Here is a 56,943-nt window from a genome sequence, read left to right as displayed (position 1 = left end):
GCACCGGTGCGCGGTTGAGAACGTCCTTGGCGAGCTTGGCTTTCGCGCCAGAGGCTGCGTGCGGCACCGCGGCGGGCGGGCCGGCGACCACATCGGGGGCGTCGAGATCATCCTCGCCGGTAATCCCGACCAGCGCGAACAGGGCATAGCGCCTTGCGTAGGTCAGCGCCGCGCCCATGCGGTGCGGCGCCTCGACGTCCTTGAGTGCGCAGACCGGCCAGTCCGAGGAGATCCACTCGCCGGAGGCATGGGCGAGCAGGGTGGTGAGGTGAATGGTGGCGGTGGCCGTCTCGACCCGGGTGGTCTGGATGGTGGCGATCTCCTGCTGGCTTAAGGTCTTGCGCACGATATCGAGGCCGGACGCCAGAGAGGCGTAGCGAAACGTCCGATCGTCATCGCGCAGAAATGGCGAGCGGATCTGAGCCGTCAGGGTCTTCTCCGGGTTGGTCAGTTCCGCCTGCGCGCGGGCAAGCGCGGCGGCGATCGTTCCGATTTGCTCACTGGCCTGGTGCATGGATGCCCCCCATCTCCACCGGATCAAAGCTGATCGCGCCGGCTTTGGAGCGTTTGGCACGAAGGCCGTGGCCAAACGCTTCCTTGGCGTCCTCGGGCAGCAGCTTCTTCAGCTCGGCCTTGGCCAGTTCGTGCTCGCCATGGGCGGCGCGGGTGCGCAGATAGGTCGCCGCGCACTCCGCCCATAGATTGGACGCGGTCATGTCGACGACCTTGACGGCGGCTAATCGCGGCCGCGGCGGCTCGATCCCGAACAGGAGCGGCGGCTCGCCGGACTGCACGCAGCGCCAGAACTTCTTTTCTGCCGTAAGCAGCAGGTGCTGGTAGAGCGGGTCGGCATGCAGAGTGAGCTCGACCCATTTGCCGCCGCCGGTGATTATCGACAGCACCGCGGAACGGGCGGCGACCACCCACATGTTGTGCTGCAGTTGCGCCATGTGCTTGTCGGCCGCGGCGTCCTCGGTGAAGGCCCAGGGCAGCATGAACTTGGCCTCGAACACCGCGCCAGTTTCTAGGACGATGCCATCGAGCGTCGCCGCCATCCAGCGGTGGACGGGATGTCGGATCCGCTTCTGAATGTCGGTGACGGTCTGACCCGACGCGCGCTGATACCAGGTCCGGTTGAGGTCTTCGGTGACGGTGCCGAGCTGCACGATCAGGTTGTGCGCAAGATCTTGCGGCGCGATCTCGCCGCGCTTTTCGCGCCACAGACGCGTAAGATCCTCCTGATCATTGCCCATGATGATGCGGGCATCCGAGCCGCCGATGAAGGCCCGCCGGTCAATGGGGTCGAACTTGATGACATGATGTGGCGCCTCGGCGCCATTGGCTGAGATCGTGGCCACCCGGTATCTCCTTAGGTCTGACGCGGCTTGGCGCCGCACCGCCTAAAGCCCCGCCATTGCGAGGTGAGATTCCGGGGCTGGTGTGCCCGGTCCGACTCAGTAACGCTCCGTTTGCACGGGAATGCCAGTGCTTTCTGCAGCAAGATTCTTGCTCTTTTTAGGCCCAAATCCTTGATGGTTCGGCGCTTTGGAGCGACGTTTTAACGGACCGAAAGCGCGGGTCCTGGAGATGGCGTCAAACCAACAAATCGAAGCCAATCGCACCAATGCCAAGCGCAGCACGGGGCCGAAAACGGTGCCCGGAAAAGCAAAGTCCAGCGGCAACGCTTTGCGCCATGGACTCGCCAGGGGTTGCAAACGGGATAACCCGGAGTTCGCGAGGCTGATGGTCGCCATTCGCTCGGGCCTGGCATGTGAGATTGGATTGGAAACCGCAGCCGCCGTTGCGCACGCCAAGTGCGACCTATGGCGCGTGCGACTGGTCCGCCAGGCGATGTTGGCTGATCTATGGGATTGCCCGGTCGTAGACATCGCGCGGCGCCTAAACAAGCTTGAGCGCTACGAGCGCAGCGCACTGGCCGCACAGAAGCGCGCGCTTCGATCGCTCAGATAGAGCGAGCTAAGGTTGCCAAAAATGATTGGCTTCGTTCTGGAGAAAATTTCGACTTTCCACCTGACGGGGATGGGTTATGGGAAGTTATAATCATACCCCTCTCGGCCGACCGAAATGATGTCAAGTTCGATGTCATCGAACATTGCGTGGTTGCCCGCCCATTTCAAAAATTGCGAGGTGCTGTCGACCTGGTCGTCGTGCTTGCCGTATGGAAATGCCAGCAGTTCCAGCAAATAGTCGTCGAGCCAGGGGGCATCTGCGGGCAGATGCACTTGTCCGGCCTCGATCCGGAAGGATTGTGCCGCCATGCGATCCGCCTTGCTGCCTTCGGGCTTGATGCCAATCGGGCGCGGCATGCCGTTCGGCGTATCGCGTTGCAGGTCCTGCAACATCGCTGTACCGGGACCGGCGTCCTCGATCAAAACCGCGTCCGCTTTATGTGTTGTCGCCAGCGCGGCCAGGGCGCGCCGCAGGTCGGGATATTGGTGTCGGCCGCGGTAGAGATCCACGAGGTAATAGTCATTCTTGATCACGCGCCAGGTGGTGCAGACCGAGTAATCGTTGGCCTTTCCGGTCATCATGGCGGTGTCCCAGCTCTGCACGACATAATCAGATGCGCCAGCCGCCGGCAGCTGATCGTACCAGCGAAACCAGTCGCGCTTGATCAGATTGCCTTCGAGCGGCACCGGCCGCTGCTGGTATTGCGCCGAGAATTGCAGGCTGCCGATTTCAGCCTTGATCCGCTCCAGCACCAGCTTACCTTCGCGCCGCGGATGCAAAAGGTCGCCGGTGCGGCGGCGAAACACCCGATTTTTGCCGACAGCGATGATGCTATCTTCGACGGCGATGGCCGGCAGATCCAGATGATGCCAACCGCCCGCCTGCAACAGATGACCTGCGAGATCGTCTTGATGCAGGCGCTGCATCACCACGGTGATGCGGCCGGTTGCCTTGTCGTTCAACCGCGACACCAGCGTGCCGCCAAACCACTCGGTGACGCGGTTGCGCCCGGGCTCCGACATCGCGTCCTCCGCCTTGAGCGGATCATCGATGATGATGAGGTCCGCTCCCCGACCTGTCAGCGTGCCCCCGACCGTGGTCGCGTATCGGCTGCCCCCTGCCGTGGTCACGAGTTCGGTGCCGGTATCCTTGGCTGGACGCATGGCCGGAAACAGCTCTTGATACCAACCCGACTCGATCACCATTCTGAATTGGCGGTGCAGCTCGGCGGAAAGTTCGCTGGCGTAGCTGACCACGATGATGCGGCGGCTCGGGTCGTGACCCAGCAGCCAGGCCACGAAAGCGACCGAGACCGAGAGCGATTTGAGCGAACGCGGTGGCTGGTTGATGAGAAGCCGCCGGCATTCGCCATCGTGGAGGCGCATGAGCTGGTAGACGATAGCGTCGATATGCCAGTTCGATAGATACTCGCTGCCGGGGAAGACGGTCGAGAACACCCTTTGGATGAAATAACGCAAGTCGGTTCGGAGCAGCGCCGCCACTATTGGCATCATGTGCCGTCCTCCCCATCGCGCTGGGTCGGAGCCGCAGCGGTCGCATCGGCCAAGATCTGCTGCCGGAATGCATCCAGAATGGCCTGATCGTCGACAGATGGGGTTTTCGCGGCGTCCGGCGCGGTGTTGTCGCTCATGGCCATCGCGAGGGAGAGGAATTTATCCAGCGCCCTGACGTCGCCTTTCAGGGCTTTTTCCCGGAGGCGAAGCAATGCCGCTTTCTGCGTGGTGACGCGCCGTGGCTTGCCGCCGTCATTTAAAGCGACTGGGGCCAGCAGGGTGTTTTTCAGGTCGGTGGTAAAATTCAAGCTGCCCTTCGGGCGCCCGCGCGGATTACCGGATTGACCCGGTTTGAAACGGCTGTGACGCGGGGGTCTGGCGTAGCCAACGCCCTGATCGGATTTTTTAGCCACGGGCGCGCTCCAGGCTCGCGGTGCTTCGTTGGCCGAACGGCTCGCCCGTCTCGGCGTGCACCGCCGTTTTGCCGGTTAGATGCTGTCAGCGCTGGATCGTGACATCGACGTAGGCGGGGTCGATTTCGATCAGCCGGGCCCGGCGGCGGGTCCGCTCCGCGGCTATCAAGGTGGTTCCGGCGCCGCCGAACGGGTCGAGCACGATGTCGTGCTCGTTGGTGCAATCTCGGATCGCGTCGGCGACCAGCGCGACCGGCTTGACCGTAGGGTGAAGAGAGAGCTTTGACTTTGACGAATTTGTCCGGGTATTTTGGCTGGGATAGTCCCACACGTTTGAACGGTTGCGACCATGCCGGCCGAGGTGAACGTTGTTAACGTGGGGTGCGCGGCCCTTTTTGAAGACGAAGACGAGCTCATGTTTGGAGCGGTACAGCGATCCCATCCCCCCGTTCGACTTATTCCAGATACAGAGGTTCTTCAGCTCGCTGTAAAGGGGACGCGTGGCATTGAGGAGCGCCTGCATCGCCCGCCAATCCGAGCAAATATAGTGAATTGAACCGTCGCTGGCGTGCTGGGAGACATGCGCAAACACCTCGGTCAGCAACGCCTCGAATTCTGCAGCGGATAATTCTCCCGAACCCATGACAAAGTCAGGGTGCTTAATCCTGCCCAAGCCCGAGGCATGGCCATCGATCGGCACGTTGTAGGGTGGATCGGCGAAAATCATGCGCGCCTGCGCGTGTTCCAGGAGCCGACCATAGCTCTCTGCCTGCCGCGCATCACCGCAGCGGAGATAATGCTCACCCAAGATCCAGAGGTCCCCAGGCTGGGTGATCGCGGGGCCAGATTCCGGTGGCGGCAAGTCGTCTTCCAAATCGTCTGGATCCGAAACGGCAACATCGAGTTCTCCGGTCGAAAAGCCCGTCAATTGCAGGTCGATTTGAGGGTCGAGGGTCAGAAGCTCGGTTAATTCGAGGCGCAAGGCCTGGACATCCCAGCTGGCGTCCTCGACCAGTCGGTTGAGCGTAAGCTTCAGCACACGCAGCTGCGCCTCGCCGAGATCGACAATGGTCACGGCGGGCACGACGTCCAGACCGAGGAGCTTGGCCGCGAGGACCATTGCCCAGCCCGCTACCACCCGGCGCGTGGCGTCGACGATGATCGGCAGAACGAACCCGAACTCGCGCAAGCTCGCCGCCAGCTTCTCGATTTGGGATTGGGGATGGCGGCGGGTTTGATGGCCAAGCGGCCTGAGCTCGCCGATCGGAACGAGAACGGGATTCAAGTTGTGGCGGAGTGCGGCGCCATTGGTCAGTTGTTTCTTCAAGAGGGCCTCCGTGTTCGATATGCCTATCGGCATATTGGCGGAAGGCCCGCGGGATGCACTTAGAAGGACCTCTCCCTGATTTCCGAGTTGGGAGCGCGGGCGCGATTTCGCCATTTGATGGCCGCGGCCATCCAGTTGCTGACGGTTTGCGGGCTGGCGGACAGCGGCGGCTTGCATGTCCACATGAAGTTCAGCACGAACAGACCGGCTGGGGTCTGAGGGGAGCCGTCATACGCCGTTCCCACGTAGGGGTTGTGGGTGAATGTTCCGCCGTAGCGCTCGACCAGTTCGGCGAGCCAAATCACGACCTGCACCATCGTCGGCTGCGGAAGCGGGCCGCCCCGTTTCTTGCTCGTTTCGAGCGCGGTCCGGGTGGCGTGTTCGAGCCGCTGCGCGATACGGACGGCATCGACCAGATGACGCACCTCATAGTCGTACGCCTCAGGCAATTCCCGAGAAATCTTGTCCGATGACGCCCAATCTAACAGCATCAGGACGTCCGCGAGGCGATCGGCGGCGTTCGCCAAAACCACGAGCTCAGCGATGTCAGCGTGCCGAGCCTTCTTCTTGGCATAGTCGGCAAGCGTTCTTAGCCGTCGAGGAAACAACCAAAAGACGGTGAGGGGGCCCGGGGCCAAGATCGGCGACTCCTGGACGATCCAGTCGGCGTGACGTTGCTCCGAGGCGTCGACGAAATGGCGAAGGAGCTGGCCGGTCTGGTCCAGCGCTTCGTGAATCTCAGCCCGTGTTGGTTGCTGTGATCGCCGAAGACACTCTCTGAGAGCGTCCTCGCGAATCCAATTCAGCCAATCATGGCACTCGGTCCGGTGGCCGTCGAGCAACGGCAGATCGAGATCTTTGATGAGGTCGTCACATTGGGCGCCGGCCAGTGGACGATGCAGAGCCTGGCGCTGATCTCCGGCAGGTTCGGAGTGGCTATCGAGCTCGCCGAGCGCGTCATCGGGGCTGGCGTAACCCTCCAGTCGGACCATTCCGGTCCAGCCCCATTTCGGGTTGACGCGCTTAGGCATCGGCTCCGCCCCGCATCCCAGGTGAAGTTCTTAGATTCGCAGCAGACAAATTCGTCACGAAATGTCGTTCACGCAAGACCGGGCGAGCACGGGCCACCGCGGCGCAGCCGGCTGCATCGGCATCGGGCGCCAGGCGCCCGTAGATTTCCGGATGCCGAAGAGGTCAGGCGTTCACCGGCTTTCAGCGCTGCAGGGGGATCAATTGACGACGGTTGCTGGGCGCCAGTTCCAGGGAAAGAACTCGTCGAGCCGGCTCGAGCAGCCGCGGCCGTTCACGGCGCGGCTCCGTTAGCCAATCCCAAATTCGAGATGGAGCCCTCGAGTACGCGTGAAACGCGAGCGTCATTCCACACTCGTGGGCGACCGCAGATTTCGCCCTGATGCGCACGCGGGCAAGCGACCCAGAAAAGCGTGAACTGTTGGGACGCTTGGCAGATCAGATCGCCATAGCGGCTCTTGCGCTTGAGCAGGTGGTCAAGAGACAAAGCGGGAGCTTAGGTTCGAGCGACACGGTGGCCAAGGCACCGTCGCCAATGCCTCCGCCCACAATTACGATATCTCGCGATGCGCTGGTCATCGTAATGTCCTTCGATTGACAATCGATTCGCGAAACGGGAATGGAGCGAGTTTCAACGATCGGCGATAGCAACAGCGACATTTTGCAATACGGCTGAGCGGCCGCCGGTCGCTTCGGTTGTACCAGCAATCGCGCCGGTGTTGGCGTCGATCGACGTGCCGAGCTTGGTCTCCGAACGGAATTTATTAAAGACGATCGATCAACCCGTTCATGTTCCAAACTCACTTATTGCAGCGGCTGCTGCTTCCTTCTGTTGTTGTTTAAGGCCTGTGCCGGACGTGTATGCCACCAAGGCGACGTTGTATGCCTGCCAAAGCGTGTGCCGGTCGATATCCGGGAAACACTTCAACACGAGCGGCTCAACGTTAGCGACTTGATAGGTATCCAAGCATTGAAGAATAACGCAGCTGACGTCAGCGATGCTGTGGTGTTGCATCGCCATTGCTCCCGGTTGTGGACATCAGCTGGTTCCGCGGCCGCGGTCTCTTTGCTTGCCAGGACGATACGTGCAGCCACAAGCGAAGCGACCGCCGGCAAGCATTGAGCGATGGCCCCATCACCTTACCTGAGGAGCCTCGCTCGCCCGCAAGGTTTGCGGCAAGCGCGACGCCCTTCTCAGAGCCGGTCGCGACCCGATGATGACGCGCGGACACTGAGCTCTGATGAACCGCCCGGTCCGTCGGTATGGTGGAGCTGTTCGAGTCGCCTGTCGAGTTCTTGCTTTTTGGCAACGATCCTCGCGGCGAGAATCTGATCGACAACCGTGTAGAGAGCCCACAACTCGTCGACGGACATCTGCTCAAATTGCGGTCGGTAATCACGAATGTCCAAAGTCCAGCCCCCGGTTGGGGCGGGTCGCAGCAAAGTCAGTCGTCAAAGCCCGGACTCTTACGCCGAGTCAGATGGTCGCGTTGCTGGCCGGGCCGACCGCGCTGCCGTCATAAACCGCCTTCCTAGCTCTAGTTTCGCGTGCCGCACCGACGATTCTGCGCTCGGCCTTGGCTACTCGGTCTCGAAGGGTCGGAGACTTGAGAGGCGAGTGCCTCAAAATGTTGGCGCAGAGCGAAATGACAACCATCCAGTCGCGCACGAGCGTCCATTAGAACAGATGGCCTGCGATTGGGACCACCCCGAGACTAGTCAAATTGGGCCATCAGGTCTGTTCGCTTTCGCACGCTGGCTGTATGGTTTTCTCGGTGTGGCTGAGAGCGGCAATCTGCCGCTCGGGCCTCACGGTTTTCGGAGTCCAAAATGGGCGGCTCAGGGCGACTGCCGCCCGCGGACAAGGCCAGCCTTGGATCTCGCCATCGTACAAAATACCGCCGAGCACCTTCTGCGGCCCGGCATTTGGGGTTGTGCTGGGGCCGTTTCGATCTGCGCGCGTTGGCTTCGATCGGCCGGGCGCAGTATCCCGCGCCGAGGAAAAATGGGCAGCCGGTTCTGGTCGGTTTTGAACAGGGGCTGCGGCAAGCGCGGCGCAGGTCCGAGGCGCGGTTCCGACCCGGCCCTGAAGGGTGGGGACGGCTAGTCTAATGATCGGAAGTCACGCCGAGCGCAGGGGTAGGAGCGCCGAGTGGAACGTGATCGGCAGAACCTACTGTTCGAGCTCGACGTACCGACGAAGCCTGAAGACGATATCCGGCAAAGCGTGTCGCAGGCGTTCAGCGTCTTGGGACGTGGTCGAGAACGGTGCGAACCTGATCATGGCATTCCAAGGTCGACTTCCGTAGACGGTGATCGAGACTCCGGATTTCGCAAAGCCATCAACTTTGCGAAGCTCACCAAGGACGAGGTCGGCGATCGCCACAGCGGGCAGTCGCGCTCGTTTTTCATCGGGGCCGCCGGCGGACAAGGGAGCGACTGGCTTCGCAGGTGGCGCTGCCGCGGTCACGGGCTCCTCTTGGAGCGTTGGCGGCATCTCCGGCGCCGGAGCGGGCGACGCGGACGGAGCAAAAATGCCACGGATTAGCGCCGCAAGGCCTGCATTTTTCGCGTCATCGCTCATCGCTCTCTCGCAGTTGAGCGTAGCCTAGCAGCTTTCGGAAAGGATACCACCACGCCCTGGGCAAGCGCAGGGCGGTTCCTGTGTTCGCGATCGAACATTCAGGCGTGCAAAGTTTCGCTAAGCTTCTCCTCAGCGAGATACCTGATTCACGAAGGGGGCGTCGAAGGTGTTGGGTTGGTCTGGTGATGCGCTGGCGTATGCGCAATTTTTTGTTGATTTGTCCATCTTGCAAAAATGCCGCTTCCGCGATCCGCGGGCGCTACATGCTCGGCCAGGAGCGATTGACGTGCGATCGCTGCGGAGCGACTGACTCTGTGACTTTCTGGCGTTTTGAAGGGATCGCTCATCGCGCGTGCGCGATGAGCGGTCGGAAGGACTCTTGCGTTCAGGGCTAGTTAGCACGCCGCTTTTTTGGGGGATAAGAGAATGACAAATTGTGTGATCGTTCGGGCCTATGGAAGGCAATTGGATCAGTTGCGCGGAGAGGCATCCCGCATTTCGCGGGCAAACAAAATCGACTGGTGGATCGAGCGCGGCATCCAAGGCACACGATTTTGCTTTGAGGACGCTGAGGCGAAGAGGGCGTTCGTCTCAATCTGCGAAAACGTCGGTGTTTCGCATATTGATGGCGCCCCGCCAGCGTGAACAGGCGGGACCGCGACTGGTTTGGTCGAGGCGTTCTCCGAATGCCTTGATGGCGGCAGCAGCCAACCGGAGCGTGAGCATCGAACACTAATTCCATGAGGTTCGGAGGCAACCCAGGCTTCCGATGTAAGACCGGGCTCAACTTTCCCCAGCGTTGAGTGCTCTTCCAACTAGACGCGATTGGCATAGGCAACGCCCGCACCGAACTCACGACCAGTGCTGCCGAGCCGGACACGCCAAAACGCCTCGCCATATCGAACACGCAGCTGGCTCTCGTTCGCCCATCCTGGTTCTCCTTTCATCTGCACATCGAGGAGGAGAACAGATCGCGTCCACGCGCCGCGAAACACGTGTGTGAGAAATGGACGCTTAACGCACCGGATATCGCTCCCTGCTCAGGGCGACCCCATTCCCTGTTCGCCGGGCGCAAATTCCCTGTTCCGAGTTGGGCGCAGCGCGCCGCGAGGGGTGGGATTTCCCTGCGATTCTAGGATATTGCCGCAATTTGGGATGAGATTGCTCCTGCGGTGGAGGCGTGTTTTAACTGTAAATTTCCCTGTTTGCAGGGAAAGATGCTTTCGGGCCCAAAAAACGTTCAATGGCGCAACTCCTGCGGGACGGTATTGGCTGCTGCGGGTCAATTTTGCCCAATCACAGCATCAGCGTGACGGCTGCCGCTGCGGATGATGACAATGATGCCATTGCGAACGGTAAATCGCGCGCCGAGCAGTTTCCGCACCTTCTCCGTGATCGGAAAAGGAAAGGGCACGGCTTCTCCTCCGACGGGATCGCCGACCTTGATCGTCTCAGTTGCGGAGCCTGCAACTGGTGCAGGCTTGATATAGTCTCGGATAAGTTGAATCTCTTCACGTGATAGGATGAGCGGAGCCTGGTCAGGACGGGCCTCCGACGGCGGCTTGGATGTTTCACTGTTTGCTTTTTCACGTATCTCATTCGTGCTTGCGATCTGATCGAGCCTGGCTACGCGTAGCTTGAGCGCGATGATGTCACGTTGCAGCGTTGCGATCTCCAATTTGCGCGAGTTGACCTGCATGAAGACGATGATCGCGCAAACGCAGCTCACGACAAAGCCGACGCTCAGCAATGCGATCAACCACCGCTCAAAGTTTCCCATCGACCGTCCGGCCGTCCGGGGGAGTTGTTCGCGCTGGAGATGGCTCCGCCAGATGCGGCGTGCTCGATCCATCCAGTCTGTAGAGCCCGTTACGCTTGCCGCCGGCCGGCCTGACCCAAAATGCGCGGGCGACGAGGCGGCGTCCTCTCGGGCCGGATCAACTAACGACGCCGTGTCGACTTGCTCAAGCTCTAGATCCTCGGGGACGCGATCCTCCGTAGTCACATGAGCGGCAGGGTGGAAGGGATCCATCTGCTTATCGAGCCGGCCCATCTCCATTCTCCGTGGAGCCATCTATCAACTTCACCAGTTCCGCCGACGCGGATAGAATAGGGTACCCGAGGATTCGATCAATCGGAACGAAAAAGGCGCCAGGCCGCGCCGTGAGCCGTTCTGAGGATAGCTTCAGGAGATAGGGCACCAACAGATGCCAAGGTTCGCCCCGCGAATGCACGTTCCGACCACGCGGACCGTAGACAGTGCAATGAGGCACCATGATCGCGCGACGAATGCCCAATCTCAGCTGGTTAAGGGTGCGACCGGTAAGTTGGGCTTGTTTAAATTCTTAGGGAGAACAAACCGGGTCTCGTGTAACGCTTTTAATGGTCGCACGCCGTGCGACGAGCCGGATAATTAGGACCGAGCCCATCCACCACCGTAGCACGAGACCCACCGGTCTGCGTTCAGCTCGTCATGACTTCCTTCCGCACCTACAGTTCAAGCCTGTCGATACCAGAATCGGCGCGAGCCGCATTGCGGGCGCGGTAGTGCTTCACGATGGTCTGCGCGCTTCGGTATGAATGCCCAGTGATGTCGCAGATCGTCAGCAACCGTAGATTCCGCTGCTCCGTCAGCGGGCGCTAACGTGCAACCAGACCGTTATGCGGCTGAATATCGAGGAGGCCGCGAGTTTTTCCGGGTTTTCGTCACGAGCGAGCGCGTTGATTTTGATTTGATGAGGTCGCTTTTGTGCGAAACAGGGCGTTAGAAATCGGCGAAAGCCGCCCAGGTATTTGCTTCGCTGCGATTTCCCTCTCGCTCAGGTCTGCCTCATGCCGATTGCTTGCGATATTCCGCAGGCGTGAGGTTCATGTGTCGGCGAAAGACTCGGTTGAGGTGGCTTTGATCCGAAAACCCGCTGAGCAGCGCGATCTCCTTCAGCGGCAAGCGGTCCTTGCGGAGATGCTGGCAGGCGTGTTCCACCTTGCGGCTCAGCACATAGGCGTGGGGACGCATTCCGTAATGCACATGGAATTTGCGCGCGAACTGCACGGGCGTGCAGTTGCAGATGTTGGCCAATTCCTCCAGCGTGATGTTCCTGGAGATGCTCTGTTCGATATAGTCTTCGATCAGCCGCGCATGGGCAGGTCTGAAGCGTCCCTGCGAGCAGGGCATCTTGAACCGCACGGAGGCATATCTTCGCAGGATGTGCACGCTGGCCTGAAGAGCCAGCGCATCGTAGCAGAGGCGGCCACCCGGTCCTCCGGCGGAAACCTCTTGCACCATCTGGTCGCCGATCCAGGTCAGGACCGGATCTTCGATCTTGAGGAGGTCGTGCAGTTCGACCGCCTCCGCGTCGCGATCGAAGGCCTCGCCCGCAGTCTTTGCCATCAAGGTCGGTGAAATGTAGAAATGGCTGACTTCGAGATCATGGCTCCATCGCCAATTCGAAGCTTCCGCGCGCGTGAGCAGCGTCGTGACACCTCGGCCGACGTGATCTTGCTTCCACGCGCCGGTGACGCGGCGGTTCATCGCAGTCGAGCCTTCGCGGTAGATGACGATCAGATAGTTCTCGGACGGGGGGACCCAGATGTCGGATGGCGCATAGCGGAACACCCGCAGCCGAAAGTCGGCCTTTCCTACCGCCGAACTGTCCAACATCAACTTGCCAGGCGCGTACCGTGGCAGCTCGTCGACCGTAATCAACCGGCCCATCGCGCGAACTCCCTCCCTCTAAGGCGCGGTTGACCGCTTCTTCTTCTCTTGAGCCGAACAGCTGCGCAGCAGCATAAGCCGCTTTTGGCTTTTGCCAAGCGAACTGCGTCCGGATCAGCTCCTTGAGACCGCGGCACCAGTGGCCTCGTTCAAAGGATTGTCGGTTTTGTTCAAGCCCCAGGCGCAGGCAATCTCGTAGCTTGCCGCAGTCCCTTGCCGAGTGGAAAGCGAACGGCACGAGCGTCGCAAGCAGAACAAGCCCCATCCGATCGAGCCGTCGGGATCAACAATGACGCGATGCACCATCATCCGGTCACAGCACGGATGGGGAGGCCACGCGCTCTTACACCCTAGGAGGGGAAAATGGCAGAACCCGTGACCGAGTTCAACGGAAGCAACGGCGCGCATGTGACGGCGAAATTCGACGCCGTGGTGGTTGGAGCCGGCGTCGCCGGACTCTATCAGCTCTATCGCCTGCGTGAACAGGGATTGAACGTCAGGGTGATCGATGCTGGATCCGGCGTCGGCGGCACCTGGTACTGGAATCGCTATCCTGGCGCGCGCTTCGACTCCGAAGCCTATATTTACCAGTACCTGTTCTCCGAAGAGCTCTACAAGGGATGGAGCTGGAGCGAGAAATTCCCTGGCCAACCCGAAATCGAACGCTGGCTGAACTACATCGCCGATCGCCTCGATCTGCGCAAGGACATCCAGTTCGGTACGACGGTCAAGAGCGCTCATTTCAACGAAGCCGCCCAGCGCTGGCTGGTCACGACCGACAAGGGCGACGTGATCGATACCCAGTTCCTGATCACCTGCTGCGGCATGCTTTCGGCCCCGCACGTGTCCTTTCCGGGGCAGGAGACCTTCAAAGGGCAGTTGTTCCACACGGCGCGCTGGCCGAAGCAGCCGGTCGATCTGGCCGGCAAGCGCGTCGGCGTCATTGGTAACGGCGCGACCGGAATCCAGGTCATCCAGACGATCGCCAGCGAGGTCGGTCACCTCAAGGTCTTCATTCGCACGCCGCAATACATTATCCCGATGAAGAATCCCAAATACGGCGCGGCGGATGTCGATGCCTACAAGTCGAAATTCAAGTCGTTCACGGAGCGCCTCCCGCACACCTTCACCGGATTCGAGTATGACTTCGAGCACGCCTGGGCCGAACTGTCGCCAGGGCGGCGCCGTGAGGTGATCGAGGATTGTTGGAATGACGGCTCCCTGAAGCTGTGGATATCCTCGTTCGGCGAGCTGTTCTTCGACGCGGAGGTCAACGCCGAGATATCCGAATTCGTGCGCGAGAAGATGCGCGAACGGCTCAAAGATCCAAAGCTGTGTGACGCGTTGATCCCAGCCGATTATGGCTTCGGGACACACCGGGTGCCGCTCGAGCAGAAATTTCTCGAGGCCTTCCATCGCCCGAATGTCGAGATCGTCAGCGTCAAGGAAAATCCAATCGAACGGGTGACACCGACGGGAATCCAGACCGCCGACGGCGCCATCCACGAGCTCGACATCATCATTCTGGCCACCGGATTCGACGCCGGAACCGGAGCCTTGACGCGCATCGATGTCAGAGGTCGCGGCGGCCGCTCGCTGAAGGAGGATTGGAGCCGGGACATCCGCACCACAATGGGCCTTCAGGTTCACGGCTATCCGAATCTCTTCACGACGGCCGTGCCGCTCGCCCCTTCAGCGGCGCTCTGCAACATGACCACGTGCCTGCAACAGCAGGTCGAATGGATCGATGATTGCATCAGGCATATGCGCGGCAAGAATCTGAAGGTCGTCGAGCCGACGAAGGATGCGGAAGACGGATGGGTGGCGCATCACGATGAGATCGCCAACGCGACGCTGATCGCGAAGACTAATTCCTGGTACCTGGGCTCGAACGTCGAAGGCAAGCCGCGCCGGGTGCTGTCCTATTGCGGCGGTGTCGGCGCCTATCGCCAGAAATGCGATGAAGTCGCGGCGAGCGGCTACCCGGGTTTCGACATGCATTGAGGGCTGCCAAGGGACGTGTCGACCCAATCAATCCAATTCAGGCTGGAGCACAATCATGACCATGAATTTTGATGCGGTGGCAGATACCGTTCTCGACGGTGTCGTTACATCGACGCCACGCGTACCCGGCGTCGTCGCGATGGTGACGAACCGCCATCGTAACGTCTACGTAGGTGCAGCCGGCAAGCGTCGTCTCGACCAGGCGGCCGATATGACGACCGACAGCATCTTCGGGATATTCTCAACGACCAAGGCGATCACCGCCACGGCCATCCTGCAGCTTGTCGAGGAAGGCAAGCTCGATCTCGATGAGCCGGCCAAGCGATACGCGCCCGAGATCGGCAAGCTCCAGGTGATCGAGGGCTTCGATGACAAGGGCGACCCGATCCTGCGCGCTCCGAAGCGCGACATCACCACGCGCATGCTGATGACGCACACCGCAGGCCTGAGCTATGATTTCATCAATCACACCTACAATCGGCTGGCGCAGGAAAAGGATCAGCCGAGCGTGATCACGGCGACCAAGGCCTGCCTGATGACCCCGCTGCTGTTCGATCCGGGCGAGCGGTGGGATTATGGCACCAATCTCGATTGGTGCGGCCAGATCGTCGAGGCCATCACCGGCCGAAGGCTTGGTGACGTCTTCAAGACGCGCATCTTTGAACCACTCGGCATCAAGGACATGACGTTCGAGCTGACCGATGCGATGCGCGGACGGCTGGCCGGGATCCATGCGAGAGGTGCCGATGGCTCGCTCACCCCGATGGATTTCGAGCTGCCGGCCAAGCCCGAAGTGCATATGGGCGGCCATGGCCTTTACGGCACGGTCGGCGACTACATGTGCTTTATCCGGATGTGGTTAAACGACGGCGCGGGCGAGCACGGCCGCGTGCTGAAGGCGGAGACCGTGCGCATGGCTGAAAAGAACCATCTGGGCGACAAGAAGGTGACGCCGATTACCGGCGTCATCCCGTCGCTGTGCAACGACGCGGAGTTTTTCCCGGGCCAGTCAAAATCCTGGGCGCTGAGCTTCATGATCAATGATGAGCAAGCCCCTACGGGGCGTCCCGCCGGTGCTCTGGGCTGGGCTGGCCTTGCCAATCTGTTCTATTGGATCGATCGGCAGAATGGGGTCGGTGGCTTCTGGGCCACCCAGATTCTTCCCTTCGGGGACCCGGCATCGTTCATCGGCTTCATGAATTTCGAGACGGCATTCTACCAGAGCCTGAAACAGCGAATGGCGAGCTAGGTTTGATGGAACGACACGAAACTGTAGGAATTGCGTGACGGTGCACTTAGCTGTGAGCATTCGAACTCGCAAAAGGGACCGGAGCCATTGAGTGCACTGTCACTATGATCCCATGCCTTTTGCGGCACCGGCTTTGCCGAGCCCCAGCTCGCGAAGCGAGCGAAGGCTGGCGGGCCCGGCAGGCCTCGAACCTGCAACCAGACCGTTATGAGCGGCAGACTATCGATCGGGTTCGCTGATTTCGCTGCAGTTTCGTTCGAGCTCGATCGCGTTCGTTGCGGTTCGTTCACGCCGTTTCTGAGGCGAAACTGGTGCGGCTGCCCGGTTCGTGGCTCTAAGGATGGATCATCGTTTGGCCGGTGCTGACCACCTAAGTCGCTTACGAATCTTTGCGCGTTGCACGAGGCCAATGGCGTCGACGCAACGTAGAGCTCAAGTTGGCAACGTAATCGGAAGAATGTTGACAAGCGCTTCAGCGCTGTCGGGTCCGAAGGTCGCCTTCATCCAGGGCAGCATGAACGCACCGACGACGGCGCCGATCGCCCTCGAAAGGGGAGCACCGTCGGTTAGATCGCAAGCCGAACTGAATGCCAGTATCGGTGGCTGCGTCTCCACGGTTTTGAGCTGCGGCAGGATCATGGGTCGAGAAGCAAGGAGGAAAGAGCGGTCCTTGTTTTGTCGTCTGTGAGAGTACACTGTCCCCGATTGCACTCAATTGGACATCTGTTGTCGGAGCTAGCTCATACTTGCCCATGATGGCTTGGAGGGAGAGTCCAAGGTCTTGAACGGGCGTCGCGCTATCGCGGCGGAAATCTTCTCTGCTCGTCCCAAAAATGTCATTGCCGCTGACCGACAAGAGAGCGCGGGCTCGTGGGGCCGCCGATATGAGTGTTTGAACTCCATGCCCGAACAGCCTGCTTGCAATGTTTAGTATATCGTGGTTCACTAAACAAATCGAGCTTGGCTGAATCCCTAAGAATCCAGGCAGGCACGAGGAAACGTCCGTTAGTCGTTCAGCCCGTGAAGGACTGTATCGCTCTGCTCGAAGCATTCGAGCGGGTTGGAGAGTCGCGCCATGTCGATGGCCGGCCCCACTGGGAGGGAAAGCTTTATGAAACAGACAGTAAAGGCGCTTCTTACTAGTTTCGGAGTTCTCGCATCCGCGCTCAGTGCCGGAGTGGGGACTACCCCTGCGCACGCGCAGGCGAAGACCATCACGCTGTGCTGGGCCGCCTGGGACCCTGCCAACGCGCTAGTCGAACTGTCGAAGGACTTCACCGCTAAGACCGGCATCGGTATGAAGTTCGAGTTCGTGCCGTGGACCAACTATGCCGATCGCTTCCTGAACGAGCTTAACTCGCACGGCTCGTTGTGCGATCTCATCATCGGAGATTCTCAGTGGATCGGCGGCGCCGCGGAGAACGGCCAGTACGTCAAGCTCAACGATTTCTTCAAGAAGGAAGGAATCAGCATGGACGACTACATGCCGGCCACCGTGGTCGGCTATTCGGAGTGGCCGAAGAATACGCCAAACTATTGGGCGCTGCCCGCCATGGGTGACGCGGTTGGCTGGACCTATCGCAAGGACTGGTTTGCGCGGCCAGAGATCCAGAACGACTTCAGGGCCAAGTACGGCCGCGATCTCGCTGCGCCGAAGACGCTCGACGAACTGCGAGACATCTCGAAATTCTTCCAGGGCCGTGAGATCGACGGCAAGAAGGTCTATGGCGCTTCGATCTATACCGAGCGCGGCTCGGAAGGCATCACCATGGGCGTGTCGAACTATCTCTACGATTACGGCTTCCAATATCAGAAACCCAAGAAGCCCTATGCGATGGACGGCTTCGTCAACGCGCCCGGCGCCGTCAAGGGGCTTGAGGCCTACAAGGAGCTCTACAAGTGCTGTACGCCACCCGGCGCCTCCAACTCCTACATGTCCGAAGGACTTGATGCGTTCAAGTCAGGCCAGGTCGCGCTGCAGATGAACTTCTTCGCCTTCTTCCCAGGCCTCTACAAGGATCCGAACGTTGGCGGCGACAAGATCGGCTTCTTCAGCAATCCCGCGGGCCCCGCGACACAGGCGACGCAGCTCGGCGGACAGGGTATCTCGGTTGTTTCCTATTCGAAGAACCAGGGCGAAGCGCTGCAATACATCAGATGGTTCTCCGGCGGGGATGTGCAGAAGAAGTGGTGGGCGCTGGGCGGTTATTCCTGCGCCAAATCCGTGTTGAACGATCCGAGCTTCCCGAACAGCGCGCCGTTCGCCGGGGAGTTTCTGAAGTCGATGGGAATGGTCGTCGACTTCTGGGCCGAGCCCTCCTATGCGCAACTCCTGCAGGCCGAACAGAAGCGCGTGCATGACTACGTGGTGGCGGACAAGGGCACCGCGCAGGAAGCGCTCGACGGTCTGGTGAAGGACTGGAAGGCCATCTTCAAGGAAGAAGGCAAGAAGTTCTAAGGCAACCGCCTGGGGCGCACGCGAGCGCGCTCCAGGCACTCTTCGGCAATCTCGGCAGCTGTCGCATAGCTGATGGTCCCGGCGCGAGGATCGACCAAAGCCATGAACGATTTGAGTGCTTCGTCCCAGATCACCTATCGGGCCGTCCCGGCCCGGCCAGCCGTGGCGCGTCGTATCCGGGGTTTGTCGGACCAGGCGCTCGCCTGGCTCTTTATCACGCCGACGATCGTGCTGCTGCTGGCGATCAACATCTTCCCGCTGGTGTGGACGATCTATCTCTCGTTCACCAACTACCGCGCCAATCGGGCGAACGCGCCGACGATATGGCTGGGCACCGACTGGTACCAGTCGATACTGACCGATCCGGATATCTGGGCGGCGATGCAGGTGACGGCGCATTTCGTGATCTGGACGGTGGTGATCGAGACCGTGCTCGGATTTGGCCTTGCCTACCTCATCGATAAGAAGTTCCGCGGCCACGGGATGTGGACCACGATCATCCTGCTGCCGATGATGCTGTCACCTGCCGTCGTCGGCAATTTCTGGACGTTCCTCTATCAGCCGCAGATCGGATTGTTCAACTACGTCGTCGCCTTCTTCACCGGACGCGCGGCCTCGTCGTTCCAGATGCTGGGCGACGTCACGCTGAGCCCCTGGGCCATCGTCATCGTCGATGCCTGGATGTGGACGCCCTATGTGATGCTGATTTGTCTCGCGGGCCTGCGCTCGATCCCTGGTTACATCTATGAAGCGGCGGAGGTCGACCGCGCGTCGAAATGGCGGCAGTTCTGGTCGATCACGCTGCCAATGGCGCTGCCGTTCATCATGCTGGCGGTGCTCTTCCGCGGTATCGAGAACTTCAAGATGTTCGACATGGTCAACCTGCTGACCGGCGGTGGGCCGGGGTCGACCACGGAAGTTGCGTCGATCACGCTCAAGCGTGCGGCGTTCGAGAGCTGGCGCACCGGCTATTCCTCGGCCTTCGCGATCATCCTGTTCGTGACGGTCTTCGGCCTCGCCAACATCTATGTGAAGGCGCTGAACAGGGTGAAAAGCCGATGATCTCAGCCACCACAGCCCATTCCGTCGTCGAGCCGTCGACCACGACGCGGCGTTTTGCCGGCTCGCTCGTCGTGCTCTATGCCATCATCACCATGATCCCGCTGGTGTGGATCATGCTCACCGCGTTCAAGTCGCCGGACGATGCAATCTCCTATCCGCCCAAGATGATGTTCAAGCCATCGCTCGAAGGCTTCTGTAACGTCTTCACGACCCGCTCGCGCCAGACCCCGGAGTTCATCCGTTCGCTGGGGGCGCCGCAGGGGCTTTGCGACAGCCTCGCGCGCAGCCGTAACATGGTGGTCGCCGGTCCCTCGAACTATGTGCCGCGCTTCGTCAATTCGCTGATCATCGCGTTCGGCTCGACCGTGCTCGCCGTCGCGCTCGGCACCTTGTCGGCCTACGGCTTCTCGCGGTTCCGCGTGCCCCTGAAGGACGACCTGATGTTCTTCATCCTGTCGACCAGGATGATGCCGCCGATCGCGGTCGCGATCCCGATCTATCTGATGTACCGCAGCATCGGATTGTCCGACACCAGGCTCGGCATGATCCTGCTGTACACCTCGGTCAACGTCTCGCTTGCGGTCTGGCTGCTCAAGGGCTTCATCGACGAAATCCCGCGCGAGTACGAGGAGGCGGCCATGATCGACGGATACACCCGCTTTCAGGCCTTCGTGAAGGTGGTGCTGCCGCAGGCCACGACGGGAATTGCGGCGACGGCGATCTTCTGCCTGATCTTCGCCTGGAACGAATACGCCTTCGCGGTGCTTCTCACCTCGGGCAATGCGCAGACCGCGCCGCCCTTCATTCCGATCATTATCGGCGAGGGCGGACAGGACTGGCCCGCGGTGGCGGCGGGCACGACGCTGTTCCTGGTGCCGATCGTGGTGTTCACGGTGCTGCTGCGCAAGCATCTGCTGCGGGGCATCACCTTTGGAGCCGTCCGCAAATGAGTATCGATGCCACCCGATCCGTCGCGCGTCGCGGTGTTGCCGATCGCGTTCTGCGCCGTGGTCCGCTCGAAGCCGCCGCGACCGCGATCATCGCCGCCGGCGTCGTGATGCTGATGCAGCCGTTCTCCCTGACGCTGTATTCCTGGTCGTTTGCGACGACCCTGTTCGGCACGGTGATGTTCACCATCGTGTCGAAGGTTCGGGAGTAGGGCGCGATGGCACAGATCAGGGTCGAGGCACTCGACAAGTCCTTCGGGACGTTCCATGCGGTCAAGTCCGCCAGCTTCACGGTCGAGGACGGCCAGTTCCTCTGCCTGCTTGGACCGTCCGGGTGCGGCAAGACCACGACGCTCCGCATGATTGCGGGCCTGGAGCTGCCGACATCCGGCACCATCCGGCTCGATGGCGAGGACGTGACGATGAACCGCGCATCGGCGCGCGACATCGCCTTCGTGTTCCAACTCTTCGCGCTCGATCCGCACATGGATGTCCGGCGCAACATCGGCTTTCCCCTGAAATGCGAAGGGATCAGTGCGGCCGAGCGCGATCGGCGGGTCGTAGAGGCCGCGCGCATCCTGCGGATCTCCCATCTGCTCGACCGATCGGTGTCGGGCCTTTCCGGCGGCGACCGTCAGCGCGTCGCGCTGGGGCGAGCGATCGTGCGCAAGCCGAAGTGTTTTCTGATGGACGAACCGCTCGGCGCGCTCGATACCGAGATGCGCGAGGCCATGATTCATGAACTACGCGCCCTGCATGACCGCCTGGGAGCAACCACCGTCTATGTCACGCATGACCAGCTCGAGGCCATGGCGATGGCCGACAGGATCGCGGTAATGAACAATGGCGTCGTCGAGCAGGTTGCGAGCCCGCGCGACATCTACGACCGGCCTGCTTCGCTCTTCGTCGCGGATTTCATCGGCTCGCCGCCGATGAACCTTCTGCCGTTCCGTGGTCACCTGCAGACGGGCGCGGAGGCGATCCGGCTCGGTGAGCGCGACGTTGCAATTCCTCCCTTGCGCGAGGCGATGGCGGAAAGCGAGTTCGTGCTGGGGGTGCGGCCCGAGCATGTGCGCTTCACCGATCGCGGCATGGTCCGCGGGGTGGTCTATGGCACGGAATATCTCGGCACGACGCAGATCGTGACCGTGACGACGCACTACGGCGCACTGAAGGCCCGCTCACCCAGCAGCAGATCCTTCCGGACCGGCGAGACTGTCGGGCTCGATTTCCGGCCCGATACGCTGTCAGTCTTCGACAAGGTGTCGGGCCGGGCCATTCGTACCGCGTTGCATGAGGGAGGCGCGCATGGCTGAGGTCGAGATCAACGCCATTTCCAAGGCCTTCGGCAAGACGCAAGCTGTGAACGATCTGTCGCTGACAATTGGCGATGGCGAGTTCGTCGCGTTGCTTGGGCCGACTGGTGCCGGCAAGAGCACGGCTTTGCGCTTGATCGCGGGATTGGAGCAGCCGGACAGCGGTTCGATCCGCATCGACGGGCGCGACGTGACCTGCGATGCACCGGCGGACCGTGACGTCGCCTTTGTCTTCCAGCAATATTCGCTGTATCCGCACCTGACGGTGTTCGAGAACATGGCCTTCGCGTTGCGCGCGCCGACCCGGCGCGTGCCGGAAGCCGATATTCGCGCGAAGGTGCAGGAGGTCGCACGTCTTCTTCATATCGAGACCAAGCTGGACAACAAGGCGACGCAGCTGTCGGGCGGGCAGATGCAGCGCGTCGCGATCGGGCGGGCTCTGGTCCGTTCGCCCTCGATCTACCTGATGGACGAGCCGCTCTCCTCGCTGGACGCGAAGCTGCGCGGCGAACTGCGGCTCGAGCTCAAGCGGATCCAGGTCGATCTCGGCGCCACGATCCTCTATGTCACCCACGATCAGACCGAGGCGATGACCATGGCGTCGCGCATCGGTGTAATCGAAGGCGGGCGGCTGATGCAGGTCGGCTCGCCGCGCGAAATCTACGAGAACCCGATCAACGCGCATGTCGCGGCAAGGTTGGGCCAGCCGACGATCAACCTGCTGCCGGCGGCCCTGTTCGGCGGCGCGCCTGATGGCGCCGAGACGATCGGTGCGCGGACCGAGCACCTGACGATTGCGCGCGGCGGTGGCGATGTGTCGGCGACCGTCAAACGGGTTGAACATCTCGGCGATCAGAGCCATCTCCATCTCGACCTCGCCGGCCGGCCGGTGGTGACGCTGGCGGATCCCGAGGCGGACTTCGGCGCCGGTGATGTGGTGTCGCTCTGTCTGAACAAACCTCTGTTCTTCGATGCGATGGGCTGGAGGGTAGCGGCATGAGCCTTGATCGGGTAGCCAGGGAAAGACTGGTGCGAGCGCTGGCGGGGTCGATGATCGAGCACGCCGACGAATTGACGAGCCTCGACCAGGCGATTGGCGATGGGGATCACGGACTGAATATGAAGCGTGGTTTCGAGGCAGTGCTGGCGGCATTGCCGGGCCTTGCCGACAAGGCGCTCCCGGACATGCTGAAGGCGATCGGAACGACTTTAGTCATGAAGGTCGGCGGTGCTTCGGGGCCGCTGGTCGGAACTTTCTTCATGGAGCTGGGCAAGGCACTTCCGGAGCAGCCGAGCCGCGCTGATCTCGTCGCAGCGACCGAGAAGGCGATCGACGCCGTCAAGGCGCGCGGGCGTTCTGAGGCGGGGCAGAAAACGTTGCTGGATGTCCTGGTGCCGGTGCAGGTCGTGTTGGCGGGCGGTGGCGATGCCGAGGCGATTGCAGCGGAAGCGGCGCAAGCGGCCGCTCGCACCACGCCCATGCTTGCGATCCGCGGCCGTGCGTCCTTTCTCGGCGAACGTTCCATCGGTCATATGGATCCCGGTTCGCGTTCGGCGTCCCTTTTGATTGGCGCGGCAGTCAAGGTACTGGAATTCGAGGCAAGTTCATGAACAGTTCAAATTCCTGCAATGTCGGGATCGTTATCGTTTCACATTCGCGCAAGATCGCGGAAGGCGCGGCGGATATGGTGCGCCAGATGGTAGGCAGCGCCGTGCCGCTCGCCTGGACAGGCGGCGACATCGATGGAGGGCTCGGCACCAATGTTGCCGGGATCCTCGACGCGATTGAAGCGGCGTGGTCGCCCGCAGGCGTGGCGGTGCTGGTTGATCTCGGCGGGGCGGAGACAAATTCCGAGATGGCGGTGGAAATGCTGCCTGAAGATCGACGCGCGCGCGTCGTCGTCTGCAATGCTCCGGTGGTCGAGGGAGCCGTGATTGCGGCAACCGAGTCTTCGGGTGGCTCGCCGCTTGCCGCTGTCAAGCGTAGCGCGGAGGAATTCTATGCATGATGCTCACGCCAGCCGGCCGGGCGAAACGGCGGTGCCGCTGACAGCCTCGGCGGTTCTCGTCAACAAAGTCGGACTTCATGCGCGACCGTCGGTCAAGCTCACGCAGTGCGCAAAGGGTTTTACCGCGAAGATAGAGCTCGCCCTCTCGGCGGACGGGCCCTGGACGGACGCCAAGAGCCCGGTAAAGGTCATGCGTGTGAAGGCGCCGCAGGGCGCAACACTGCATTTCCGCGTTACCGGTTCCGATGGCAAGGCAGCACTTGCTGCTGTACTGGCGCTTGTGCATGACGGTTTCGGTGAGGCCTGATCGCAGTGGCAGAGATCCATCTCACCGGCCGTGCTGCCTCGCCGGGTCTCGCGATCGGACCGGTCACCATGCTGACTGCGGCTGTGGCCAGGCGGACAGCGAGCGACGATCCCGCGCAAGAGGCGGCGGCACTGCGGGCGGCGATTGAGGGCGCGAGGGCGGAGATCGCCAACCAGATCAAGACGATCCGGGGCGATGTAGCCGACGTTCTTGAATTCCAGGTCGCCATGCTTGAGGATGATGCGCTGGCGGAGCCGGCATATGGGGTCATCTCGGACGGGATCACTGCCGACCACGCCTGGCGCTTGGCACTCGACGTGGAGATAGCTGGCTATCGCGCTGCTGAAGATGAATATTTCCGTGCCCGTGCGGCCGATATCGTCGACATCCGCGACCGCGTGCTTGCGCATCTGAGCGGCGTGGACACGGTCGCCAGGATTACCAGCGGCTCGATCGTGGCGGCTGACGACATCACCCCTTCCGCTTTTCTTGCTGCCGACTGGTCGCACGGCGGCGCCATCGCGCTGGCTGCGGGCTCACCTTCCTCGCATGTTGCGATGTTGGCGCGGGCGCGCGGGGCGCCCATGGTCGTTGGGCTCGGCCCACTGTCGTGGAACGGACAGCCACCTGCGCTGGCGCTCGTCGACGGCGATGCCGGCACCGTGATCTTTGATCCCGAGCCGGAAACGCGCCGCCTGTTCGAACAGCGCATGGCGGTTGCGAATGCCGCCCAAGCCGCCGCCGATGCCGCCTGCCTTGAGTCCGCACGCACGGCCGACGGCCGGCGGATCGCGGTCCTTCTCAATATCGCCGCGCCCGAGGACCTCGCCGGCCTCGATCCTGCAATCTGCGACGGCATCGGCCTCGTGCGTACGGAATTTCTGTTCGAGGCGGCCCAAGGCCTGCCGGATGAGGATGCGCAATATGCAGTCTATCGGCGCATTCTCGAGTGGGCCGACGGAAGGCCGGTGACAATCCGCACCCTCGATGCGGGCGGCGACAAGCCAATCGCCGGCTTGACGATCGATAACGAGCGCAATCCGTTCCTCGGTCTGCGCGGCATCCGTCTCTCGCTCGCGCGGCCGGAAGTGTTTCGGGTGCAACTGCGGGCACTGTGCCGCGCGGCTGTGCACGGGGCGCTGAAGGTGATGCTGCCGATGATCGCGGTTCCTTCGGAGCTCGACCGTGCGAATGCCCTGCTGGATGCAGAGTTCACGGCGCTCAGGGCCGAAGGGATCGCCTGCGCCCACCCGCCGCTCGGCATCATGGTCGAGGTCCCGGCGGCGGCGCTCCGCGCCGAGGATTTCGGCGCGGCGTTCTATTCCATCGGCTCGAACGACCTGACCCAGTACACGATGGCGGCGGCGCGCGACGTCGGTGCCGTCGCGGACCTCAACGATACCGGCAATCCGGCGGTGCTGGCGCTGATCTCTCGGACTGTCGAGGCCGGACGAAAGCGTGGCGTGGAGGTCTCACTCTGTGGTGACGCCGCGGCCGATACGCGCCTGACCGCGGCGCTGATCGCCACCGGGTTGACAATTCTCTCGGTGTCGCCGATTGCCGTCGCGCGGCTCAAGGCCGCAATCGCAAAGGTGCGTTCATGACGGATGAAGCAGGCGAGGATACCCGCGCGCCTGGTGACAGCAATGTGGCGGATTACAAGGCCATCCTGCGACGGGTGCTCGACAATAGGCCCTCGGGGACGCGGCTGAAGCTGGCGGCGGCGTTGGGCAAGAATCGCTCCTTCGTGACCCAGATCACCAATCCGGCCTATCTGGTTCCTATTCCGGCGAAGCATGTCGCGATCATCTTCGAAGTCTGCCATCTGTCCGGCACTGAGCGTGCGGCGTTCCTCAAAGCCTATGGACGCGCGCATCCCGGCCGGCTGCGCGCACCCCATCGCGAGGCGCGCACCCGCATTGTCTCGGTGACCGTACCCGACCTCGGCGACGACAAGAAGAACCGTGCGCTCGAACAGCTGATTGTGGATTTCGCCGCGCAACTCGCGCGCTATGCCGAAAGTGTGGGTTGAGCCATTGATTTGAACTTTAGACGAGATGGGAGGACGTTCATGAAAAAGCTGATCAACAGCACCGATACGATACTCGAAGAAAGTCTGGACGGTTTCGCGGCAGCTCATGCGGGTATCCTGCTTCTTGGTGCCGAGCGCAAATTCGTCCGGCGCCGCACGTTGAAGCCAGGCAAGGTCGCGCTGATTTCGGGTGGCGGCGCGGGACATGAGCCGCTGCATGCGGGCTTTGTCGGCCTCGGCATGCTCGATGCCGCTTGCCCCGGTCAAGTCTTCACCTCGCCGACGCCAGACCAGATGATCGAGGCCGCGGAGGCCGTCGACACGGGCGCAGGCGTGCTCTTCATCGTCAAGAACTACGAAGGTGACGTGATGAATTTCACCATGGCAGCCGAGATGGCCGCGCGGGAAGTTGCGAGCGTGGTGACTAACGACGACGTGGCTGTGGAGAAATCGACCTATACGACCGGTCGTCGCGGCGTCGCGGGGACATTGATCGTGGAAAAAATGGTCGGCGCTGCGGCCGAGACCGGAATGCCGCTTGCCGCTCTCACGGCGCTCGGCGAAGAGGTCAACCGGCGCACGCGCTCGATGGGGGTGGCGCTGTTGCCATGCACCGTGCCGGCCGTAGGGCGGCCAAACTTCGCATTGGCCGACAATGAAATGGAAATGGGCGTCGGCATTCATGGTGAGCCCGGCCGGCGCAGGGTGACGCTGGCGTCCGCCGATGCGATTGCCGCCGAGCTGCTCGATGCGATCCTGAACGATCTTGCGCCCGGCAAGGGGAGTGAAGTGCTGCTTCTCGTCAACGGGTTTGGCGCGACGCCTCTGATCGAACTCTATCTGATGGTCAATGCCGCAAAGCGGATTCTGGACAGCGCGGGGGTGGCAGTGGCGCGCTACCTGACCGGTTCCTACGTCACATCCCTCGACATGGCTGGTGTCTCGATCACCGTATCTGTGCTCGATAGTAAGTCGACGAAATTATGGGATGCCCCGGTGCAGACGGCAGCTCTGCGGTGGGGCGTCTGATCTCAGCTCGCGGCTTGGTTTTGATCACAAACAATGACTTATCGACTCCGCTCCCGCGAAACTAAGCCTCGTCGTTCCCACCCAAGAGAAAAATCCATCGAAAGTTCAATGTAGCCCTCGCGGCTCAATTGTTGGAATGGCCCGCATCGCGCGGGCCATTTTTGTCTGGCGATGGATCGCCACGCTATCGGGCTGTACTCTGCCAAGCGAGCATTCGCTGCTCGACGAGCGACACCGCAATTGAGGTCAAATATCCGGTCGCACCGAGCAGAATGACGCCGGCGAACAGGTCGGCGGATCGGAACGCACGTGCCGAGAGCAAGACCCACTGGCCAAGGCCGTCTAGTCCGGCCAGGATCTCGCAGACCACCGAAAGGATCAGCGCGACCGTCAGGCTGAGCCGCATGCCCGCAAGGATGTCGGGCAATGCCGAGGGCAGGGCGATCTTGCCGATGACGGCGCCGCGCGACATCTGCAGCGAGAGGGCGACGTCGTAGAGCCGCGGCTCGACCGCGGCAAAGCCGTGGATGGTTGCGAGCATGATAGGCCAGATCGCGCCGAAGGCGATGACGAACAACGCCATGCCTTGCGTCAGCCCGAGCATCGCGATCGCGACCGGGACGATCGCGGAGACCGGCAGGGGCCGCAAAAATTCCAGGGAGGGCGCCACATAGGCGCGCATCATCCTTGACGATCCGATCAGCGCGCCGAGCGCAACGCCGGCGATCGAGGCGGCGAGCCAGCCATAGGCCATGTGTTCGAGCGTGCCGATGAGCTTGCTTGCGAGATCGCCGCTCGAAAAGCCGCGCATCAGGGCAGCCCAGGCTCGGTCCGGACCCGGCAGGAACACCGGTGAGACCAGCCGCAGATCGGCGATGAGCTGCCACGCCGCGATAAAGCCGGCCGCGACGAGGATGCTCGCGATACGCCAGAGAATCGCAGCGCGGTTCATGGATTGTCTCCGGCGAACGCGGCACGGCCGAACAGCCGGCGCTGGGCCGCAATCAAAAGGACGTTCAGCGCGTAGCCGATTACGCCGATCCAAAGCAGATAGGCGAGCATCAGGTCGGCGCGTAGCGCCTGCTGCGCCAGCATGATGCCGGCGCCCAGGCCGATCGGATTGATGGCGATCTCGACGGTGACAGCGACGATCAGGGCGATACCGGCCGACAGACGAAAGGCGACAAAGATCCGCGGCAGTGCGGCCGGAATCACGATCTTCGCGATCCGCTGCGCCGCGCTCAGCCGCAGGGCCCGTGACACTTCCATCAATCGCGGCTCAATGCCGCGCACGGCGCTGCGCGTCATGATCAGCATCGGCCAGATGCAGGCGAACGCCACGATCACGATCTCCATCCGGTAGCCGAAGCCCAGGGCGATCAGCGTGATCGGCAGCAGCGCGATCGAGGGAATTGGGCGGATCGCCTCGACCGTTACCTCCATCAGGCGGTCGAGGGGTCGCGAGATGCCGAAGGCAATACCGAGTGAAAGCCCAATGACACTGCCGATCGCCAGTCCGGAAAAGGCGGCGAACAGTGTGTCGCGGGTCGCGGTCGGAATCGAGAGATCGGTAAGCGCTGCGGCCAGCGCCGCGAGGATCGCGCTGGGCGGGGCGAGGCTGTCGCTCTGCAGGTGGGTGAAGCGCGCCCAGAGCTCGAACGCAAGCATCAGCGTCAGCGGCAACAGCAAGGGTCTGGCGCGGTCGAGGTTCAATGTTCGGTCGCCTTGATGAAGTCGAACAATTGCCGGCGCAGCCGCAGGAATTCCGGATGCTCACGCGTGGCCAACTGGTCGCGAGGGCGCGGCAGGTCGATGTCGAGCTCGATGCCGATCCGGCCCGGATACGGCAGGAGGCCGATGACGCGGTCGCCGAGGTAGATCGCCTCCTCGAGATCGTGGGTCACGAAGATCACGGTCGTTTGGCTCATTTGCGTCAGCGACAGGACCTCGTCCTGCAGCCCCTGGCGCGTCATCGCATCCAGCGCGCCGAACGGTTCGTCCATCAGCAGCGTCGTCGGCTCCTGCGCAAGGCAGCGCGCGATCTGCAGGCGCTGCTGCATGCCACCCGACATTTCGGTCGGATATTTGTCAGCGTGGCCGGGCAAGCCGACCTTGCGCAGCAGCGCCTCGATGCGCGAGCTGCGCTCGCGTGCCGGCACGCCGGAGGCTTCGAGCGCCAACGAAATGTTGCCGGCCGCGGTCCGCCACGGCAGCAGCGCCTTGCCGTAATCCTGGAATACGATCGCGACCTCGCGGCGCGGCCCGGTGATCGGCTCGCCGTCGAAGATCACGACGCCGCTCGTAGGGCTGTAGAGGCCCGCGGCGAGCCGCAGCGCTGTGGTTTTGCCGCAGCCGGAGGCGCCGACAATGCAGAGGAATTCGCCCGGCCGCACCTCCAGATCAAGATTCTCGATGATGGTCTTGCCGCCGAGCTGCAGCGTCGCGGCGCTGAACGCGATCAGCGCTTTTTGCCGTCGCGCCGCGCGCGCCTCGTCGAGCCTGGCAACGACACTCATGATTGCTCCCCGCTTGTCGCCGGATAGACGAAATTGATGGTCGAGTGGAGATGCGCGGCCAGCATCGCTTGCGCGGCGGCAAGATCGCGGGCGAGCACGCGGTCGGCGAGCATCTGGTGGCTCTGTATGAATTCCTCCCCGCTGTCGATGGCACGCATCATCATGCGGCGGTAGCGATAGGCCTGATCGTAGAGATCGGAATGGGCGGCCAGCATGCGCCGCGAGCCGCAGGCCGCGAGCAGGGCGGTGTGAAAGCCCTTGTGCAGCCGATCGAAATCGACCGCACCCTCGCGGAATTCATTGCCGGTGCGCTCGATATGCCTTCGCATCTGATGCAGCGCGCTAACGATGCCGGCCTCCCAGGCGACATCGCCGTGGAGGATGGCGAGCCTGACGGCCTCGATTTCGACCGCCGTCCGCATGCAGGTGATGTCGGCGAGATCGTCATGGCTGACCTCGGCGACACGAAAACCGCGCTGTCCGATGCCGACGATCAGGCCGCGTGACATCAGCCGAGACAGGCCTTCGCGCAGGGGGGTGGCGCCGATATCGTAGCGCTGCACGAGATCGACGATGCCGAGCCGCGATCCCGGTGCAAGATCCCCGGAAAGGATGTCCTGCTCGATGAGGTTTGCGGCGCGCTCGCTCAAGGTGCCGGCCTCGGCCGGAGGACGTTCGAGAGTGCGCTCGGGGGCAGGCATCGCCAATGTCCTCAGTTCAGCACCAGTTTGGAGGTGTCGGGTTTCGACTGCAGCATCTTCTGCGACGACATCACATCGATCCACCAGGCGAGGTTTTCCGGCTTGAGATTCGGCTCGGACTGGTTCGGCGGTGTCGCCTTGACGAGCTCGAGTGGCTGCTTGGTGAACTTGGCGATCGAGGCGGAGGCCTTCTCGCGATCGCTATTGACGATTGCGGCGGCCTCCGCGATGGCTTCGCGGAACTTCTTCACCGTCGCCACATTCTTCTCGGCCCAGTCGCGCCCCGCGGCATAGAAAATGATCGGGTCGGTGCGGCCGAGCTCGGCGCCGTACCGCGCGCCGACCGAACCGATCCCCGCATTGGTCATGCGCGTGACGAACGGCTCGGCAGTGAGCACCGCATCGACGCCGCCTGACTTGATGATGTCAGCCATGGTCGGGAAGGTGACTTCGACGAAATTGACGCTTCTGGGCGGGACGCCTTTCTCCACGAGCCATTTCACGAACAGCACGTGGAGAAAGGCGTTGAGGCCGGGCGCGCCGACCTTCTTGCCGATGAAATCCTTCGGCTCCTTGATGGTGATGCCGTTGCGGACGAAGGCGGCGATCGCGGTGTTCGAGGTCGGGTTCATGACCGAGGCGCCGGCGATCGCGACAAGGTCGAGGCCGCCGTCGACGGCCTGGAGGAAGACGGTGGAGGTGGGGCCGCCGACCTGAATCGAGTTCGACAGGATTGCCGCCGGGATGTTGGAGTTGATCGCAATCGGCGTCATCTCGACATCCAGCCCGTGCTTTTTGAAAATGCCTTCGTCGACAGCCACCATGGCCGAGGCGCAGTCGGAGGTCGCAGTGCAGCCGATCTGGATCTTGGCCTGCGCCAGCGCGGGTGCCGTCCAGGCAACGGACCCTGCAACTCCAAGCGCGAGACCCAACATCGCCTTGATCTGCGTTCGCCTCACCGCGCTCTCCCCAATTTGTATTTTTCAGGCTTGTTTATCGATATTTTATCTGATCATATATTTCAAACGATAGCAAGGGGTACCCAAGATGAAGCTCGCAACATTCAGATCTGCCGGTCAGGAGAAGATCGGAGCCGTCCACGACAATGACAGCCAGCTGTTCGACTTCGCCGCCGCCGCCGCGCGGGGCGGCCAGGCCGATCCGGCCTTCGGCTCGATGCTGGCGCTGATCGACGCCGGGCCCCGCGCGCTCGATCGGGCCAGGGCCCTGCTCGACAAGCACGGCCCGGACGCGACGCTGTCGGCGGCAGTCAGTGCCGTCGACATCCTCGCGCCGGTGCCGGAGCCGCGGCAGATGCGCGACGGCATGTCGTTTCCCCTGCACATCCTGCAAGCGCCACGCGGGCAGCGGAAGCTCGCCGCCCGCGCCAGGGGCGACATGGCCGAACTGGCCCGCATCGACGCCGAGCCGCTCGGCGAGCTGCCCGAGGTCTATCGCAAGCAGCCGATCTTCTACATCACCAACCGCTTCAGCGTCCGCGGCACCAACACCACGGTGAAATGGCCGCGCTACAGCAAGGTCATGGACTACGAGCTCGAATTCGGGATCATCACCAAGAACAAGGGCGCGAATATCTCCGCCGCGAAGGCGAAGGATCACATCTTCGGCTACACCATCTTCAACGATTTCTCAGCGCGTGACGCACAGCGCATCGAGATGGAGGGACGGCTCGGCCCGGCCAAGGGCAAGAGCTTCGACGGCGGCAACGTGATGGGTCCCTGGATCGTGACACCGGTCGAGATCGGTGATCCCTATCATTTGAAGATGGAAGCGCGCGTCAATGGCGAGACCCGCTCGAAAGGCGTGAGCGAGGGCATGCTGTTTTCCTTCGAGGAGATCATCGCCCATGTCACGCAGGACGAGACGCTGATGCCCGGCGAATTCATCGGCTCCGGCACGGTCGGCAATGGCTGCGGCCTCGAGCTCGGCTGGTTTCTCGAGCATGGCGATACGATCGAGCTCGAGGTCGAGAAGATCGGTATTTTGAAGAACCGCGTCGAGCGGCAAGAAGTCTGAAGGGACGCCTGACGGTCCCAACGAGAACAATCAACGAGGAAGCGCCATGACGAGCAAGCTGATCGACATTTCCGTCCCCCTCCAGAACGACGTGCCGGCGGACCCGCCCGGCAATCATCCGACGATCCAGTATATCGACCACCAGCAGGGTCTGCCGCGCATGCTGCAGTTCTTCGACGGGTTGAAGGCCGAGGATCTGCCCGACGGGCAGGGTTGGGCGGTGGAACAGGTCAGTCTCTCGACCCACAACGGCACGCATCTCGACGCACCCTGGCATTTTCACCCGACCATGAATCGCGGCGAGCGTTCCTGGACCATCGACGAAGTGCCGCTGGAATGGTGCTTCCAGCCCGGCGTGAAGCTCGACTTCCGGCACCTGCCCGACGGCTATGTCGCAACGGCCAAAGACGTCGAGGCCGAGCTCAAGCGCATCGGCCATGAGCTGAAGCCATTGGAGATCGTCGTGGTCAACACCAGCGCCGGTGCCAAATATGGCCGGCAGGACTACGTCACGTCGGGCTGCGGGATGGGCTATGAAGCAACCATGTACCTGCTCGAGCGCGGTGTGCGCCTGACCGGTATCGACGGCTGGAGCTGGGACGCGCCGTTCGTTCATACCGCGAAGAAATACGCCGAAACCAGGGACGCCAGGCTGATCTGGGAAGGTCACAAGGCCGGCCGCCATATCGGCTATTGCCATCTCGAGAAGCTGCACAATCTCGAATTGCTGCCGTCGACCGGCTTCAAGGTGTCATGCTTCCCCGTCAAAATTGAGCGAGCCTCTGCAGGATGGACGCGAGCGGTCGCAATTTTGGAGAGCTAGCCTCTCAGGCCCCGTGCGCGCCAATCGCGGTTCAAATGGCCATCATCAGCAATAGTCGGTCTCCGGTTGCGCTTGCACCATTGAACTTACCGTTCGACATGCTTCTGAGTTTGGGCGGACGATCGCAGGAAATATCGCAGATTTGAGTCATGTTGGGGAAAAGCGATAGCGGTTTCCCGACTTGAGCCCCCGACGAGTCAAGATCCGTGTTCCGCCGCGCTCTGGTTAAACTGAGACCCGTCATTCCGACGAAGAGAAAACCCACGGTAGGTCCAATGTAGGTCTGGCGGTGAAGTTGTCGGAATGGGCATTGATCTTCCAAGCAAATCATACGCCTCTTAATCGGCGGGTCCCAGGTTCGAGCCCTGGTGCGCCAAGACGGATGGGGTCGACGAGAAAAAGGCGGATCTCGTGCGACGTTTTTTGCGATCGTGCCCCGGATAGCAGTGCGACTTATGCTTTTTCTTTATTTCTGCATCTTCGCGCAATGCGATACGGTGTGCAGATTCAACGGTACAGGCCGACTACGCGCTCGTCGTAGAATAGGATACTAGGGCGGGCAAAACGGACAACCTGTTTTGCCCAGTCGCCTCGTGATCCCTCGACCGTTCTGCGACAGCTTGGTGATTTAATCCCCGCCGCGGCAGCCGGGATCGGCAGGGCTGTGATCGACTTGATCTTCTCGACCGCAAAGCGCGAGGTGCGTGCTCGAAGTTGGAACCGGCAATCCGGCCACAATCAAGAAGCGTCGGCAGGGTGGGCCGGTACGGTGAAGTGAAAAATTGCGCCGTGGGGCTGGTTGCGCGTCACCCACAAGCGTCCGGCATGCGCTTCGATAATCGAACGACAGATCGACAGTCCCACCCCCAAACCGCTGGGCTTCGTCGTGTAGAAGGGCGCGAAGGCGTGCTCGAAGGTTTCAGAGCTCATCCCCGGTCCCGAGTCCTTTACCTCGACGAGAACACCGTTCGGTGCAGCCTGCGCGGTGGTGATCAGCACTTTGTTGGCTCCATTCGCGACCGTGCCGATTGCCTGGACAGCGTTGACAATCAGGTTGAGAACCACTTGTTGCAATTGGACGCGGTCGCCCTCGACAAGCGGCAAGCTGTCTGCAAATTCCGTCTGCACCGAGATGCCGTTCTTCATCGCTTCGCCGCGGGTAAGCTCAATAACGTCCCTGATCGCCTCATTGATGTCCAAGCGATCCTTCCGGGGCGGTGCTTTTTTGACGAGATCGCGAATTCGTTGGATGATGTCGCTGGCCCGAGCGGTATCGTTCATAAGCCAGTCCAGTGATTCCCTGACCCTCTCAAGATCCGGCGGATTTCTCTCCAGGAATCGCGCGGCCGCACCAGCATTCATGGATGCCGCGGCAATCGGCTGGCTCACTTCATGCGCGATCGAGGCCGTGAGTTCGCCCATGGTGGCGAGGCGGTTAGCGTGCGCAAGCTCCTTCTGTATCTCGCGCAGCGCCTCTGCGGCCCGCTTCTGTTCGGTGATGTGCCGTCCAACGCCGCGATAACCGATGAAGTGCCCGGACTTGTCGAGCACCGGCAGCCCGGAGACGGACACGTAGCGCTTGCCGCCATCGGGCGTAGGGCGCGCGAGCTCGAAATCGCGGAACGGAAGGTGGGCATCGAGCGTCTCCCGATGCTTGCGCCAAGCCTCCTCGTCGGGCTCCAAGTAGGGCACTTCCCAGCGCGTCTTACCAAGTTCAGAGCCCGACGCGGGTGCGTCGACCATGCCTTCGGCGAATTCCTGGCGAATGAAACGATGCCGCGCATCGGATTCCCAGTACACGTCGAAAGAGAACTGTACGAGAGTCCGGAAACGCTCCTCGCTCTCCTGCAGAGCCACTTCCGATCGTTTGCGCTCCGTCAGGTCAACGACAAAGGAGACGCCCTGGTCTCGTTGTTCGTCGAACGCAGCCATGCCGATCAACACCGACACGCGGCTTCCGTCCTTGCGGAAATACTCTTTCTCGAACGGCTGCACGCTACCCATCTTTTTTAGTTCCGGGATCCACCATCGCTCGTGGCGGTCGAGCCATTCAGGCGGCGTCAGGTCAGTCCAGCGCAGGCGGCCCGAGACGAGATCCTCACGGTCGTATCCCACGATGCTGAGAAACGCATCGTTGGCCTCCAGAATCGAACCTTCAAGCTCCCAGATGATGATTCCGATGATGTTGGCATCGACAAGGCGTCGGATTTTCGCTTCCCGTTCTCCGAGATCGCGGTACAAAGCCGCATTTTCCAGCGCGATTGCTGCCTGTGAGGCGAGCAGCTTCAGCACCGCAATTCGCGCCGGTGCAACAACGTAGGGCGTCAGTGTATTCTCGAGGTAAAGCACGCCGATAACTTTCGCACGGTTGATCAGGGGCATGCAGAGAATGGAACGAGCGTTGCGCTGATTAACGTAGGGGTCCGTGGCAAAGGGAGGCTGGACCGTGGCATCCCCGAGAACCGCGCACTCTCTAGTTCGCAGTACGTAATGGAGAACGGATTCGGGAAGGAGATCCGCGGCCACCGCTGTATTGCGCAGTTCAACAGTAACTTTATCGCCGGTTGTCGTGGCTTCCGCTTCAATGCGCGGCTCGGTGTCGTGCGACAGGATCAGCAGACCGCGTTCAGCCCCTGCTTGTTCGATGGCAGTGCGCATGAGCGTCTCGATAAGCGTCTCCAGCACCATCTCACCTGACACCGCTTCCGACACCTTGATGACAGTGGCGAGGTCGAGATGCTCGATCGGCGCTCCAATCGTGCTCATCGGGCCTGGCTCTGATCTCGCCTCCCTGAGGTGCGGGTGCATATCCTCAAGTTGCCGCACTTTGCCGTCTGCCCCCCAACGAACATAGCAGTCGCGCGCTCTCCGCAAATAGATGCCAGCAAATTCTTCGAAACCACGCGCGCCGTAAAACCGCGCGGCCAATTCATAAGCGATCGCCTCGTGGTGGACGAAGCCGTTGTCGCGAGCGGAGCGGATGGCTTGTTCATAGAGACGCTCCGCGTCCAGTTCTCTGCCTTGGAGACGGGCGATCTCGGCGCCCGTTAGAATAGCGCGGTCCGCGAAATTCTCCGGGCAATTCTGTGCCCACAAATCGAGCTGCGTGTGGTGCCCAGTCAAGGCCTCAAGGTGCCCTTGACGTTGTTCGGGGTGTGCCGAATTCCAGCATGCAGCGTGCGATAGCGCTGCATAGAACTCGTATTCCACCGTCTCGAGTAGCTGCGGTGGTGACCACGGCAGTCTCCGCGCCTTCGATGCGGCGTCGACGGCCGGCGAATAGTCGCCGGCAAAGAAGCACGCTTGCAGCTTGCGGATCCAATACCAGCTCTCGGGCAGCGCGAATGCCGGATCGGCGGCCAAACTCCGTTCGAACCGAAGCTCGTCGGACGGGTCGTCGTGCAGAGCGCCGAAACGCCGCGTCAGGCCGCGCAGCATACGGATTAGCCCAAGCTGCGGCATTATGATGTCGGCCACCAACGCAAACTTCGCCTTCTTGCTCAACTGCAACCCGTGCTCGGCTTCGCGCTGCGCTTCTGCAAGCGCATCGCCCGCCGCAAGGAAATTCGTATTCAAGCTGGCGCAACTGAAGGCCGCGAACGTGACGTCGCCACTGCTGCTCGCGGCCTCAAATGCGCGCTGAAAGGCGTCTCGGGCATGCTGGAGGTGCTTGGTCCATGAAAGGACAAGGTTGCCATAGTTCAGGTAGGTCCTGGCGTGCACGCGCGAAAATCCGCGCCGCTCGACCAGCTCAGTGCCGATACGGCTGAATCGAAGGCCCGCCTGATAGTCGCCGAAGCGCGCGCCGGCAATGGCGCCGAACATGACGTAAGGAACGCATGAAGCATCGTTGTTCCCCCACTCGAGGCTGATCTCCACCGCTTTTAGGGCCACCAGCGAGCGAAGGTTCGCATCAGTGAAAAACGCCGGCGGCATGAGCGCCGTCAAAAGATCTATGGTCGCTAGTGCGAGTGCATCACTCATCAACGGCAGATCCAATAGCTCCTCGACCGACCGATTCCCGAGCCGAGATCGGACGTGCTCGTATTCGCGTCGGACGTCATCATCGCTTGGGTGGACTACCCATCGAATCCCGAGTTGTTCCAGATAGCTGAGACCGGCGCTAACCGCGCGGTCCGGCTCACTGAGCGCCGTGTACAGATCCACCCGGCGGCGCGCGACGACAGCAAGGTCGGCGGCGGTCGCGGTTCGCGTCGTCAGCTCCTGCAAGCGCTGTTCTGCCTCCAGGACCGAGCCAGTCACGAACTCGCATTCGGCGCGATGCAACTCGAACGCAAAGGCAAGCTGCTGGCGTTGCTCCCAGCAGTCGTCTGGTAACAACGCGGCACCGGCAGCGGCATAGTTGAGCGATGCCGCGTAGGCCGCCGCCCCCCACGCGCGCAGGCTGGCTGTCAGATTAAGCTCTGCGAGTTGCTCGCGTTCGTCTCGCGAGGTGATCAAGGGCTCGCCACGGTTGAGCTGGTTGACGATCTCGAAAATAGCCCTCTCCCACTTCTCCCGGGGGGTCTGCGCCAGCAGCTCCCGACCGATTCGCAAATGCAGCGCCGCGCGTTGATCATCCGCAATCAGCGAGTAGGCGGCTTCGTGCACTCGATCGTGGACAAACCGATACACTCCTGGCTGGTGCTCGACCAATTCCTGGCGAATGGCCTCCCACAGATCCGCGTGTACCCGCTGCTCGGAGCGACCGAGGACGATCGAAATTGTCCTCGTGTCGGCGATGTTGCCGAGACAGGCCAGCCGCTGCAGCGTGATCTGCGTCTCGGCAGGCAGGCGGGTCAGCTTTGCGATCATCAGATCCACGACATTGTCGGTGTGGCCCTTGACGTGAATGCGAGCGAGATCCCAGCACCAGCACCGTGCGTCGTGATCGAAGCGGACCAATCCCTCTTCGGCAAGCGCCTGAAGGAATTGAATCACAAAGAATGGGTTGCCAGCCGTCTTATCGTGAATCAACTTCGCGAGTGGCGCGGCACGCGTCGAATCGCAGCGAAGAGCATCGGAAATCAAACGCGAAATGTGTGAGCTGGCAAGCGGCGCTAGAATGATCTGCTGCACGTTAGCGCCAGCACTCTTTATGGCCTCAAGCCTGTACCACAATGGATGAGCGACGGTGACCTCGTTGTCGCGAAAGGCGCCGATCAGCATCAGGTATTGCAGTTCGGAGCGGGTTAAAAGGTCCTCAATCAGATCGAGCGTGGCGGCATCGACCCACTGGAGATCGTCGAGGAACAACGCCAATGGATGCTCGGACTGTGCGAATACCCCTATGAAGCGCCGGAGCACGAGACGGAAGCGGTTCTGTGCTTGCTGCGGAGGGAGCTCAGGGAGGGGTGGCTGCTCTCCGATGATCAACCGCAATTCAGGGATCAGATCGGTAACAAGTCGTCCATTGGCGCCCAGCGCACCACGAAGCGCTTGGCGCCAGTGCGTCAGCTCGGCTTCGTTGTTGCTCAGAAGGAACCGCACGAGACTCTGAAAAGCCTCCACTACCGTTGAATAGGGAATATCGCGTTTGTACTGGTCGAACTTGCCTGATGCGAACAGCCCGTGGGACGGAACAAGGCGACGATGGAGCTCATTGACTACCGAGGATTTACCAACGCCGGAATAGCCGGTAACCAGCATCAATTCCGGCGCGCCGCTCTTGATCATCCGGTCAAAGGCGGCCAGCATGGCTTCAATCTCGCGGTCTCGTCCGTAGAGCTTCTCAGGGATCCGCAGTCGGTCGGGCGTGTCGTATTGTGCGAGCGCGAACTCTTCGACGCGGCCTCCGGTTTCCCATTCAATCAGGCAGCGGCGTAGATCATGTTCGAGGCCTGAAGCGCTCTGGTAGCGTTGCTCGGCGGATTTGGCGAGCAGCTTGAGGACTATGGTCGAGATTGCAGCCGGTACAGTGCTTACCCGCTCGCCGGGCGCCACTGGCTTTCGCGCAATGTGGCAATGCACCCACTCCATGGAATGTGCCGCTGAGAACGGCAACGAGCCGGTCAGCATCTGATAGAGCGTAACGCCAAGTGAATAGAGGTCACTCCGGAAATCGATCGACCGGTTCATCCATCCGGTCTGTTCGGGAGCCATATAGGGCAGCGTGCCCACGATGAATTCCGGCGGCCCAGGGGCGCGTCGCTCGCGGGCGAGGCGCGAGGCGATACCGAACCCGGTGAACCGGACCCGTCCGTCCTCGCAGTTCACCATAATATGCGCCGGCTTCACGTCCTTGTGGACGAGGCCGCGTTGGTGCACCTTGTTCAGGGCTGCGGCGATGCCGATCGCGAGCTGCAGAAAGCGTCCGATGGCCATGGGCGCACCAAGCAACTGTTCGAGCGGCTGGCCACCAGGATCCTCGAGCACCAGCACTGGACGGTCACCATCGCACTCCAGCCCGAGCGGCCGCATTGCCCAAGTCTCATCTAATTGGTCTTTCAGCGCAAACTCGTGATCAAGACGATCGAGGAGGCCGGACGAAGCGTGTTTCGCCTTGGGAAGTACGGCCAATACAGTTCTGCAGGCGCCATCGGAAGCCGGACGCAATGGCCGGCAAAAGATGCGGTCATCGTCCTCCCATAGCACTTGGAACCGGCTATCCATGCGCATCAACCCAAAACGCTGGGTTCAACCCCGAAGCCTCCGCGTGACCAATATCGGGCGAGGAGGTACTGTGTTGCGCTCTGTGGCTACATCGACACTGCCATAAAAGCGGGCTTCTGCCCAGCGTAAGCTGCGGCGCCAGGCAGATGACGGCGAGAAAGCCGAAGCGCCGCTAGCCGGACACCAACCGTGTTCGCGCGCGAGCCGGCGGGCGAATTCAGCTGCGTATCGAACTCGAAATATGCTGCCCGATGCGTCGCCACAACTTCTGCTGGCCGTCCGGACCGGCTCGAATGCGAACGGCTTCTGCGGCTCAGGTGTGGTCTGGGCACCGGATTGCTATGCGGTGCGGCCCACGAGCTGATTGGCTCATAAAGCGGAAGCGCACCGCCTTTGATTCCGGTCGCCTTCATCCCACTCTATGGTAGCAATCCGTTGTTAATGTCCACCATCATTCAGAATTCAGAGCATTTGTTAGTTGGCGTCGTGTGCACCGGGACATCAAACAAAATCTCTCTAAAGGCGGCGGAGGCAGGCGAAAGAGAAGCGGATGTGTGCGCCACTGCAGAATGGCTGGCGGGCGATGCAGATCGAAGGTGTGATGGAGCAGCAAACCCAACCCGCCAGCACCACAGCTTGAACGATCAGCGAAGAATTCCTCGCACTCGCCGATATCGTTGACAAAGCTGAGGTCAACTTGATCTTGTCGAAGTGAAAAGCGGTGCAGATGGCCGAGTGATTAATTCTCAGTGCCGAGGCATTGAGCGCAACGCGAGCGGCCATTATCTTTCCCTGTCGAATTAGGGATTGTCGCCGCAGACGCCGGCAGAGACGTTCGCAGCCCTTCCGAGATGACTCTTAAGTCTTCCAAGTGCCTCGGCCGGCCAATTTCGGAGATTGGCCACAGCAACCCATGCATCGGGATAGTGTTCTGGCGCGTAGACATGGCCATAACCGAAGGGCGTGCCGGTTGCGACCGCCATGTCAACGGCGATCTGCAGCATGGTCACGACCGGATACCATCGAAGTTCAGGCGAAACGTCCCGACCGCGCGGTGCATTCATCTAGGCCGGGCGCCGGTAGGCGTACCGATAATCGAAGAATACGATCGGGTCACTTGCAACCTGCTGGTGGCCGGGCGAGTTTCCGGACTGCTTCGCCAAAATCGTCCATCCGACCGCATCTACGGCGTGCTGCCGATGTCTCACATCGTCGGCTGTTCCATTCTGCTGATTTCGACGCTGATGCACGGCAGCACCTTGCACGTCATCGCCAAGGCCGATCCGGCTGCGCTCGCTCATGCCATCGCCGAGGAAGGGATTACCAGCCTGTTCGGCGTGCCGGCCACGTATCAGCGCTTGCTCGAATACAAGGCGGTCAAGGGCATCCAGATCGAGGACGAGTTTTGTATTCCGCTCCTGAACAATTATGGCATTACCGAATGTTCACCGGGTCTCTCCGGTGTCCGCTCAGACCTGTTCCAGACGAGTCGGTTGGCCCCTTTCTTCCCGGTATCGAGCACCGGATCGTGGACGGGCAAGGCAGGACGGTTGCGATCGGCGAAGTGGGCGAGCTGCACGTTCGCGGCCCCAACGTGATGCTGGGCTACTATCGTGCTCCGGAGCTGACGGCGGCGGCGATCGACAGCCAGGGCCGGTTCAACACAGGGGATCTCGCCCGGGTGAACGGTGAGGGCCATCTCTACATCGCCGGCCGCACCAAAGAACTCATCATTCGCTCCGGGTTCAACGTCTACCCCGCCGAGGTCGAGGCGGTTCTGAATGCGCACGATCAGGTCGTGCAATCGGCCGTGGTGGGACGATCTGTCGATGGCAACGAGGAAGTCGTTGCGTTCGTCCAACTGCTGCGAAGCGGGATCTGCAAAGGCGTTGGGAAGGTCCGCGCCTGTCCAAAGAATGTAGTCGTCGGGTTGGCCCGCCACGCCAATTTCGAGGAAGCGCGCATAGTTTAGGCCATCTATCGTAAATTGCCTGTTTGAGAAATTCTGCTTCAGTAATGTAATGCCGTGGAAGATTGATTTAAGCGCTTCCGCAACTTTTTCCTGTGCCACTGTCGGAAAGTCTTTCTTATCTGTCCGGTTCTGGATACAGCGCCTTGAAGCGTTCCGCCACCGGCGCGGGCAGTCTTTGCAGTCACCTCAGAATCTTGGCATAAGGACGTAATTCGCTCAAGAAAATGAAATTGAGGAACTGATGTCTGCCGGGTCATCCAATCGGGGCTACTTCATTTTAACGCTCGCACCCTTATCGGGAGACGCGGAATACACGGACGCTGGCACCTTCGATGATTTCGATGAAGCAATGCGTGAGGCGGAAAAGCTTAGCGGAGCTAATCAAGACAAGGGCGTCTACCTGAGCGAAGCTGCGGTGTTCAAAGTCGGACGTTCCTCAAAGGAGGAGCCGATGATGTTCTGGTGGAACAAACCCTACGCTGACATGCTCGAAGAGGTGCCTCGCGCCAGAGGATACGGCTACCACACGCCTAAGAGGGGCGGCGCGAGATTTATCGAGTACGAACCAGACCCAGCTTTTCAAACATTCGAAGATTTGGAAGAACAGCTAGGCGATGCCGATGAAGCAGAGTCGGACGAGGCCGAGTACGCCACAGGACATTGCGAATCCTGCGGCAAGATCGTTCCCCTTTACGAGCTGAGCGATTTCACCACCAGCGAAGAAGCCGGTCGTTTATCGGGATCAACTCGCACAGGACGGTCTTCCTCGAGACGCACTTCGCCTAGGAGCTCTTCATACACTAGCGGCTCTTCGTCTTCGAGTTCGTCCGGGCGCGGAGAAGGCGACGCGGGAATGGACGAAATCCCAGCCAGCGCCGCGTCTCTTGTTCGGACCACTGGCGAGAAGAGCCGGGTCGCTGAGCCGGGACAGGTCGACCACGTAAAGCCCTGCATCGCCTCGGAATGGCGCTCACCACCGGACGGTTCGGCTGCGCCTTCGCGCGGCGCCTGATGCACTCCGCCGAATTAACTTCCAACAGCAACATACGATTCACATATGTGGATGCTGGAACAACGTCGGCGGATTTCAGTCTCCGTTGCATCATTTTCCCGATTGGTCCACCGGCGGGCCATGATCCAAGCTTGTTAGAAGGCTTGGTTGGGGGTTACACGACATGCGTGAATATCCCGGTCCAGCGGCTGACGCCATTGTGCGGCTGCATGAGCGTCTAGAACAGCTTACGTCTCAATTGTCCGAACTGGAGTGTCTTCGGGCCCGCGTGCTCGAAGCGGAGCGGAGCGTACTGATCACTGTCGAAACCGCTCCGTCCCGTTCGCGAGCGCCATCGCGGCATACGCGTTTTCCAGTTTCCCCAGTCCGTTCATCTCTTTGAAGTTGTGGCACGCGAACTTTAGCCTCCCCTTGACCTCGTCCGAGGCTCTGGCAGAGGCCGCTAGCGACGGTGCCGCGTTGGAACGCTTCGCCGATTACCGAATGTTCCCGGCACACGGCCCCAAAGTGGGCAATGCAGTCGTGCCCCAGCTCCCCCAATCCCTCGGAGCCGGGGCAACCCAGTCCACCACCATGTTTAGAGGTTTTGCTATCGCGCTATTTGGGCTGACCATTCTTTCGCAGCTCGATCAGGCGCTCTTCCTATGGTCGAAATACTGACGCTGCGCGCAGGCTTGTGCGGCAGATTAGTCGCAGTTTTGGGTTGTAGGTGAGCCGTGCTGCCATCATTCGCGCGAGGCATGTGAGCTTCCTCAACGGCTACTTCTTCAACAGTATCCCTACCTGAACAGACGAAGCGTCCGGGAATAATGCATTGTATTCGGTGCCAGGCCGCAATACCGGAACCGCTATTTCCCCTTCAACGTGACCAAACATAACTGGGGTTTGCACGTATCCAAATAGCGCAGCATCCGCGCGCACTCGTACGGTAGTGTCATGAACCAGCTTTACAACACTGTTTGCGATATCGCCCTCCTGAAGGAGCGCGATGATTGCTTGGGTAAAATGCCCATGTTGAGAAATCGGATCCTCAAGCGCCTCTTCGGTCACACCGCACGCAGCGAATAGAACGCGCCCATTACCGGTAATCTCCACAAAGGCTGACCCAGCGTCGCGAGGAATTGGGCTACCTTCGAGAACGCGCGCCGGGGCGCCACCACTAAAGCAACAATCGAGGAAACAAATGACGGCCTTTGCGCGTGAGACCTTGAATCGACGGGCTAGCTCATCCATTGGGAGAGTCGTGGCGGCTAGGTCAGAAAATTGCGTGTCATGAGTGACTAGGCGATGGTCATGGGTACCATGGCCTGCGAAACTCAGAATGACCGTGTCTTCAGGTCCTGCTGCATCAAGTGTTGAAGTGAGCAGGTCGCGGATGGCTGCAAGGGTATCCTCGACGTGAAGGTCGATGATGTCGCCGAACGTTCGAGCCTGCACAGCAGCCTTCGGTTTTGGTGATCCACCGCGGTCGATGTTGCGCTCCATATCGAGCGCCCAGTCCTCGCCGTCCTTGCGCCGACGGAAAGTCTCTGACACGTAGCGGTTCTTGCGGCGGACCTGGACGCGCCAGTTCCCGGAAGACAATTGCGTGAAGCTGGCGACGGCCGTGTGCACTCCCCAATTCGTGTGCGCTACGTGTGCACTGAGAGGTCAAAACAGGTACAAACGTGTGCAAATTCGGCTAGTTTGGAGTGCACACGTTCATGCTTCATCCTATTGAAAGCACAAGGTAAATCATTGAAATCGCAACACTATCGCTTTTCTGTGGCGCCCATGATGGATTGGACCGACCGGCATTGCCGGGTGTTCCACCGTCACCTGACGCGGCGGGCGCTGCTCTATACGGAGATGCTGACCACTGGTGCCATCATTCATGGTGACCGGGAGCGGCTGCTTGGGTTCGACATGGTCGAGCACCCGGTCGCGCTTCAGCTTGGCGGGTCGGATCCGCGCAAGCTGGCGCTGGCGGCGCGGATCGGCGAGGAGTTCGGTTATGACGAGATCAACCTCAACGTCGGCTGCCCCTCCGACCGCGTAAAGGACGGCCGTTTCGGCGCTTGCCTCATGGCAGAGCCTGATCTCGTGGCCAGGTGTGTCGAGGCGATGAAGGGTGCGGTGGCCGTGCCCGTGACCGTGAAGTGCCGCATCGGTATCGACGACCAGGATCCGGAGGTCGCACTCGACAAGCTTGCGCGCGCGGTCGTCGCCTCCGGCTGCGATGCGCTTATCGTGCATGCCCGGAAAGCATGGCTCAACGGTTTGTCACCGAAGGAGAATCGCGACATCCCGCCGCTCGACTATGATCGCGTCTATCGCCTCAAGCGCGCGATGCCCAATGTGCCTGTCATCATCAACGGCGGCATCCCCGGTGTCGACGAGGCCAAAGCACATCTCGATCACGTTGACGGCGCGATGCTCGGACGGGCCGCCTATCAGGAGCCATGGCGGCTGCTCTCCGTCGATACCGACATTTTCGGCGAGGAGGCGCCGCATGCCTCGATGCAGGATGCGCTCGAAGCGATGATGCCCTACATCGAACAACAGCTCGCGCGCGGCACGCGGCTGCACTCCATGACGAGGCATTTCGTCGGCGCATTCCATGCCGTGCCCGGCGCGCGCGCCTTCCGCCGCCATCTTGCCGAGCAGGGGGTGAAGCCGGGCGCCGGCCTCGAGGTGCTGCGCGATGCGATTGCACGTGTCGGTGCCCGCGCGCCGGCAGAGGCGGCGGCCTAGCCGTAGTCGCATGACGAGCCGGATTGCAAAAGTCTAGTCGACTGCCAGGCGCGAGCGGCGGTGACTGGTCTGGAGCTCCGGATAACCGGTGAGCATCAGCTTGTCGGCGCGCACGCCCCAGCTCTCCAGGCGATCGAGGAAGCTCATGCCGAGCAGGTTGGTCTTCATCTGTCCGCGCTGCACGACGAGGGCCGGCACCGATTTCTCGACGAGGTGGCCGACGGAGAGACGGTCGATCGTGAGGCGGGCCGCCTTGGTGTGACCGCCCGCGGTTTCGAGATCGACGTCGTATTCGAGCATCTCGAGCGGCAGCCCGATCGCTTTCGCGGTTTCCCAGGTCAGCACCACCGAGGTCGCGCCGGTGTCGATGACCATCGGTGCGGCCACGCCGTTGATCTTGGCGCGCAGCGCGAATTCGCCGCCCTGGCCGCGCTGAATCTGCACGGCGGGGGCGGGCGCTGCGGTCTGCGTGCGAAAGATATGCGAGACCTTGCTGCTCGCGCGCGCGATTTGGTCGGAATCGCCATAGGCGACGACGGCACCGGCCGTGCAGGCGAGCATGATGAGAACGAGCAGGAACCGGATCATTGCGCATCTCCCGATGCGCTCAGGCCGGTCAGCTGCGTTTCGGCGATCCCGCGATGGGCGCAAGTCCAGCCTGATTCATGCGCGCCGGCAACAGCGCCATGAGCGCGAGCCGTTCCGCGCTCTCCATGGCGTGCCAGCGCGCGATCTCCGGCAATGTGCGTCCGCAGCCGAAGCACAGCCTGGTCTTGGGATCGATCATGCAGACGGCGACGCACGGCGTTTCGTTGCTCATTCGGAGATAGTGGCGGATGGTCGGGCATGTCTGCAAGCATCTCGTTACGAGCCCGTACCTGCGCTCATGATCGGCTTGCGACGGGGCCGGCGCTTCTCGTCCGCTACCGCAGAACTCTCGGGCTGGAGCGGCGGAGAATCATCCGACATCGGTGCCAGCGCGCTCATCACGCGCTCGGGCGGCAAGGTGACGATCACTTCGGTGCCGATGCGCAGCTTCGACTTCAGCGTGAACGTACCGCCATGCAGGTCGATCAGATTCTTGGCGATCGGCAGGCCGAGGCCGGCGCCCTGTTCGGCCGACTTGATCGAATTGGAGCCTTGGCCGAACGAGGCCAGCACGACCGGGATCTCGTCCTCGGGGATTCCGGAGCCGGTATCCTTCACCGAGAGATATTGTCCGCCTGAGGCCGTCCAGCCCGCTTTGAGCCAGATCTCGCCGCCTTGCGGAGTGAATTTGATCGAGTTGGAGAGCAGGTTGAGCACGACCTGGCGGATCGCGCGCTCGTCGGCCCAGAGCCGCGGCATTGCCTGCTCGAACACCTCGTGGATGGTGATGCCACGGCTCGAGGCGCGCAGCTTCATCAAATGATGGCAGTCGGCGACGATGCCGACCAGCGAGACCGCTTCCTCGTTGAGCTCGTAGCGGCCAGCCTCGATCCGCGACAGATCGAGGATCTCGTTGATGAGGTTGAGCAGGTGGACGCCGGAATTGTGGATGTCGGCCGAGTACTCCTTGTAGACCGGCACGGCATGCGCGCCGAAAATCTCGCTCTTCATCACCTCGGAGAAGCCGAGGATCGCATTGAGCGGCGTCCGCAGTTCGTGGCTCATCTGCGCCAGAAAGCGCGACTTGGCGACATTGGCGGATTCGGCGCGGTGGCGCGCCTCGTCCGAGATCGCCTTGGCCTGTTCGAGCTCGCCGATCAGCGCGTCCTTCTCGGCGCGCGCCTCGAGCGTGGCGAAGGTCGAAGAGTGCAGACGGTGGGCCAGCAGCACGAAATAGCCTTCAGCGGCGAGGGCGAGCGCGGCCAAGATGTAATTGTCCAGCGAGCCGGTCATCACGAAGCTCAGCGCCATCGCGACCGCGACCGGTGCGGTGGCGGCGAGGGCGGCGATCGGCAGATTGGCGGCCAGCATGCTCGATACTGCGATCACCAGCAGCATCAGGAACATCATCAGCGATTCCGTGATCATGTCGAGCACGGGATGGATCAGGATCGCCATCCAGCAAAGGCCATAGAGCAGGTCGAGGACGACGAAGCGTGTCTGCCATGCGCGCGTTCCCGCGGGCGAGGCGGGCTCGGCCAGGAAGCGATGGCAGCTGCGGATCATCGCGGCATGGATGCAAAGCATGCCGGCGGTCCAGGCCGCGGCCGGGATCGGCTGCATCCACAGCCCAAACAGCACGCCCGTCGCGACCACAAGCAGCATCACGACATAGGAGGCCGACAGCCGGGTCTGGGCGTAATGGCGCAGCATCTCGGCGTCGAAAGCCGGCCGGGTTCCACTGGTCGACGTTAACTTGTCGCGCGCCTCGCGCACCCGCTGTGCCGCAGCCCGGCGATGGCTCGCCGACGGCACGCTCACCGGCTCGGCCGGAAGCTGCACAACCTCGGGCTTTTCAGCGGGTTTACTCATCGCACAACAACAATTCCTGCCCGCGCGGGACGGGCCTTCTGCATTGTCTATCTCTGGCAAGAAATCCTTAAGAGGTGACTTAAGGAGCTAAAGAATTACGTTAACCCGGCGTTAATTTTGGATCCGGCGTCAGCCGCTCAATGCAGCGCGGCGTGCTGTGCGATGTACACCACTGCTCCCGCCAGATAGCCGGCGAGCGCCGGGAGGGCGATGCGACGGGCGTACCAGAGGAACTCGATGCGCTCGAGCCCCATGGCGGCGACGCCCGCGGCCGAGCCGATGATCAGGATCGAACCGCCGGTGCCGGCGCAATAGGCGATGAACTCCCAGAGGAAGCTGTCGGGTGGATAATGCGCCAGGTCGTACATTCCCATCGTCGCGGCGACCAGCGGCACGTTGTCGATGACTGCGCTGAGCAGCCCGAGCACGATCACGATGATGTCCTGTCGGCCGATCGCGGTGTCCAGCCATTTGGCCAGCATGGAGAGCAGGCCGGCATGTTCGAGGCAGGCGACCGCGAGCAAGATGCCGAGGAAGAACACGATCGAGCCCATGTCGATCCGCGTCAGCGCATTCGCCAGCGTGAGCGGACCGCGGACGTGCTCATCCTTATTGCGATGAACGATCTCGCCGACCAACCACACGATGCCAAGCCCGAGCAGGACGCCCATGAACGGCGGCAGGTGCGTGACCGTCTTGAAGGCGGGCACCGCAATCAGCACGCCGAGTCCGAGATAGAACATCACGTTCCGCTCGAACGGATCGACGCCCTGCAATCCGTCCTCTTTCGGCGGCGGTGCGATGGTCTTGCCCTTGAGCGAAAAGCTGATGAATGCGAGCGGCACCAGCAGGTTCAGCAGCGAGGGCAGGAACACCCCGCCCATGATTTTTAGGGGCGAAATCTGTCCGCCGATCCACAGCATGGTCGTGGTGACGTCGCCGATCACGGTCCATGCACCACCGGCATTTGCGGCGATGACGATGAGTGAGGCGAACAGCAAGCGGTCGTCGCGCTTGGCGATCAACCGCTGGATCAGCGAGACCATGACGATGGTGGTGGTCAGATTGTCGAGGATTGCGCTGAGGAAGAAGGTCACGAAGCCAATCAGCCATATCAGACGGACCTGACTGGTCGTGCTGATGCGGGAGGTGATGACCTCGAAACCGTCATGGGCGTCGATGACCTCGACGATGGTCATCGCGCCAACCAGGAAGAACACGATCTGCGCGGTGGCGGCGACGGACTCGTCAAGCTGACGGCCGACCAGCGTGTGGTCGCCGGTCGCGAGCGCGTAGATTGTCCAGAGCACGCCCGCGCCGAGTAGCGCAGACGCGCTCTTGTTCACCCCGATCGGATGCTCAAGCGCGATCGCCGCATAGGCGAGGACGAAGATTGCGGCGAGTGCGATCAGCAAGGCAGGATCACTTCGTCAGGTGTCAGCGATTAAGGCGCGCGAGCAGGCTCGACGTATCCCAGCGCTTGCCGCCCATCTTCTCGACCTCGGCGTAGAACTGGTCGACCAGCGCGGTCACGGGCAGGTTGGCGCCGTTGCGGCGGGCTTCAGCCAGTGAGATCGAGAGATCCTTGCGCATCCATTCGACCGCGAAGCCGAAATCGTACTTGTCCTCGTTCATGGTCTTGTAGCGGTTCTCCATCTGCCAGGACTGCGCGGCGCCCTTTGAGATGGTTTCGATCACGGCGGCGACGTCGAGGCCACTCTTCTTGGCGAAGTGAATACCCTCGGAGAGGCCCTGGACGAGGCCGGCGATGCAGATCTGGTTGACCATTTTGGTCAGCTGGCCGGAGCCGGCGGGCCCCAGCAATTTGCACATCCGCGCATAGGCGCCCGTGATGATCGGCTCGGCACCCGCATAGGCGTCCTGCGTGCCGCCGCACATCACCGTCAGCACGCCGTTCTCGGCGCCGGCCTGGCCGCCGGACACGGGTGCGTCGATGAACTTGAAGCCGGCCTTGGTCGCGGCAGCATCAAGCTCACGCGCGACCTCGGCGGAAGCGGTGGTGTGGTCGACGAAGGTCGCACCCTTCTTCATGCCGGCAAACGCGCCGTGGGCACCGATCGTGACCGCGCGCAGATCGTTGTCGTTGCCGACGCAGCACATCACGAAATCCTGGCCCTCGGCCGCGGCCTTCGGGGTCGCCGCGGTCTTGCCGCCGATCTTGTCCGCCCACTCCTTCGCCTTGGCCGCGGTGCGGTTATAGACGGTGACCTCATGGCCCCCTTTTTTCACGAGGTGTCCGGCCATGGGGAAGCCCATCACGCCGAGACCGAGGAAAGCGACTTTAGCCATCTGTGGTACCTTGTCCGTAGTTTGGGTTTTACGGTTCTTGCCGGGCGAGGGGCGCCCGGTTCCGCCATTGCGGCAGATCGGCCGCACCATAAACCCTTGAGGCCGGAGGGCAACGGCTTCGTTTGGCCCCTGCCTGTGCTAGGATGGCGGACTTAAGGACTTCAAAAAATTGGAGCGAAGGCATGGGCGGCGTAAGCGTGGGCGTGCTCGATCATTTCAACATCCGGACCCGGAATCTGGCCGAGACCGTCCGCTTCTACGAGGACGTGCTGGGCCTGGAAAAAGGCCCCCGGCCGAATTTCGCCTTCCCCGGCGCCTGGATGTACAGCGAGGGTAAACCGGTGGTGCACCTGGTCGATATTTCTCCGACTGCCGAGCCACAAAAGCCGGATTCCGGCGTTGTCCACCACGTCGCCTTCGCCAGCCGCGGCTTTGACGGCATGAAACAGCGGCTGGCCTCAAAGGGGATGAAGTTCGACTCCCGCCAGGTGCCCGGCGGCGAACTCTGGCAGATCTTCGTCCATGACCCGAACGGGGTCATGATCGAGCTGAACTACGAAGCGGCCCTGGAGCAGGGCGCCGCGCCCGCCGAGATGGCTGACGATATCGGCAGGCAGTAGCCTTTTGGGCGTTTCCGCTCTAATGGGGCATCTTGAATTCTAGGAGATGCGCTTTGAGCGTGACGCAGCAACAGGTTCTCGACAGCCTCGCCAGGATCAAGTCGCCCCGCGGGGTTGCGCTCACCAATGCCAATGTGCTGAGCGCGATCAGCGCGGCCGACGGCAAGGTGTTCTTCTCGATCAATGTCGATGCCGCCGAGGCGCGCGCCTGGGAATCCGTCCGAGCCGAGGCCGAGGCCGCTGTGCGCGCCATTCCCGGCGTCACCACCGTCATGGTGGCGTTGACCGCCGAGCGCAAGGCCGGCGCGGCACCACCACCGCCGCCAACTCCCAGCCGCGGCGCGCCGGGCGTGCAGCCGGTCCATGCCCACAAGCCGCCGCCGCAGGGCGGCGCCCAATCGCCGATGGCGCGGCAGTCCGAGATTCCGGGCGTCGCGGCCGTGATCGCGGTTGCCTCGGGCAAGGGCGGCGTCGGCAAGTCCACCACTGCTCTCAATCTTGCGCTGGGCCTGCGCGATCTGGGCCTCAAGGTCGGGCTGCTCGATGCCGACATCTACGGCCCCTCGGTGCCGCGGCTGACGGGCCTGCATGAGAAGCCGGAGCTGGATGGCGACCGCAAGATGATTCCGCTCAGGCGCTTTGGCCTGGCCATCATGTCGATCGGCTTCCTGGTGGAGGAAGAGACGGCGATGATCTGGCGCGGGCCGATGGTGATGTCGGCGGTGACGCAGATGTTGCGCGACGTCGCATGGGGCCAGCTCGACGTTCTCGTCGTCGACATGCCGCCAGGGACCGGCGATGCCCAGCTCACGCTGGCGCAGAACGTCCCTTTGAAAGGCGCCGTGATCGTTTCGACCCCGCAGGACCTGTCGCTGATCGACGCAAGGCGGGGGCTTGCGATGTTCAAGAAGGTCAACGTGCCCGTACTCGGCATCGTCGAGAACATGAGCTATTTCCAGTGCCCGCAATGCGGCACCAAATCCGACATTTTCGGCCATGGCGGCGCGCGTCACGAGGCCGAGAAGCTCGGGGTACCGTTCCTGGGCGAGATCCCCCTGCACATGGCGATTCGCGCCACCTCGGATGCGGGCACGCCCGTGGTCGACAGCGAGCCGGACGGTCCTCATGCGGCGATCTACCGCGCCATCGCGGGACAGGTTCGGGACCAGCTCAAGGGCGTCATCGCCGCCGCCTGAGCGGACCCAGTCAATCCCTTCAAACCAATACCCTGGGGACATGCGACTTTCGTAGAGCCCTGTCATGCCAATGTCGCGTTTCGAAAGCAGGGCTTCCGTGTTAAAGGCCCACGGCAGTCAAGCCCCTTCGGTTCGACGCGGCCCAAGAACGCGTCGCCGGAATGAGCGGCAGCAAAGAGGAAGTTAGGGGAAACGCCCCAACAAGGAGAGACTGAAGATGAAGCGTCGTGATTTTCTGAAAGTGTCGGCAGCCGGCGCGGCGGCGACCGCCGCGGTGGCCTCGCCGGCAATCGCGCAGTCCTCGCCCGAGATCAAGTGGCGCCTGACATCGAGCTTCCCGAAGTCGCTCGACACCATCTATGGCGGTGCCGAGCAGATGGCGAAGTACGTCGCCGAGATGACTGACAACAAGTTTCAGATCCAGGTCTTCCAGGCGGGTGAAATCGTCCCGGGCCTGCAGGCGCTGGATGCGACCCAGAAGGGCACCGTCGAGATGTGCCACACGGTGTCGTATTACTACGTCGGCAAGGACCCGACCTTCGCGATCTTCGCGTCGGTGCCATTCGGTCTGAACGCACGCCAGCAGAATTCCTGGCTCTACCAGGGCGGCGGCAACGAGCTCGCCAACGAGTTCTTCAAGAAGTCGAACGTGATGGGTTTCCCCTGCGGCAACACCGGCACCCAGATGGGCGGCTGGTTCCGCAAGGAAATCAAGACCGTTGCCGACCTCTCGGGCCTCAAGATGCGCATCGGCGGCATTGCCGGCCAGGTGCTCCAGAAAGTCGGCGTGGTACCGCAGCAGCTCGCCGGCGGCGACATCTATCCGTCGCTGGAGAAGGGCACCATCGACGCGGCCGAGTGGGTCGGTCCCTACGATGACGAGAAGCTCGGCTTCGCCAAGGTCGCCAAGTACTACTACTACCCGGGTTTCTGGGAAGGTGGTCCGACCGTTCACGCCTTCGCCAACATCGACAAGTGGAACGAGCTGCCGAAGAACTACCAGGCGATCCTCACCAACGCGACCGTCAACACCAACACCTGGATGGCCGCGCGCTACGACATGGTGAACCCCGGCGCCCTGAAGCGTCTGGTCGCCGGCGGAACGCAGCTTCGCCCGTTCACCAATGAAGTTCTGGAAGCCTGTCTCAAGGCCACCAACGAATTGTGGGGCGAGATCTCGGCCAAGAATCCCGACTTCAAGAAGTCGATCGACGCCATGCAGGCCTACCGCTCCGACGAATATCTGTGGTGGCAGGTCGCCGAATACACCTACGACAGCTTCATGATCCGCTCGCGCACCCGCGGCTGATCTTCGAACAAGTCGCAAGACGACACGCCCGGTCTCGTTCGCGAGGCCGGGCTTTTCTTTGGGGCGACGCGGTCGGAATAGGCGAGGCCGATGCCGCCGAGCGGCGGTGTCGCCGGGGGACGGGCGGCGCCTCCAACAAAAAATCTGAAAAACAACCCCATGCACAGTAGACGAGGGTTGAGAGGACAAGGCGTTGCGAGTGCAGCCAACAGCTTGATGCGATGGAGCTAATTGGGAGGCAGGCCCGAGCATCGCGCGGTCGATGGCAACTTTGCATTTTGGGAGCGAAAGCGGGAGGCGCACCAAGCGCGTGCTTCAGCGAGACCGTTTGACTCGTCGGGCAAAACAGTGGCATAAAGGCATTATCGCAAAATCCGAAATGAGCGCCTCGGCGGCTGGCCTGGGTTGACGATGAGCTTCGATCCCGATGAGGTTCAAAGCGCGCTGCGCAAGGCCTGGTCGTCGTCGACATCAAGCCAATGGACGGTAGACAATCCAGCCGCAGGGCAATGCAACGTCACCGCGTTACTGATTCACGAACTGTTCGGCGGCAAGCTGCTGAAGACGCCGCTGCCGGCCGGCGACCATTTCTACAATCGGATCGGAGGCGAGAGGTACGACTTCACGGCGAGCCAGTTCGATCGGCCGATCGCCTACATGGACGTGCTGACGGATCGGGCCGACGCAGAGCTGGGTGCAGCACACGATCAGTTGGCGGAACTTAGGGCCGCTTTCCGGGTGCACTGTCCGCACTCGGACTAGGGTGTGTCTTCATAAACGTCGGCTTGCCAACGCAAAGCGGACATTAGGGGGTGGACCTGAAACAACGTAGCGCCCACCTGCGATCAAAGCGCTCAGTTGAGCTTAAGCTCTTGGAGGGTCATATGAGGACGCGTTCTTTCGCGGCAGTAGGTATCCTGGCAGGTATGATGCTGTCGTCGGCCGCGAACGCAGCTGAGTTGAGGGTGCTGGCCGGCGGTGCCATGACAGCGGTGTGGTCGGTTCTAAAGCCGAACTTCGAGCAAACTTCAGGCCACAAGCTTGACGTCTTCTTCGGCACCACACCGAACCTGATCAAGGAAGCGACGTCCGGCAAGCCGTTCGATGTCGGCGTCGTGCCGGTCGAGGTAATGAGGGACGCCGCCGCGCGATCACACTTCGCAGCCGGGCCGACGCTGGACATAGCTCGCGTTGGCCTCGGTGTCGCGGTTCGCGACGGTGCGCCGAAGCCCAACATCTCCACGCCCGACGCGTTTAAAGCTGCCTTGCTTAACGCGGAATCGGTCGCCTCGATTCCGGAAAGCGCAACCGGCTATTCAATCGCGAAGGTATTCGAGCGTCTCGACATCACCGAGCCGATGAAAGCCAAGATGAAAGCGCAGCCGACCCCCGCACAGGTCGTCGCTGTAGTCGCCAACGGAGAGGCTGAACTAGCGCTATTCCTGATGAACGTCTTGACGGCACCGGGTTTGGATGTGGTTGGACCTTTCCCCGCTGACTTGCAGCAGGATGTCGTATTCACGGCCGCGCTCGGTGCGGGCACAAAGGAAGCGGCAGCCGCGAAGGCGCTCCTCGATTACCTGAAAACGCCGGACGCCGTATCGGTGATCAAGGGCAAAGGTATGACGCCGGGGTAACAATCAGCCGTTTCGTCACGCAACGACGTTCTGATCAACAGCGGATGCTTTAAAAAGCGGGCCGCTGGCGCATGTCGGCTGACGCCAACGTCCTAGCATCGCCGAAGGACCGCTTTTCAGGAGCATCGTACGAAGCAGGTCAGGGCCAAATAGGTGACATTCGACTTTCCTCGCGCTCGTCAGGCGCCGGAAGTCTCTCGCGACTGCTGTACGCCCGGACCTTCACTCCCATGGGTCAACACGGCCTCGGCAGCAGCTTCGTCGATGGCCGCCATTACCTGAGCGGTTGCGGAATGATGAATCATGTGTCCCGCGCCGTCGATCCGGCGCAATTTGCTCTGCTTGATCTCGCCATGCAGCCTGACCGACTGCTTGATATCGATCATACGATCGCCCTGGCCCGCGATAATGATCGTGGGCATCTTGAGTTCTGCATAAGTCTTCGAACCCGAGAATGCGGCAGGGATCAACATCGTCGCTTCAGCGGCTGTGGCCCGCATCTGTGATGGGCGGAGCGCCATTTCTTTCGGAAAGCCCGTGAACTTGTTCGGGACCGGCCGGGGCCCAAACAACTTGCGCAACGTCGCGGGCCACATCATCCGACCGGCTAGCGGCGAAATCGTGGAGCTGATGAGGTCCCCGAGCACCGGTAGGGCGGACAGCACTGACGCGGCGCTGTCCGAGCGGGGAGTCGGGAAATAATAGCCCGAGGCCAGCACGAGAGCCTGCACGAACGAAGGATGTCTTGTCGCCAGCGCAACCGCAACCGCAACCGACGCTCCCCACGAATGGCCAAGGACGATCGCTTGAGAGACGCCGAGCTGATCGAGCGCCTTCTTGAACAGGTCCGCCTGGGCATCCGGAGTCCAGACGACGTGCCTCGGCCGCGAGCTATGCCCAAAACCGGGGCGATCGAACACCATAACCCTGTAGTTCTCGGCTGCGAGATCGATCAATCCACTCGAGTCGAAATCCTGGACCAGGCTGCCATTGCCGTGAAACAAAACCAGCGGCTTGCCCCTGCCGCGTTCCAAATAGTGCAGGCGAACCCCCTCGACATCGATGAACCGACCCTGCGGAGGATTATCGCGTTGCGCTTTGTTCGCGAGCCGCCGATTTACGATTGCGGTAGCCGCAATGAGGGTACCTGCGGCAGCAAACGCGGCGACGCCCGGACGTCGCGTGATGGCGGTCAAGCAATCGGATAGAAGGGAGCTGGAACGTGTTCGTCGTGCAAGGCGCATGTGCATTACCTTAGGTGGTCTGCACGACGCCCCATCAAATGAGAAATGTTGCAGCTGAGTTGAACGGTTCGCCGGGGTGTTCGTTCCTTGGCAGGATCGATGCGGCGCCGGCGGCGGGGCCCAAGGGGGCAAACGTCCGCGCCATCCGCGACCTCATCCGCAGGTGCCCTGATTGGCTTACAGGAACCTGACGGAAGGGAGCGGCGCCCCGCCGGGAAGTGCTTTTTCGCTGGCCGAGATGCCCCGGATGGTGGAAGACAGCGAAGATGCGGCGCGAGCCGTGCGGTGATACCGGAACATCCCGCGGGAAAATGCGATGCGCCTTCTGATCGTCGAGGACAATGCCGAGCTGTCACGGCTCGTTGCCGGCGGGCTGTCGACGGCCGGCTATGAGAGCGACATCGTCGGCAGCGCCGCCGAGGCGCGCGAAGCCGTGAGCAGTGTCAGCTATGCCGCGATGATCCTGGACCTCGGACTACCCGACGGCGATGGCCTGTCGGTGCTGCGCGAGCTGCGCCGGCAGATGGAGCCCTTGCCGGTGCTGGTGCTGACCGCGCGCGGCGGCTTGCAGGACCGCGTCAGCGGACTGCGCAGCGGCGCCGACGACTATCTCGCCAAACCGTTCGCGATGGAGGAACTGGTGGCGCGGCTGGAGGCGATCCTGCGCCGTCCGGGCCAGTTGCTCGGCCGCTCGCTGCGCCTCGCCAACCTCGTCTATGACACCGAAAGCCGTCAGATCTTCGTCGACGACCAGCCGCGCATCATCTCCGCGCGCGAGACCTCGGTGCTTGAGAT

Annotated in this window: 52 protein-coding genes and 1 pseudogene (2 of these 53 cut by a window edge); 26 read left to right on the top strand and 27 right to left on the bottom strand. The window is 61.7% G+C overall.

Features of this window, described 5'->3' with window-relative positions:
- The 11 genes from ABIB90_RS17885 to ABIB90_RS17835 all read right to left on the bottom strand — a co-directional run.
- Positions 1-514: the start of an ERF family protein gene (locus ABIB90_RS17885; RefSeq protein ID WP_247404663.1), read on the bottom strand. The gene continues 671 nt to the left of window position 1, outside the view; the window shows 514 of its 1,185 coding nt (coding positions 1-514); its start codon is at positions 512-514; its stop codon lies beyond the left edge, outside the window.
- Positions 498-1,349 (bottom strand): YqaJ viral recombinase family protein, encoded by an 852-nt coding sequence (locus tag ABIB90_RS17880; protein ID WP_371261366.1) that lies wholly within the window; start codon positions 1,347-1,349, stop codon positions 498-500. The genes ABIB90_RS17885 and ABIB90_RS17880 overlap by 17 nt, the downstream gene beginning before the upstream one ends.
- 105 nt (positions 1,350-1,454) lie before the next feature.
- Positions 1,455-1,754: a hypothetical protein gene (locus ABIB90_RS17875; protein ID WP_157158553.1), complete on the bottom strand. Its 300-nt coding sequence runs from the start codon at positions 1,752-1,754 to the stop codon at positions 1,455-1,457.
- Positions 1,755-2,045: 291 nt separating this feature from the next.
- Positions 2,046-3,482 (bottom strand): phage terminase large subunit, encoded by a 1,437-nt coding sequence (terL, locus tag ABIB90_RS17870; protein WP_245286072.1) that lies wholly within the window; start codon positions 3,480-3,482, stop codon positions 2,046-2,048.
- A complete protein-coding gene (locus ABIB90_RS17865; RefSeq protein WP_007592662.1) occupies positions 3,482-3,898 on the bottom strand; it encodes a DUF5681 domain-containing protein in 417 nt (138 codons plus the stop codon). Before ABIB90_RS17865 ends, terL begins: the two co-directional genes overlap by 1 nt.
- Positions 3,899-3,983: 85 nt before the next feature.
- Complete coding sequence (locus ABIB90_RS17860; RefSeq protein WP_354161004.1) at positions 3,984-5,225, bottom strand: site-specific DNA-methyltransferase; 1,242 nt, start codon at positions 5,223-5,225, stop codon at positions 3,984-3,986.
- A gap of 59 nt (positions 5,226-5,284) precedes the next feature.
- Positions 5,285-6,256, bottom strand: a complete 972-nt coding sequence (locus ABIB90_RS17855) for a hypothetical protein (protein WP_354201173.1) — start codon at positions 6,254-6,256, stop codon at positions 5,285-5,287.
- Positions 6,257-7,041: 785 nt separating this feature from the next.
- Positions 7,042-7,275 carry a hypothetical protein gene (locus ABIB90_RS17850; protein ID WP_035992930.1) on the bottom strand — a complete coding sequence of 78 codons (234 nt, stop codon included), beginning with the start codon at positions 7,273-7,275 and terminating at the stop codon, positions 7,042-7,044.
- Positions 7,276-8,427: 1,152 nt separating this feature from the next.
- Positions 8,428-8,838: a hypothetical protein gene (locus ABIB90_RS17845; protein ID WP_035992923.1), complete on the bottom strand. Its 411-nt coding sequence runs from the start codon at positions 8,836-8,838 to the stop codon at positions 8,428-8,430.
- Positions 8,839-10,120: 1,282 nt separating this feature from the next.
- A complete protein-coding gene (locus tag ABIB90_RS17840) occupies positions 10,121-10,891 on the bottom strand; it encodes a hypothetical protein (RefSeq protein ID WP_354161011.1) in 771 nt (256 codons plus the stop codon).
- 777 nt (positions 10,892-11,668) lie between these two features.
- A complete protein-coding gene (locus ABIB90_RS17835; RefSeq protein ID WP_354161014.1) occupies positions 11,669-12,553 on the bottom strand; it encodes a helix-turn-helix domain-containing protein in 885 nt (294 codons plus the stop codon).
- A 363-nt stretch (positions 12,554-12,916) separates the two neighbouring features.
- Between ABIB90_RS17835 and ABIB90_RS17830 the strand changes: the two genes are divergently transcribed.
- Both ABIB90_RS17830 and acmB read left to right on the top strand, forming a co-directional pair.
- A complete protein-coding gene (locus tag ABIB90_RS17830; protein ID WP_354161017.1) occupies positions 12,917-14,557 on the top strand; it encodes a flavin-containing monooxygenase in 1,641 nt (546 codons plus the stop codon).
- Positions 14,558-14,612: 55 nt separating this feature from the next.
- Positions 14,613-15,806, top strand: a complete 1,194-nt coding sequence (gene acmB, locus ABIB90_RS17825; RefSeq protein ID WP_354161020.1) for a methyl acetate hydrolase AcmB — start codon at positions 14,613-14,615, stop codon at positions 15,804-15,806.
- Positions 15,807-16,238: 432 nt separating this feature from the next.
- On the opposite strand, the gene ABIB90_RS17820 is transcribed toward acmB, so the two are convergent.
- A complete protein-coding gene (locus ABIB90_RS17820; protein ID WP_354127811.1) occupies positions 16,239-16,445 on the bottom strand; it encodes a hypothetical protein in 207 nt (68 codons plus the stop codon).
- A 472-nt stretch (positions 16,446-16,917) separates the two neighbouring features.
- On the opposite strand from ABIB90_RS17820, the gene ABIB90_RS17815 reads away from it, so the two are divergent.
- From ABIB90_RS17815 to dhaK, 12 genes are all read left to right on the top strand, one after another.
- Positions 16,918-18,264: an ABC transporter substrate-binding protein gene (locus ABIB90_RS17815; RefSeq protein ID WP_354161024.1), complete on the top strand. Its 1,347-nt coding sequence runs from the start codon at positions 16,918-16,920 to the stop codon at positions 18,262-18,264.
- A 102-nt stretch (positions 18,265-18,366) separates the two neighbouring features.
- The gene (locus ABIB90_RS17810; protein ID WP_354127813.1) at positions 18,367-19,326 is read left to right on the top strand and encodes a carbohydrate ABC transporter permease; all 960 of its coding nucleotides are present in this window, start codon (positions 18,367-18,369) and stop codon (positions 19,324-19,326) included.
- Entirely contained in the window at positions 19,323-20,276 is a 954-nt protein-coding gene (locus ABIB90_RS17805) for a carbohydrate ABC transporter permease (RefSeq protein WP_354127814.1), read from the top strand. Before ABIB90_RS17810 ends, ABIB90_RS17805 begins: the two co-directional genes overlap by 4 nt.
- Positions 20,273-20,485: a hypothetical protein gene (locus ABIB90_RS17800; protein ID WP_007592640.1), complete on the top strand. Its 213-nt coding sequence runs from the start codon at positions 20,273-20,275 to the stop codon at positions 20,483-20,485. Before ABIB90_RS17805 ends, ABIB90_RS17800 begins: the two co-directional genes overlap by 4 nt.
- Before the next feature lie 6 nt (positions 20,486-20,491).
- Complete coding sequence (locus ABIB90_RS17795; protein ID WP_354201172.1) at positions 20,492-21,589, top strand: ABC transporter ATP-binding protein; 1,098 nt, start codon at positions 20,492-20,494, stop codon at positions 21,587-21,589.
- The gene (locus ABIB90_RS17790) at positions 21,582-22,589 is read left to right on the top strand and encodes an ABC transporter ATP-binding protein (RefSeq protein WP_354161030.1); all 1,008 of its coding nucleotides are present in this window, start codon (positions 21,582-21,584) and stop codon (positions 22,587-22,589) included. Before ABIB90_RS17795 ends, ABIB90_RS17790 begins: the two co-directional genes overlap by 8 nt.
- Positions 22,586-23,200, top strand: a complete 615-nt coding sequence (dhaL, locus tag ABIB90_RS17785) for a dihydroxyacetone kinase subunit DhaL (protein WP_354201171.1) — start codon at positions 22,586-22,588, stop codon at positions 23,198-23,200. Before ABIB90_RS17790 ends, dhaL begins: the two co-directional genes overlap by 4 nt.
- Positions 23,197-23,598, top strand: coding sequence for a dihydroxyacetone kinase phosphoryl donor subunit DhaM (gene dhaM / locus ABIB90_RS17780; protein WP_007592631.1), 402 nt, complete (start codon positions 23,197-23,199; stop codon positions 23,596-23,598). The genes dhaL and dhaM overlap by 4 nt, the downstream gene beginning before the upstream one ends.
- Positions 23,591-23,905, top strand: coding sequence for an HPr family phosphocarrier protein (locus ABIB90_RS17775; protein ID WP_007592629.1), 315 nt, complete (start codon positions 23,591-23,593; stop codon positions 23,903-23,905). The genes dhaM and ABIB90_RS17775 overlap by 8 nt, the downstream gene beginning before the upstream one ends.
- A 5-nt stretch (positions 23,906-23,910) precedes the next feature.
- Positions 23,911-25,509 carry a phosphoenolpyruvate--protein phosphotransferase gene (ptsP, locus tag ABIB90_RS17770; protein WP_354161038.1) on the top strand — a complete coding sequence of 533 codons (1,599 nt, stop codon included), beginning with the start codon at positions 23,911-23,913 and terminating at the stop codon, positions 25,507-25,509.
- A complete protein-coding gene (locus ABIB90_RS17765) occupies positions 25,506-25,937 on the top strand; it encodes a hypothetical protein (protein WP_007592625.1) in 432 nt (143 codons plus the stop codon). Before ptsP ends, ABIB90_RS17765 begins: the two co-directional genes overlap by 4 nt.
- Positions 25,938-25,976: 39 nt before the next feature.
- Positions 25,977-26,966 (top strand): dihydroxyacetone kinase subunit DhaK, encoded by a 990-nt coding sequence (dhaK, locus tag ABIB90_RS17760; protein ID WP_007592624.1) that lies wholly within the window; start codon positions 25,977-25,979, stop codon positions 26,964-26,966.
- A gap of 184 nt (positions 26,967-27,150) precedes the next feature.
- Here dhaK and ABIB90_RS17755 read toward each other — a convergent pair whose 3' ends face one another.
- The 5 genes from ABIB90_RS17755 to ABIB90_RS17735 are packed head-to-tail and all read right to left on the bottom strand — an operon-like array spanning position 27,151 to position 31,142.
- The gene (locus ABIB90_RS17755) at positions 27,151-27,918 is read right to left on the bottom strand and encodes an ABC transporter permease (protein WP_354161042.1); all 768 of its coding nucleotides are present in this window, start codon (positions 27,916-27,918) and stop codon (positions 27,151-27,153) included.
- Positions 27,915-28,679 carry an ABC transporter permease gene (locus tag ABIB90_RS17750; protein ID WP_354161045.1) on the bottom strand — a complete coding sequence of 255 codons (765 nt, stop codon included), beginning with the start codon at positions 28,677-28,679 and terminating at the stop codon, positions 27,915-27,917. Before ABIB90_RS17750 ends, ABIB90_RS17755 begins: the two co-directional genes overlap by 4 nt.
- On the bottom strand, positions 28,676-29,482 hold the full coding sequence (locus ABIB90_RS17745) for an ABC transporter ATP-binding protein (RefSeq protein ID WP_354161048.1): 807 nt from the start codon (positions 29,480-29,482) through the stop codon (positions 28,676-28,678). Before ABIB90_RS17745 ends, ABIB90_RS17750 begins: the two co-directional genes overlap by 4 nt.
- Positions 29,479-30,183: a GntR family transcriptional regulator gene (locus ABIB90_RS17740; protein ID WP_354161051.1), complete on the bottom strand. Its 705-nt coding sequence runs from the start codon at positions 30,181-30,183 to the stop codon at positions 29,479-29,481. Before ABIB90_RS17740 ends, ABIB90_RS17745 begins: the two co-directional genes overlap by 4 nt.
- Positions 30,184-30,194: 11 nt before the next feature.
- Positions 30,195-31,142, bottom strand: coding sequence for an ABC transporter substrate-binding protein (locus ABIB90_RS17735; protein ID WP_502916970.1), 948 nt, complete (start codon positions 31,140-31,142; stop codon positions 30,195-30,197).
- An 88-nt stretch (positions 31,143-31,230) separates the two neighbouring features.
- Here ABIB90_RS17735 and ABIB90_RS17730 point away from each other — a divergent pair, with 88 nt between their 5' ends.
- A complete protein-coding gene (locus ABIB90_RS17730) occupies positions 31,231-32,220 on the top strand; it encodes a fumarylacetoacetate hydrolase family protein (protein ID WP_354201170.1) in 990 nt (329 codons plus the stop codon).
- A gap of 46 nt (positions 32,221-32,266) precedes the next feature.
- On the top strand, positions 32,267-33,043 hold the full coding sequence (locus ABIB90_RS17725; RefSeq protein ID WP_354161057.1) for a cyclase family protein: 777 nt from the start codon (positions 32,267-32,269) through the stop codon (positions 33,041-33,043).
- 738 nt (positions 33,044-33,781) lie between these two features.
- Here the strand turns inward: ABIB90_RS17725 and ABIB90_RS17720 are convergent.
- The 3 genes and pseudogenes from ABIB90_RS17720 to ABIB90_RS17710 form a co-directional block, all read right to left on the bottom strand.
- Positions 33,782-39,661, bottom strand: a complete 5,880-nt coding sequence (locus ABIB90_RS17720; protein WP_354161060.1) for an AAA family ATPase — start codon at positions 39,659-39,661, stop codon at positions 33,782-33,784.
- A gap of 510 nt (positions 39,662-40,171) precedes the next feature.
- Complete coding sequence (locus ABIB90_RS17715; RefSeq protein ID WP_354161063.1) at positions 40,172-40,438, bottom strand: hypothetical protein; 267 nt, start codon at positions 40,436-40,438, stop codon at positions 40,172-40,174.
- Positions 40,439-40,455: 17 nt separating this feature from the next.
- Positions 40,456-40,782: pseudogene (locus ABIB90_RS17710) on the bottom strand (alpha/beta-hydrolase family protein); the annotation flags it as partial.
- 72 nt (positions 40,783-40,854) lie between these two features.
- On the opposite strand from ABIB90_RS17710, the gene ABIB90_RS41630 reads away from it, so the two are divergent.
- The 3 genes from ABIB90_RS41630 (at position 40,855) to ABIB90_RS17690 (ending at position 42,639) form a co-directional block, all read left to right on the top strand.
- Positions 40,855-41,253 carry an AMP-binding protein gene (locus ABIB90_RS41630; protein WP_502917981.1) on the top strand — a complete coding sequence of 133 codons (399 nt, stop codon included), beginning with the start codon at positions 40,855-40,857 and terminating at the stop codon, positions 41,251-41,253.
- Entirely contained in the window at positions 41,184-41,627 is a 444-nt protein-coding gene (locus tag ABIB90_RS17695; RefSeq protein WP_245285867.1) for an AMP-binding enzyme, read from the top strand. The genes ABIB90_RS41630 and ABIB90_RS17695 overlap by 70 nt, the downstream gene beginning before the upstream one ends.
- A gap of 241 nt (positions 41,628-41,868) precedes the next feature.
- The gene (locus ABIB90_RS17690) at positions 41,869-42,639 is read left to right on the top strand and encodes a hypothetical protein (protein ID WP_354161066.1); all 771 of its coding nucleotides are present in this window, start codon (positions 41,869-41,871) and stop codon (positions 42,637-42,639) included.
- A 759-nt stretch (positions 42,640-43,398) separates the two neighbouring features.
- Here ABIB90_RS17690 and ABIB90_RS17685 read toward each other — a convergent pair.
- Positions 43,399-44,253 (bottom strand): caspase family protein, encoded by an 855-nt coding sequence (locus ABIB90_RS17685; RefSeq protein ID WP_354161069.1) that lies wholly within the window; start codon positions 44,251-44,253, stop codon positions 43,399-43,401.
- Positions 44,254-44,376: 123 nt separating this feature from the next.
- Between ABIB90_RS17685 and dusA the strand changes: the two genes are divergently transcribed.
- Positions 44,377-45,372: a tRNA dihydrouridine(20/20a) synthase DusA gene (dusA, locus tag ABIB90_RS17680; RefSeq protein ID WP_083869798.1), complete on the top strand. Its 996-nt coding sequence runs from the start codon at positions 44,377-44,379 to the stop codon at positions 45,370-45,372.
- 33 nt (positions 45,373-45,405) lie between these two features.
- On the opposite strand, the gene ABIB90_RS17675 is transcribed toward dusA, so the two are convergent.
- The 5 genes from ABIB90_RS17675 to ABIB90_RS17655 all read right to left on the bottom strand — a co-directional run bounded on the left by ABIB90_RS17675 (position 45,406) and on the right by ABIB90_RS17655 (position 50,142).
- A complete protein-coding gene (locus ABIB90_RS17675) occupies positions 45,406-45,960 on the bottom strand; it encodes a TIGR02281 family clan AA aspartic protease (RefSeq protein WP_007592605.1) in 555 nt (184 codons plus the stop codon).
- Positions 45,961-45,988: 28 nt separating this feature from the next.
- Entirely contained in the window at positions 45,989-46,192 is a 204-nt protein-coding gene (locus ABIB90_RS17670) for a DUF1289 domain-containing protein (RefSeq protein WP_354161533.1), read from the bottom strand.
- Positions 46,193-46,236: 44 nt separating this feature from the next.
- The gene (locus ABIB90_RS17665) at positions 46,237-47,832 is read right to left on the bottom strand and encodes a sensor histidine kinase (RefSeq protein WP_354161074.1); all 1,596 of its coding nucleotides are present in this window, start codon (positions 47,830-47,832) and stop codon (positions 46,237-46,239) included.
- 137 nt (positions 47,833-47,969) lie between these two features.
- On the bottom strand, positions 47,970-49,247 hold the full coding sequence (gene nhaD / locus ABIB90_RS17660) for a sodium:proton antiporter NhaD (RefSeq protein ID WP_354161077.1): 1,278 nt from the start codon (positions 49,245-49,247) through the stop codon (positions 47,970-47,972).
- Between the two features lie 22 nt (positions 49,248-49,269).
- Entirely contained in the window at positions 49,270-50,142 is an 873-nt protein-coding gene (locus ABIB90_RS17655; RefSeq protein ID WP_354161080.1) for an NAD(P)-dependent oxidoreductase, read from the bottom strand.
- A 182-nt stretch (positions 50,143-50,324) separates the two neighbouring features.
- Between ABIB90_RS17655 and ABIB90_RS17650 the strand changes: the two genes are divergently transcribed.
- The 5 genes from ABIB90_RS17650 (at position 50,325) to ABIB90_RS17630 (ending at position 54,904) form a co-directional block, all read left to right on the top strand.
- Positions 50,325-50,762, top strand: a complete 438-nt coding sequence (locus ABIB90_RS17650; protein ID WP_354161083.1) for a VOC family protein — start codon at positions 50,325-50,327, stop codon at positions 50,760-50,762.
- A 53-nt stretch (positions 50,763-50,815) separates the two neighbouring features.
- Positions 50,816-51,958 (top strand): Mrp/NBP35 family ATP-binding protein, encoded by a 1,143-nt coding sequence (locus ABIB90_RS17645; RefSeq protein WP_354161086.1) that lies wholly within the window; start codon positions 50,816-50,818, stop codon positions 51,956-51,958.
- A gap of 217 nt (positions 51,959-52,175) precedes the next feature.
- Positions 52,176-53,267 carry a TRAP transporter substrate-binding protein gene (locus ABIB90_RS17640; protein ID WP_007592593.1) on the top strand — a complete coding sequence of 364 codons (1,092 nt, stop codon included), beginning with the start codon at positions 52,176-52,178 and terminating at the stop codon, positions 53,265-53,267.
- 411 nt (positions 53,268-53,678) lie between these two features.
- The gene (locus tag ABIB90_RS17635; RefSeq protein ID WP_354161090.1) at positions 53,679-54,029 is read left to right on the top strand and encodes a YunG family protein; all 351 of its coding nucleotides are present in this window, start codon (positions 53,679-53,681) and stop codon (positions 54,027-54,029) included.
- Positions 54,030-54,151: 122 nt separating this feature from the next.
- Positions 54,152-54,904, top strand: a complete 753-nt coding sequence (locus tag ABIB90_RS17630) for a molybdate ABC transporter substrate-binding protein (protein WP_007592588.1) — start codon at positions 54,152-54,154, stop codon at positions 54,902-54,904.
- Positions 54,905-55,083: 179 nt separating this feature from the next.
- Here the strand turns inward: ABIB90_RS17630 and ABIB90_RS17625 are convergent, their stop codons facing one another.
- The gene (locus ABIB90_RS17625) at positions 55,084-56,148 is read right to left on the bottom strand and encodes an alpha/beta fold hydrolase (RefSeq protein ID WP_354161096.1); all 1,065 of its coding nucleotides are present in this window, start codon (positions 56,146-56,148) and stop codon (positions 55,084-55,086) included.
- A 316-nt stretch (positions 56,149-56,464) separates the two neighbouring features.
- Here ABIB90_RS17625 and ABIB90_RS17620 point away from each other — a divergent pair, with 316 nt between their 5' ends.
- Positions 56,465-56,943 carry the 5' portion of a response regulator gene (locus tag ABIB90_RS17620; RefSeq protein WP_354161099.1) on the top strand. 196 nt of this gene lie beyond the right edge of the window, so only the first 479 of its 675 coding nucleotides appear in the window; the start codon lies at positions 56,465-56,467; its stop codon lies beyond the right edge, outside the window.

The organism is Bradyrhizobium sp. JR4.1 (assembly GCF_040548605.1).
Taxonomy (GTDB): domain Bacteria; phylum Pseudomonadota; class Alphaproteobacteria; order Rhizobiales; family Xanthobacteraceae; genus Bradyrhizobium; species Bradyrhizobium canariense.
Note: the sequence above shows the minus strand (reverse complement) of the source record. Positions and strands in the feature narration are given on the sequence as shown.

Bases quoted from the DNA above. Each gene is read 5' to 3' on its own strand.
- ABIB90_RS17875 (WP_157158553.1), bottom strand. From the start codon at position 1,754: ATGGCGACCATCAGCCTCGCGAACTCCGGGTTATCCCGTTTGCAACCC.
- terL (WP_245286072.1), bottom strand. From the start codon at position 3,482: ATGCCAATAGTGGCGGCGCTGCTCCGAACCGACTTGCGTTATTTCATC.
- ABIB90_RS17855 (WP_354201173.1), bottom strand. From the start codon at position 6,256: ATGCCTAAGCGCGTCAACCCGAAATGGGGCTGGACCGGAATGGTCCGA.
- ABIB90_RS17850 (WP_035992930.1), bottom strand. From the start codon at position 7,275: ATGGCGATGCAACACCACAGCATCGCTGACGTCAGCTGCGTTATTCTT.
- ABIB90_RS17845 (WP_035992923.1), bottom strand. From the start codon at position 8,838: ATGAGCGATGACGCGAAAAATGCAGGCCTTGCGGCGCTAATCCGTGGC.
- ABIB90_RS17840 (WP_354161011.1), bottom strand. From the start codon at position 10,891: ATGGGCCGGCTCGATAAGCAGATGGATCCCTTCCACCCTGCCGCTCAT.
- ABIB90_RS17835 (WP_354161014.1), bottom strand. From the start codon at position 12,553: ATGGGCCGGTTGATTACGGTCGACGAGCTGCCACGGTACGCGCCTGGC.
- ABIB90_RS17830 (WP_354161017.1), top strand. From the start codon at position 12,917: ATGGCAGAACCCGTGACCGAGTTCAACGGAAGCAACGGCGCGCATGTG.
- acmB (WP_354161020.1), top strand. From the start codon at position 14,613: ATGACCATGAATTTTGATGCGGTGGCAGATACCGTTCTCGACGGTGTC.
- ABIB90_RS17820 (WP_354127811.1), bottom strand. From the start codon at position 16,445: ATGATCCTGCCGCAGCTCAAAACCGTGGAGACGCAGCCACCGATACTG.
- ABIB90_RS17815 (WP_354161024.1), top strand. From the start codon at position 16,918: ATGAAACAGACAGTAAAGGCGCTTCTTACTAGTTTCGGAGTTCTCGCA.
- ABIB90_RS17810 (WP_354127813.1), top strand. From the start codon at position 18,367: ATGAACGATTTGAGTGCTTCGTCCCAGATCACCTATCGGGCCGTCCCG.
- ABIB90_RS17805 (WP_354127814.1), top strand. From the start codon at position 19,323: ATGATCTCAGCCACCACAGCCCATTCCGTCGTCGAGCCGTCGACCACG.
- ABIB90_RS17800 (WP_007592640.1), top strand. From the start codon at position 20,273: ATGAGTATCGATGCCACCCGATCCGTCGCGCGTCGCGGTGTTGCCGAT.
- ABIB90_RS17795 (WP_354201172.1), top strand. From the start codon at position 20,492: ATGGCACAGATCAGGGTCGAGGCACTCGACAAGTCCTTCGGGACGTTC.
- ABIB90_RS17790 (WP_354161030.1), top strand. From the start codon at position 21,582: ATGGCTGAGGTCGAGATCAACGCCATTTCCAAGGCCTTCGGCAAGACG.
- dhaL (WP_354201171.1), top strand. From the start codon at position 22,586: ATGAGCCTTGATCGGGTAGCCAGGGAAAGACTGGTGCGAGCGCTGGCG.
- dhaM (WP_007592631.1), top strand. From the start codon at position 23,197: ATGAACAGTTCAAATTCCTGCAATGTCGGGATCGTTATCGTTTCACAT.
- ABIB90_RS17775 (WP_007592629.1), top strand. From the start codon at position 23,591: ATGCATGATGCTCACGCCAGCCGGCCGGGCGAAACGGCGGTGCCGCTG.
- ABIB90_RS17765 (WP_007592625.1), top strand. From the start codon at position 25,506: ATGACGGATGAAGCAGGCGAGGATACCCGCGCGCCTGGTGACAGCAAT.
- dhaK (WP_007592624.1), top strand. From the start codon at position 25,977: ATGAAAAAGCTGATCAACAGCACCGATACGATACTCGAAGAAAGTCTG.
- ABIB90_RS17755 (WP_354161042.1), bottom strand. From the start codon at position 27,918: ATGAACCGCGCTGCGATTCTCTGGCGTATCGCGAGCATCCTCGTCGCG.
- ABIB90_RS17745 (WP_354161048.1), bottom strand. From the start codon at position 29,482: ATGAGTGTCGTTGCCAGGCTCGACGAGGCGCGCGCGGCGCGACGGCAA.
- ABIB90_RS17740 (WP_354161051.1), bottom strand. From the start codon at position 30,183: ATGCCTGCCCCCGAGCGCACTCTCGAACGTCCTCCGGCCGAGGCCGGC.
- ABIB90_RS17730 (WP_354201170.1), top strand. From the start codon at position 31,231: ATGAAGCTCGCAACATTCAGATCTGCCGGTCAGGAGAAGATCGGAGCC.
- ABIB90_RS17725 (WP_354161057.1), top strand. From the start codon at position 32,267: ATGACGAGCAAGCTGATCGACATTTCCGTCCCCCTCCAGAACGACGTG.
- ABIB90_RS17720 (WP_354161060.1), bottom strand. From the start codon at position 39,661: ATGCGCATGGATAGCCGGTTCCAAGTGCTATGGGAGGACGATGACCGC.
- ABIB90_RS17715 (WP_354161063.1), bottom strand. From the start codon at position 40,438: ATGGCCGCTCGCGTTGCGCTCAATGCCTCGGCACTGAGAATTAATCAC.
- ABIB90_RS41630 (WP_502917981.1), top strand. From the start codon at position 40,855: ATGTCTCACATCGTCGGCTGTTCCATTCTGCTGATTTCGACGCTGATG.
- ABIB90_RS17690 (WP_354161066.1), top strand. From the start codon at position 41,869: ATGTCTGCCGGGTCATCCAATCGGGGCTACTTCATTTTAACGCTCGCA.
- ABIB90_RS17675 (WP_007592605.1), bottom strand. From the start codon at position 45,960: ATGATCCGGTTCCTGCTCGTTCTCATCATGCTCGCCTGCACGGCCGGT.
- ABIB90_RS17670 (WP_354161533.1), bottom strand. From the start codon at position 46,192: ATGAGCAACGAAACGCCGTGCGTCGCCGTCTGCATGATCGATCCCAAG.
- ABIB90_RS17665 (WP_354161074.1), bottom strand. From the start codon at position 47,832: ATGAGTAAACCCGCTGAAAAGCCCGAGGTTGTGCAGCTTCCGGCCGAG.
- ABIB90_RS17655 (WP_354161080.1), bottom strand. From the start codon at position 50,142: ATGGCTAAAGTCGCTTTCCTCGGTCTCGGCGTGATGGGCTTCCCCATG.
- ABIB90_RS17650 (WP_354161083.1), top strand. From the start codon at position 50,325: ATGGGCGGCGTAAGCGTGGGCGTGCTCGATCATTTCAACATCCGGACC.
- ABIB90_RS17640 (WP_007592593.1), top strand. From the start codon at position 52,176: ATGAAGCGTCGTGATTTTCTGAAAGTGTCGGCAGCCGGCGCGGCGGCG.
- ABIB90_RS17635 (WP_354161090.1), top strand. From the start codon at position 53,679: ATGAGCTTCGATCCCGATGAGGTTCAAAGCGCGCTGCGCAAGGCCTGG.
- ABIB90_RS17630 (WP_007592588.1), top strand. From the start codon at position 54,152: ATGAGGACGCGTTCTTTCGCGGCAGTAGGTATCCTGGCAGGTATGATG.
- ABIB90_RS17625 (WP_354161096.1), bottom strand. From the start codon at position 56,148: ATGCGCCTTGCACGACGAACACGTTCCAGCTCCCTTCTATCCGATTGC.